We start from the raw sequence: 57,671 nt of genomic DNA on the forward strand, positions 1-57,671 counted from the left end.
CACCCAGTTCGTCGGCGAGCAGCCGGACACCGTCGACGTGGGCGTGCTCGTCTTCGGTGACCAGGCCCTGCTCACCCAGGCGCCGACCGCCGACCACACGGCCGCGACCGCCGCGATCGCCCGGGTGAAACCGAGCGGCGGCACCTCGCTCGGCCAGGCGATCCTCGTCGGGCTCGGCACGATCACCGGCAAACCGGTCAGCCTCCCGGCCGACGGGAGCGCCCCCGACACCAGCGCGCTCGGCTACTGGCCGTCAGCGACGATCGTCGCCTTCTCCGACGGTGAGAACACCGGCGGGCCGGACGCGGAAGCCGCCGCCGAGCTGGCCGCCGCGGCCGGCGTGCGGATCCAGACGGTCGGCGTCGGCACGGCGAAGGGCGCGACCGTCAAGGTCGACGGCTATCAGCTCAACACCGCGCTGGACGAGAGCACCCTGACCGCGGTCGCGCAGGTCACCGGCGGGGCGTACCACGCGGCCGGCGACGCCGACACCCTGAACGACACCACGAAGTCGATCGACCTGCGGCTGACCACGAAGAAGGAGCCGCTGGAGCTGACCGCCCCGTTCGCCGGGGCCGCCCTGCTGCTGCTGGCGCTCGGCGGGCTGCTCGGCACCCGCTGGCACGGAAGGATCGTCTGATGTCGTTCCACTGGCCGTGGGCGCTGGCCGCGCTGCTGGTCGTGCCGCTGCTGCTGCTGGCCCGCTGGTTCCTGAACCGCCGCCGCAAGCGCAATGCGGTGACCGTCTCCAGCGTCGCCCTGATCCGGGCCGCGCTGCCGGGCCGGTCCGCGTGGCGCCGGCGCATCCCGGTCTACCTCTTCCTGGCCGGCCTGGTGGCGCTCAGCGGCGCCCTCGCCCGGCCGCAGGCCCGGCTGTCGGTGCCGTCCAACAACACGTCGATCCTGCTGGCCATCGACGTCTCCGGCTCGATGTGCAGCACCGACGTCCAGCCGAACCGGCTCTCCGCGGCGGTCGACGCGGCCCGCAAGTTCGTCGAGGGGCAGGGCGACGGCACCAAGATCGGGCTGGTCGCGTTCTCCGGCATCGCCGGCCTGCTGGTCACCCCGACCACCGACAAGGACAAGCTGCTCGACGCGATCGACACCCTCAAGACCGCCCGCGGCACCGCGATCGGCCAGGCGATCCTCACCTCGATCGACGCGATCGCGGAGATGAACCCGGACGTCGCCGCGACCGGCGCGGACCTGGGTGACGCCGCCCCGCCCGCGGCCGGCGACTACCAGCCGGACACGATCGTGGTGCTCACCGACGGCTCGAACACCACCGGCGTCGACCCGGTCACCGCGGCCGAGCAGGCCGCGGCCCGCCGGGTCCGGGTCTTCACGATCGGCTTCGGCACGACCACCCCGTCCCAGATGGTGTGCACCGCCGACCAGGTCAGCGGCGACTCGTTCATGGGCGGTGGCGGATTCCGCGGCGGCGGCGGCTTCGGCGGCGGCGGCCGTGGCCGGGTCCAGGAGATCGACGAGGACGCGCTGACCAAGGTCGCCGACCTGACCGGCGGTCAGTACTTCAAGGCCCAGGACGCGGACGAGCTCAACGGCGTCCTCGGCGACCTGCCCAAGGAGATCGGCCTGCACAAGGAGAACGTCGAGATCAGCTTCTGGTTCGTGCTGGCCGGCGCGCTCCTGGTCGTCACCGGCACCGGGCTCTCCCTCTGGTGGAACCGCGGTCCCCGGCCGGCGGCGCCCCGGCGTTGAGCTGTCCGGAGCCCGAGCCCCCGGGGCTCGAGCCGTCCGGGGCCCGAGCCGTCTGAAAGGGTGCGCTCGCCCGACGTTCAATGATCCGGGACCGGTCGAACGGATGGCCCGCCGGAATCCGTACTCATGCGAGATTGGCGCGCGTGTTCGAGGAGGCCCCGATGATGGAAGAAGCATTTGTGGCGTACACCGCCGGTCACGCCGACGGCTCGGCCGGGCGGCGTGACGCGCAACTCGCCGAGGACCCGGAGACCGGGTCGGACTACCGGATCGGCGTGGTCGACGGCAGCGTGGCGGCGTTCCAGGCCGAGCTGATCGCCGAGGTCCGCCGTCTCCTGGGCGAGTCCCGCTGAACTCCCGGCTGGTCCGCTCGGGTGAACCACCGTGCAGACCAGCCGCGGTTCGCGCTTGTCAGCTGGTCCTCACGGTCGTTGTCTCGTCCCGACAACCACCGTGAGGACCAGCCGCCTTTCGAGCAGCGCGTGATGTGCGTGCCGGGTGCGCGACCGTGGCTGAACTGCCCAGACCAGCGCTTCCGCTGCCGAAGTGCGTGCGGTGGTGACCCCGCTTTGGCATCGGGCCGGGGGCTCGGCTAAGGTTTCATTCGTCGCCGGGGAGACCGGGCGGCAACGCGGACGTAGCGCAGCTGGTAGCGCATCACCTTGCCAAGGTGAGGGTCGCGGGTTCGAATCCCGTCGTCCGCTCGGAGAGGCTGTTGCGGTTCCACGTGGCACCGGCCGGCTCGGTGGAGTGGCCGAGAGGCGAGGCAACGGCCTGCAAAGCCGTGTACACGGGTTCAAATCCCGTCTCCACCTCGCAGTGTTGCGGGCGATTGGCGCAGCGGGAGCGCGCTTCCTTGACACGGAAGAGGTCACTGGTTCGATCCCAGTATCGCCCACCAACAATCTTCGCTTCTGAGCCGCCCTTTCCGGGTGGCTCGTCGTGTTTCCGGGCACGTTGCCATTCTCCTGAGCTGCCAAGGGCGTGTTGTGGAATCCTGCCTCTGCCGGCCATACGCCTGACCTCGCCGCAGCCCGGTTGAATCTCACAACGCGCCTCGGAGCGGTCAGGGGCGGTGTCGGTCGACGAGGCCGTTCTCGTAGGCGGCGATGACCAGCTGGGCGCGGTCCCGGGCATGGAGCTTGGCCAGCAGGTTGCCGACGTGGGTCTTCACGGTCTTGACCGAGATGTCGAGGGCGCTGACGATCTCCTGGTTGGAGAGGCCCCGGGCGATCAGCAGCAGCACCTGGGTCTCCCGGTCGGTGAGGACGCTCAGGTCGCCGGCGGGGGTGGTGGCCGGCCGGCTGACGTAGTGGTCGATCAGGCGGGTCAGGATGGCCGGGGCGAACAACGACTCGCCGGCGTGGGTGCGGTGCACGGCGTCCAGCAGCTCGCCGGGGTGCGCGTCCTTCAGCAGGAACCCGCTGGCGCCGGCCCGGAGCGCGCCGTAGACGTACTCGTCCAGCTCGTACATGCTCAGCACCAGGACACGGCTGGCGGTCAACCGCGGATCGGCGGTGATCTCGCGGGTGGCCTCGATGCCGTCACCGCCCGGCATGCGGATGTCCATCAGGATCACGTCGGGCGTGAGCCGCCGGGTCAGGTCGACGGCCTCGGCGCCGGTGGCGGCCTGCGCCACGGTGGTCAGGGCCGGGTCGCCGTCGACCAGGATGGCCAGGCTGTGACGCATGAGCGGCTGGTCGTCGGCGATGAGCACCCGGATCCCGCCGGTCATCGGCTCGGCCGGTCGGGCAGGTGTGCGGCGACGCGGAATCGGCCCGCCACGGGGCCGGTGTGCAGCGTCCCGCCCAGGGCGGCCACCCGTGCGCGCAGGGCGTCGAGCCCATGGCCGGCGCCCGGCTGCGGCCGCCAGCCGTCCCGCGGGCCGGAGTCCTCGACGTCCACGACGATCGTCGCTGCCGCACGCCGGACGCTGACCCGTGCGCGGACCGGCCCGGCGTGCCGGACGGTGTTGTTCAGGGCCTCGCGGACCACGGCGCAGACGGTGAGCTGCGTGCCCGCGGACACGTCACCGACCTCGTCGAGGTGCAGCGACGCGGTCAGGCCGGCGGCGTTCGCGGCGGTCACGATCGCCGGGAGGTCGGCCAGCGTCTCGGCCGGGCGCAACGGCGCGGCGCCCGGGGCCCGCAGGACACCGAGCATCCGGCGCAGCTCGGTGGTGGTCTCGCGGCTGGTGCGCTCGATGTCGGCCAGGGCGTTCCCGCGCTCCGCCTCGCCTTCCGGGCCGCGCAGGCTGCGGGCGGCGGCGGCCCGGATCGTGATCAGCCCGAGCCCGTGGGAGACCAGGTCGTGCAGGTCGGCCGCGATCCGCAGCCGCTCCGTCTGGGCCGCCCGCTCCGCCGCCCAGGCCGCGAGCTCTTCCTCGTATCGCCGGCGTTGCGCCCGGGTGCGCGCGGCGGCCCAGCCCACCACCGCGACGGTGAGCACGACGGCCACCGCGGCCACGGCCCGGCCGGCGCGCGGCCCGTCCACTCCGGTCGTGGTGAGCAGCAGGGCGAGGACGCCCAGCACCGTGAGAGCGGCCGCCCACACGCGCGAGCGCCACGACGGCCTACCGGATTCCATCGTGGAAGCTTAGGCGTGGACTCGTCGCCTGCCATCGGACCACGGTCTGACGGACCAGGGTCCGATGGCAGCCGGGAAGTTCCGAGCTGGAATGGCCGCATGCTTTCGATCGACGGTCTCACCAAGACGTACCGGGAACGCACCGTGCTCTCGGAGGTCTCCTTCCGCGCCGAGCCGGGGCGGGTGACCGGCTTCCTCGGCCCGAACGCGGCGGGGAAGTCGTCCACCCTGCGCATCCTGCTCGGCCTGGACAGGCCCACAGCCGGCGTCGCGCTGGTCGGTGGGCGTCCCTACCGGAGCCTGCCCGAGCCGCTGCGTGTGGTCGGGTCGATGCTGGACGGTTCGGGCGCGCACCGGTCGCGCACCGCTCGCGGGCATCTGCGTTGGCTGGCCCGTTCGCACGGCATCTCGGGCCGTCGCGTGACCGAGGTGCTCGAGCGGGCCGGGCTCGCGGACACCGGGCGACTCCGGGCCGGCCGCTTCTCGCTGGGCATGCGGCAGCGTCTCGGCCTGGCCGCGGCGCTGCTCGGTGAGCCGGACGTCCTGGTGCTCGACGAGCCGGCGAACGGCCTGGACCCGGAAGGTGTCCGCTGGTTGCGGTGCCTGGTGCGCGACCACGCGGCGGCCGGTGGCACGGTGCTGCTGTCCAGCCACGCGATGAGCGAGGTCGCCGCGGTCGCCGACGACCTGGTGGTCATCGCCGCGGGCCGGGTCATGGCCGCCGGCCCGCTCGCCCGGGTCACCGCCGGGTTCGCGACGCTCGAGGACGCGTTCTTCGCCCTGACCGGGGCCGGAAGCGGCATCGGCGGTGTGCGGTGACGCGGTCACGGGCCCTCGCGGCCGAGCTGCACAAGACCCTCACCCTGCCGGCGGCCTGGGCGGGTGTCACCGTCGCCCTGCTCGGGTCGCTGCTGATCACCGTGCTGAACGCGTACGCGGTGCACGCCGACCCGTCCGCCGTGGCGTTCACCGCGCCGCTCGAGGTCGCGTTCGCCGCGATGCCCCTGGGCACGGTGGGCGCCACCGTCATCGGGGTGACCGTCTTCAGCAGTGAGTTCACCGGCGAGCGGCAGATCACGGCCACCCTGGCCGCCGTGCCGGACCGGGTGCTGGTGCTGACCGCGAAGGCGATCGTCGTCGTCCTGCTCGTCGCCGTGACCGCCGTGGTCACGATGCCGCTGACGATCGGCGTCGCCCGCCTGATGATCGGGGAGAGCGTCAGCATCCCGGAGGCGGTGACGCGCTGCCTCGGTGCTGCCCTCTACTGGATCCTCAGCGGCCTCATCGCGCTCGCCGTCACGGTCTTCACCAGGAGCGGTGTCGTCCCGATGGTGGTCCTGATCGTGAACGGCTCGCTGGTCTCGTTCTCCCTGCTGCTGAGCAAGGTCAGCGCTCTCGGTTTCTGGTTGCCGGACATGGCCGGGCGCCGGTTGTTCGGCGACGTCCCGACCGTCGAGGGCGGCCTCGGTGTGGTGCCCGGAGCCTTGGTCATGGCCGGCTGGACCGCGCTTCTCCTGGTCGCCGCCGCCGCTGTCTTCCACCGCCGCGACACGATGGGGTGAGGCGTAGCTGACAGGGCGGGCACAGGCGCGGCAAAAGGAGCGGTTCTAGCGTGAGCGCGCGGCTGAGCGGCCGCTTTGCGCGAGCGTTGGAGGAGCCGGTGGCCGAGGCAGAAGTCGCGGGACGGGATCGCTATTTCGATCTGCTGAGAGTGCTGGCGATCGTGCGCGTCTCGGTGTTTCACATGTTCCCGTTCGCCGTGCTGGAGCTGGCTTTTCCGTCCATGGGGGTGATGTTCGCGCTGGGCGGCTCGCTGATGGCGAACTCGCTGGCGCGGCACGGGGCGGGGCGGGTGATCTACGGCCGGGTGCGGCGCCTGCTGCCGGCGCTCTGGGTGCTCGGCGCGGTCGTCGTGCCGGCGATGTTCCTGGTCGGCTGGGAGCAGCGGCCGGCGCTGTGGCACCTGGTGGCGTGGATCGTGCCGTTCGCGGACCCGCCGGCGAGCACGTTCGGCGAGCAGGCCGCCGAGGTGTTGTGGTACCTCGTGACCTATCTGTGGCTCGTCGCGCTCTCGCCGATGATGCTGTGGGTCTACCGCCGGGCGCGCCCGCTCGCCATTCTGGCGCCGATCGTCGCACTCGTCGCCATGCCGTTGATCCCGGTCGATGCCGTACAGGAGGTCGGCACCGATCTTCTGACTTTCGCGGCGTGCTGGATGCTCGGTTTCGCGCATCGGGACGGCACGCTGCGGCGCCTTCCCGGGTTCCTCGTCGCGATCCTCGGCGTGGCCGGTGTGGCCGGCGGACTGGCGTGGAGTCAGCTGCATCCGGAGGCGGGGGGAATCAAAGACCTTCCGATGGCGTACGCCGTCTACAACGCCGGTTTCGTCGTCGTGCTGCTGCGCTGGCGGCCGCGGATGGATTGGCTGATCAATCGCACCGGGCTGGACAGCTGGGTGTCGCTGATCAACTCCCGTGCGGTGACGATCTACCTCTGGAACAACGTGGCGATCGCGCTCTGCTACCCGGTCGGCGACGCGCTCGAGGTGTGGCGGCTCGGGAGGTTCTTCGAGGCCGGGTACGTGGCGATCGCCCTCGCGCTGCTGGCCGACGCAGTGTTGATCTTCGGCTGGGTGGAGGACCTGGCGGCCCGGCGGCGGTTGCGGTTCCTGCCCTGGCCGAGCCGTCCGGTGCGGGAGGCGGCGCCATCCGTGGCCGGCGCCGGAACGATCTACCGGGCGTCCGCGATGGCGGGAGGCTGACGTGGAGTCGCTGACCGGCCGCGAGCGTGACCGTGGCCGAGCGGGGTCGGCGGCGTTCGTGATTACCTGTCACATGAGCCCGGGCGACGTAGGGGTGACAGCAACCACGAGAAACGGAGACTCCGATGCGTTACCTGATGCTCTCGAAGATGCAGGACACCCAGCCCGACGAGAAGCTGTTCGCGGACATGGCCGCGTTCATCGAGGAGATGACCGCGTCCGGCGTGCTGCTGGCGACCGGTGGCCTCGACCCGGCCGGCTTCAAGATCGAGTCGAGCGGCGACGACGTGACGATCACTGACGGGCCGTTCACCGAGGCCAAGGAGGCGGTCGGCGGGTTCGCACTGGTCGAGGTGCGGTCGCGGGACGAGGCGATCGAGCTCGGCCGGCGCTTCCGCAAGATCGTCGGGGACGGGGAGAGCGTGATCCACCAGGTGTTCGGCTGAGCTTGTGATCGATGCCCGGGCCACGGTCGGCGTCGTCTGGAAGCAGGAGTCCGCGCGCATCGTCGCCGCGCTCCTGCGGATGGTCCACGACGTCGGCCTGGCCGAGGAGCTCGCGCATGACGCCCTGGTCACGGCCATGGAACGGTGGCCGGCCGAGGGCGTCCCGGACAATCCCGGCGCCTGGCTGACGACCGTCGCGCGGCGCAGGGCCGTCGATCACCTGCGGCGTTCCCGCCGATTCGACAGTACGGACCTCGAGCCCCCCGACGTCGCCGAGCAGAGCGACGACGTGCTGCGGTTGATGTTCATCTCGTGTCATCCGGTGCTCGATCGACCGGCGCGTGCGGCTCTCACCCTGCGCGTCGTCGCGGGCTTGAGCGTGCCCGAGATCGCGCGCGCGTTCCTGATCGGGGAACCGGCTATCGCGCACCGGATCGCGGCCGCCAAACGAACCCTTTCCGCGTCCGGCGCCGCCTACGGACTTCCGTCCGGCGCGGAGCTGAGCGGGCGGCTCGCCTCGGTGCTGGAAGTCGTCTACCTGGTGTTCAACGAGGGTTACGCGGCGACCTCCGGTGACGATCTGATGCGGCCCGGCCTGTGCCTGGAAGCCCTGCGGCTCGGCCGGTTGCTGGCGGAACTGGCGCCGGACGAGCCGGAGGTGCACGGCCTCGTGGCGCTGATGGAGATCCAGCAGTCACGGTCGGCGGCCCGCACCGGAGCCCGCGGCGAGCCGGTCCAGTTGCACGAGCAGAACCGGGGGAGATGGGACCGGCTGCTGATCAACAGGGGCTTCGCGGCGATGCTGCGGGCCCGTGCGACGGGAGCCGCGAAGACCCCCGGGCCGTACGTGTTGCAGGCCGCGATCGCGGTGTGTCACGCCCAGGCGCGGACCGCTCAGGAGACCGACTGGGAGCGGATCGCGACACTCTACGAGGCACTGGAACGGCTCCTGCCGACCCCCGTGGTCCGGTTGAACCGTGCCGTGGCGGTCGGGTTCGCGCGCGGGCCGCAAGCCGGGCTGGCGCTGGTGGACGCGTTACGGGCGGATCCGGCACTGCGCGATTACCACCTGCTGCCCGGGGTCCGCGGCGACCTGCTGCTGCGGTCGGGACGCGGCGCCGAGGCTCGTACGGAATGGGAGCGGGCGGCCTCGCTGACCCGCAACGCCGCGGAACGGGACTTCCTGCGCGCCCGTGCCGCGACCGCCGGGACGGCTGGACGTGGACCGGAGCTGGGCGCGATGGTGGACGAGTTCCTGGCGGGGCTCGGATCGGGGACCGCCTCGGCGTACCGGAAATCGCTCGCCAGGATGCGCCGGGCCCTGGGCGAACGGATCTCCCTGACCACTCTGGATGCCGCCGGCGTAGCCGCGGTCGTCGCCTCGCTGTGGCCGGATGCGGCGCCGCGTGGCTGGAACCGGCATCTGGCGGCGTTCCGGTCCTTCGCGGCATGGGCAGGATTTCCGCAGCTGGCGGCGGAGTTGAAGAATCGGGCGCTGCCACCGGCCGGCGAGCCCGTGCCGGTGGATCCGCTTCTTCCGGTCCTCCGGATTCCTTCCGGTGTGCCATTGCGGGAACGGGTGTTGTGGCTGATGGTGCGGGAATCGGGGGCGCCGATCCGGGCGGTGCTCGCGCTCGACGTGCAGGATCTGGACCTCGCCCGGCGGGCCGGGCCCGCGGTGGCCTGGCGGGAGCAGACCGCCGCGCTGCTGCCGGAGCTGATCGCGGGCCGGGCCCGCGGACCGCTCTTCCTCTCCGATCGGCGGCCGGGGCCGGCCCGGCGGCCCGGACCGGCCGACCTCTGCCCGGAGACCGGGCGGCGCAGGCTCTCCTACGAGCGGGCCGAGTACCTCTTCAAACGGGCGACCGGCCGGACGTTGCGAACTCTCCGCATGTCTTGACTCTGCCCCTGGGGCAGACCTCACTCTCGAGACATGAGATTCACGGCTTCGGATCGCAGCGCGGTTGCCGGCTCCGTCCGGCGTTCAGGGCACGGCCGCGGGTGCGGTGTCGGCCCTGGGCACCGGCTGGGGCCCGGCGGGCGCGCTGCGATCCGGTCGCGGCGCGGCGCCGCTTGTGCCGCCGGCCCCGCTGGTCCCGTCGGCCCCGCTGGCCGTGGCCCGCCCCGCTTGTCCCGTCGGCCCCGCTGGCCGTGGCCCGCCCCGCTTGTGCCGCCGGCCCCGCTGGCCGTGGCTCGCTCGCTCGCTCGCCGTGATCCGCCCGCCGCGCTCGTGCCCCGCTGGCCGTGAAGCGCCCGCCGCGATCGTGGCTGGTCCCGATCGTGGCCGATCCCGGGCGTGCCGTTCAGCCGGGCGTGCCGTTCGGGGCGGCGTGGCGCTCAGCCGGGAGTGGGCTCTCAGCGGTAGGCGGAGTGGCCGGTCAGGGCCTGGCCGATGACCAGGGTGTGGATCTCCGACGTGCCCTCGTAGGTGAGGACTGACTCCAGGTTGTTGGCGTGGCGAAGGGGGGAGTATTCGAGCGTGATGCCACTGCCGCCGAGGATCGTGCGGCACTCGCGGGCGATCGACAGCGCCTTGCGGACGTTGTTGAGCTTGCCGACGCTGACCTGGTGCGGCTTGATCGTGCCGGCGTCCTTCAACCGTCCCAGGTGGATGGCGAGCAGGGCGGCGGTGTTCAGGTCGACCGCCATGTTCGCCAGCTTCTCCTGGGTGAGCTGGAAAGCGGCGATCGGCCGGTCGAACTGCACGCGCGTGTTCGCGTAGTCCAGCGCGGTCTGCACACAGTCGCGCGCGGCGCCGGTCGCTCCGAAGATGATGCCGAAACGGGCCTCGTTCAGGCAGCTCAGCGGTGCGCCGAGACTGCGTGCGCCGGGCAGGCGGGCGGAGTCCGGCAGACGCACCTCGTCCAGGATCAGCTCGCCGGTGATCGACGCGCGCAGTGACAGCTTCTGCTTGATCGTGCGCGTGGTGAACCCGGGCGTGCCCCGCGGGACGAGGAAGCCCCGGATGCCGTCCTCGGTCTGCGCCCAGACGGTGGCGATGTCCGCGATGCTGCCGTTGGTGATCCACATCTTGGTGCCGGTGAGGAGCCAGTCGTCGCCGTCACGGACCGCGCGGGTGCGCATGTTGGCCGGGTCGCTGCCGAAGTCGGGCTCGGTCAGCCCGAAGCACCCGATCGCCTCACCGGCCGCCATCCGGGGCAACCACTCCTGCTTCTGCTCCTCCGACCCGTACTTCCAGATCGAGAACATCGCGAGGGACCCTTGGACCGACACGAAGCTGCGCAGGCCGGAGTCACCGGCCTCCAACTCCAGACACGCCAGGCCGTACGCCACGGCGCTCGTCCCGGCGCATCCGTAGCCGTCCAGGTGCATACCGAGAACGCCCAGTTTGCCCAGTTCGGGCGCGAGCTCGCGAGGGAAGGTGCCGGCCTCGAACCACTCCGCCACATACGGGCGCACCCGGTCGGCGACGAATCGGCGGACGGTCTCCTGAATCTGCCGTTCCTCGTCGCTGAGCAGGCCGGCGACATCGAGCAGTTCCAGCGGGTCGGTGAGGGCCATGCGTCCTCCAGAGGTTTGCGGCGCGCCCGATTCAGCGATGGTACGGGCGCGCCCGGGTCATTGCGGTGGCACTGCTTCTCCATTTCGCTTCCGGCCTGCCGATAGTGCCTGTTGGCAGGGCTTTCCCCGCGGGGATGCCGGAAGATCGGGTGAGGAGTGAGATGCGCGGCCAACCGCCTGACCGTCGCATGGACGAGGGTTTCACGCTGGTCGAGGTCCTTGTGGCGTTGGCTGTGATCAGCATCGCCATGGCCGGGCTGGGTGCCTTCTTCGTCAACGGTGCGCTGACCGTCGCTCAGCAGCGGGATCAGCGCTATGCGGTGCGGCTGGCGAGCAACGCGCTGGAGCAGGTCCGCGCCCTCGAGGGGTCCGCCCTGCTCGACGGCCGTGGCCAGGTGAGCGTCGACCAGCAGTGGGCGGACCTGCAGGCCGGGCCCTTCAAGGACAAGCTGAAGCCGTACTTGGCGACCATGTCGCAGGAGGGCAACAAAGGCAGCACCGAGGGCCAGAACGCGGCGCTCCCGACCGTGTCGAAAACCCTGACCGTGGACGGCCTCACCTTCCAGCAGAGCATCCTCGTCGGCAAATGCGAGGTCTACGTGACCCGCACCGACGACTGCGTCAGGCCGCTCGACGAGCTCGATCCCAAGCGCCCCACCGACAGCACCTCGATCTTGGAGTACTTCCGGGTGGTGGTGCTGGAGACCTGGCAGCACAAGAGCTGCACCGCAACCGGCGGCCAGTGCGCGTACCTCGCCTCGACCCTGGTCTCCAGCAAGAACGACGACGCCAAGTACAGCTCCACGCGAGCCATCCCGAAGATCCGGCCGCCGGACATGCGGCTGTTCTTCCGCGGCGTCCCCGCCACCGTCGCCGACGGCAACGTCGTCTACATGAAGGCCACTGGCGGCAACCTGCCCAACAGTTGGAGCGCCGTCAAACTGCCCGACGGGCTCGGCATCAACGCGTCGACCGGTGTCGTCTCCGGGACGCCGACGAAGGCCGGCGTCTGGACTTACGCCACCACCGGCACGTACGTCAAGGTGGTGGAGAGCGTGCCGCCGGTCGGAACGCTGTCGCCCCGCTCGGACACCGACCAGGCGCTCGGCACCAAGTGGCAGGTGATCGAGCGGCCGAGTCTCGCGGTGCCCGCGCCGGTGAGCCACGTCGGCGACCCGGTCGCCCTCCCGGCGATCGTCGTCGACAAGACCAACAGCGCGGTGTCCTACAAGTTCGCGCTCGACACCGCCCTTCCGGCCGGACTGACCTTCGACGCGACCACCGGTGCGATCACCGGCACGGCCACCACCGGCTACACCGCGAGCATCACTGTCACCGCCAGCACCACCACCATCGACCAGCCGTTCAAGCTGACGTTTACCCACACCGTGCTGCAGCCGCTGACTCTGCAGCCGATCCCCGACCAGCAGGTCGACCTGCTGGCGACGGTCAACCTGGCCACGACCGCCGCGGGTGGCGACGGCAAGTACACGTTCTCCGCGACCGGTCTGCCGGCCGAGCTGAGCATCAATCCTGCCACCGGGGTGATCTCCGGCGGGCCGGTCCTCATCGGCGGCCGGTACCTGCCGACAGTCACGGTGAAGGACGGGACCGGCGCGACGGTGAACGCCGGCTTCGTGATGCAGGTGGGCTCGCTCACCGCCACGCTGCAGTTCACCTCGCCCGGTGCCGTGGTGACCTCGACGTCGCTGCAGTCGGTGACGCTGACGGTCGCGACGAACGCCGACGCCATCGGCGTCAAGGTCAACAACATCGACGCCACCGGCCTGCCGCTCGGCGTCACCCTGAGCGGGAAGGGCGACAAGATCAGCGGTAAACCGACCCTGCCGGGCATCTACACCGTCACGCTGCAGGCGACCACCAGCGGCAAGGACACGCAGACCGCCAGGTACACCTTCGTGTGGACCGTCCTGTGAGCCGGGGAGGTGCCTGGATGCGACGGTGGAAGCGCCGCGACGACCATGGGTTCTCGCTGATGGAGGTCCTGGTGACGACCGGGATCATGTCGGTCGTGACGCTCACGGCGGTGACCGCGATCATCCAGATCTACTCCGGCACCAAGCAGATCGAGCAGAACTCGGTCACCGGGGACCAGCTCGACATCAGCTTCAACCGGCTGGACCGGGAGTTGCGCTACGCGACGTACGTGTCCCCGGTGGGATCCCCCGCGGGAGTCACGACCCGGTTCTACCTGGAGTTCGCGATCCCGCGGGAGAAGCCGGACACGCCCAAGCGGTGCCGGCAGCTGCTGTTCGACACCGACAAGAAGGTCCTGACGATGCGGAGCTGGGACCTGGGCAGCACGCCGCCCGCGGCGTCGACCCTCGCCACCGACGTGGCGCTGGACGGCACCCCCAAGCCGTTCGAGGTCTACCTGCCGGGTGACGCGCCGTGGAAGACCGCGAGCGCCGGGACCACCGGGGTCGGCACCCAGTTCACCGCGAAGTATCTGATGGTCCGCGTGCATTTCAAGGTCACGGCAGGCGACGTCACGCAGCGGTTCGACAACGCCTTCACCACGCAGAACATCGGCGAGGAGAACGACCTCGACGGCAAGGACGACAACCCCGAGAAGATCGATGTGACGCTCCAGCAGTGCAGCAACGTAGGGAGGCCGTAGCCATGAAACCGCACCGCCGTTCGGGCGACGACCGCGGCTCGCTGCCCATCGCGATGATGGTCGTGACCGTCGGGCTGGTTCTCTCCGTCGCGGTCCTGCCCATGATCCTCCGGCAGTTCACCACGGCACGCACCATGGCGGACCGCAGCACGGCTCTTGCCGGCGCCCGGATCGGCCTGGACGTGGTGATGGCCCGGATCGCCGCGGCTGCCTACGGCTCCACGGGCCTGCTAGAGGACCTGCCGTCCTGCGCCGAGCCCATCACGGGTGACGTCGGAGTGGGCGGGGAGAAGATGGAGTACGTCGTCACGATCACGTACAAGGATCGGGACGGCAAGGTGCTGACCTGCCCGCTCAAGACGGCGCCGAAGACAGCGGAGGTGAGCTCGAAGGGGCTCGGCTCGCTCGATGTCGCCCCGACCGACAGCAGCACCTCGGAGCAGACCTCGCGCACGCTGGACGGGACCTACACGTTCGCGCTCGACAACGACACCCACAAGGCCACCGGCGGTTCGATCCGGATCGACTCGTCCACGGCCGGCAACCTCTGCATGGACGCCGTGACGAAGACCCCGGTGGCGGGCGCGGCGGTCAAGATGCGGGTCTGCGACGGCAGCAGCACCCAGCAGTTCCGGTACACTGCCGAGCTCTACATCAAGCTGGTCAACTCGGAGACGGACGCCTATCCGAACGGCATGTGCGTGTTCGGCACCACGGCGCACGCGAACGGCAAGGCCGTCGTGCTGCAACCCTGCCCGAGCACCACCGGCAGCATCGTGCCCGACTTCCAGTGGAGCCTGGACAACGCCAGTAACCTGCGGACGACGAGCCCCACCAAGGTGGTGGAGGGCTACTGCATCAACCTCACCACCGCCAGCACCGTGAACACTCCGCTGATCCTGGGCAATTGCAGCGGCAGCGCCACACTCAACGTCTGGCGGTTCGACGCGGCTGTCGGCGCCGGCATGGCCGGTGAGGACACCAATCAGCTGGTCAACTACTCCCAGTTCAGCCGCTGCCTGGACGTCACCAGCAGGTCGGTCACCTCGACGTACATGATCGCGTGGTTCTGCAAGCAGGACCCGAACGGCGTCGTCGACTGGAACCAGACCTGGTACCACCCGATGCCGAACGACTCCGCGAAGGAGACCGAGAAGAAGGGCGTCATCTACATCATCACCGGCGGCAAGCGGTACTGCCTGAAGTCGCCGCTGGTGGCGACGTCCAGCAGTTGGGTGACGGTGACGACGACCGGGTGCCCGCAGACCGACGTGACCAGCACCGCCGGGATCCCCGCTGCCCTGGTCTGGAACGTCAAGCACAACACCGGCAGCTACACCACCAGTTACCGCATCGAGGACAGCACGGGCCTCTGCCTGCAGCCGACCGACCTCGCCACCGGGGTGAAGAACGTGGATCTGCACTCGGACGGCACCAGCAAGGTCAAGGTGGCCGTGTGCAGCAGCAACGAGTTGCAGAAGTGGAACGCGCCGCCGGACATCAGCAACTCGAGTCCGCTCAGCGACATCACCGAGAACTGACCACGAGCCGGGGCACTCCAGGTGCCCCGGCTCGTGTCGCTTCCTGGCGGAAACTGGTCAGGAAAAGAGAAGCCCGGGCGAGTGGCCGGCAATTAGCCTTTCCGCCATGGAGAAGATGCACGCTGCTGACAGCCACGATCTGATCCGTGTGCACGGCGCACGCGTCAACAACCTCAAGGACGTCAGTGTCGAGATCCCGAAGCGCCGGCTGACCGTTTTCACCGGGGTCTCCGGGTCGGGCAAGAGCTCGCTGGTGTTCGGCACGATCGCCGCCGAGTCGCAGCGGATGATCAACGAGACGTACAGCGCGTTCGTCCAGGGTTTCATGCCGTCCCAGGCGCGCCCCGACGTGGACGTGCTGGAGGGCCTGACCACGGCGATCCTGGTGGATCAGGAACGGATGGGCTCCGACCCGCGGTCGACGGTCGGGACCGCGACCGACGCCAACGCCATGCTGCGCATCCTCTTCAGCCGGCTCGGCGATCCGCACATCGGCTCGCCCCAGGCGTACTCGTTCAACGTCGCCTCGATCTCCGGCGCCGGCGCGGTGACCATGGAGAAGAGTGGGGTCACCACCAAGGAGCGGCGCAGCTTCAGCATCACCGGCGGCATGTGCCCGCGGTGCGAGGGTCGCGGCGCGGTGACCGATTTCGAGCTTTCCGCGCTGTACGACGACAGCAAGTCCCTGAACGAGGGCGCGCTCACCATCCCGGGTTACAGCATGGACGGCTGGTTCGGCCGGATCTTCCGTGGCTGCGGGTACTTCGACCCGGACAAGCCGATCAAGAAGTACACGAAGCGGGAGCTGCACGACCTTCTCCACCGGGAGCCCACGAAGATCAAGGTCGACGGCATCAACCTGACGTTCAGCGGCCTGATCCCGTCGATCCAGAAGTCCTTCCTGTCCAAGGACCGGGAGGCGATGCAGCCGCACATCCGCGCGTTCGTGGACCGCGCGATCACGTTCACCACCTGCCCGGAGTGCGACGGGACGCGGCTGAGCGAGGGCGCCCGCTCCTCGAAGATCAAGGGGGTCAGCATCGCCGACGCGTGCGCGATGCAGATCAGCGATCTCGCCGGCTGGGTGCGCGGGCTGGACGAGCCGTCGGTCGCCCCGCTGCTCGGGAAACTGCAGCACACGCTCGACTCGTTCATCGAGATCGGGCTGGGATACCTCTCCCTGGACCGGCCGGCCGGCACCCTGTCCGGCGGTGAGGCGCAGCGCACCAAGATGATCCGGCACCTCGGGTCGTCGCTGACCGACGTGACGTACGTCTTCGACGAGCCCACGATCGGCCTGCACCCGCACGACATCCAGCGGATGAACGAGCTGCTCCTGCAGCTGCGCGACAAGGGCAACACCGTGCTGGTGGTGGAGCACAAGCCGGAGATGATCGCGATCGCGGACCACGTGGTGGACCTGGGCCCGCGGGCCGGCTCGGCCGGTGGGGAGATCGTGTTCCAGGGCTCGCTCGACGGGTTGCGTGCCAGCGGCACGCTGACCGGCCGGCACCTGGACGACCGGGCGACGCTGAAGAGCGACGTGCGCAAGGCGTCCGACTTCCTCGAGGTGCGCGGCGCCGGCCGGCACAACCTGCGCAACGTCGACGTCGACATCCCGCTCGGCGTGCTCGTCGTCGTGACCGGGGTGGCCGGCTCCGGCAAGAGCTCGCTGATCCACGGCTCGGTCGCCGGCAGGGACGGCGTCGTCGCTGTCGACCAGGGGGCGATCAAGGGCTCGCGGCGGAGCAACCCGGCGACGTACACGGGTCTGCTGGAGCCGATCCGCAAGCAGTTCGCCAAGGTCAACGGCGTGAAGCCGGCCCTGTTCAGCGCGAACTCGGAGGGCGCCTGCCCGAACTGCAACGGCAACGGCGTGATCTACACCGACCTGGGGATGATGGCCGGGGTCGCCACCACGTGCGAGGTGTGCGAGGGGCGGCGCTTCGACGCCTCGGTCCTGGAGTACAAGCTTGCCGGCCGGGACATCAGCGAGGTCCTGGCGATGCCGGTCGCCGAGGCCGTCGAGTTCTTCGCCGCGGGCGACGCCAGGAATCCGGCGGCGCACAAGATCCTCGCGCGGCTGTCCGACGTCGGGCTCGGCTACCTGACGCTGGGCCAGCCACTGTCCACCCTGTCCGGTGGTGAGCGGCAGCGGGTCAAGCTCGCCGTCCACATGGGAGAGCAGGGTGGCGTGTTCATCCTCGACGAGCCGACGACCGGCCTGCACCTGGCCGACGTCGAGCAGCTGCTCGGGCTGCTGGACCGGCTGGTGGACGCCGGCCGCTCGGTGATCGTCATCGAGCACCACCAGGCCGTGATGGCGCACGCCGACTGGATCATCGATCTGGGGCCGGGCGCGGGTCACGACGGTGGCCGGGTGGTCTTCGAGGGCACCCCCGCCGACCTGGTCGCGGCGCGTTCCACCCTGACCGGCCAGCACCTGGCGGAGTACGTCGCCGCCTGATCGGATGGTGCTCGTGCCCGGGATCGTCGCGGCGGTGCCTGCTTTGCCGGGTGCGGGCGACCTTTCGGATGGTGGGGATCAGGCCTGTAGATCTTGCCGATATCGATCGGCCCTGGTCGACTGTCCGCTCATCGGCGATTGATGAAGTGGCGGGGGACGCCGGTCGCCGGCAAGCGGAACGGTGTGATCACCGATGAGGACTGTGCGCGCGCTGGTCACGGCGGCGATGGCAACGGGTGTCATGTTCGTGGATCCGGTCTCCGCGCGGGCTGACGATCCGCACGTGATGCCGATCGATCCGGCGGCCTACGACGGGTCGGTGGCGGCCGAGCCGACCTTCGGCGCCAGCGCCGATCCGGGCGACCCGACCGCGACCGCCGGCTGCGGTGCGGCCGCCCCGGACCCGGTGCCGGACGGCGCGCCGATCGTCGTCAGGATCGGTGGTGCCGCGCCGTTCACGGTCGGGAGGATCAGCGCGGCGACCTGGAAGAATCCGCCGGTCGCCGACCCGTCGTGGCGGCTGACGTTCCAGGGTCTGATGTGGATGAAGTCGCTCGCCCGGCGCGCGGCCCAGGACGGTCAGCAGCAGTCGCTGGCCGCGCTGGTCGCGCAGGCGGCGCAGTTCCACCGGGCCGACCCTGATCCGCGCACCAACGCGGCCGGGTGGGACGAGGGCACCGCGCTGCGCCGGCTCGAGACGGAGAACTGCCTGTACAGCCTGACCCGCGCGGCGGCCCTCATCCCGGGCATGTCCGCCGACGCGGCGGTGCTGCTGGGCAAGCGCTATTACGGCCCGCCGTACGCACCGGTGCACAACCACGGGCTGATGGCCAACCTGCGGCTCGTGCGGGCCGGTGACCTGCTGGGCAGGCCGGCCTGGAAGTCCACAGCGGTCAAGCGGATGACCGCCGAGGCGCCGCTGGCGTTCTCCCGGGCCGGGCTGTCGTTCGAGCAGTCCTCCGGTTACCAGGGGGTCAACGCGAACATGTGGGGGCAGGCGGCCGAGGTGCTCGCCGCCTCGCCCGGCGCCGGGGCGGCCGCGGCCACCCTGCGCAAGGTGGTCGCCAAGGCGTGGACCGCGTTCGCCTGGGAGACCGAGCCGGACGGCAACATCGTGCAGATCGGTGACTCCGAGGAGTCCGCCGGCCGGTCCGTCCCCCGCAACTGGGCACGGACGCTGCGCGACGACCAGACCGGCACGATCGTCGGCCGCTGGTCCTGGAGCGATCGGCAGACCAGTTACTACACGGTTCGCTACGGCCCGCCGCGGCGCGCGCACGGCCAGGAGGACCGGGCCGGCGGGGTCACCTGGTCGACGCTGGGCTCGCGGGTGCTGGTCGGCCCCGGCAAGTACAACTACGACAAGAACTCGCCGTGGAACGCCTACATGATCAGCCCGCTCAGCCACAACGTCGCTATCCCGAACGGTGGCGCGGTCAAGTCCGGCCGGACCGCGAAGGTGAAGACGGCGCTGGTGCAGTCCTCCGCGCACGCCTGGACCATCGTCGACGACATCTACAACACCCCGCACACCCGTAACGTCAACGTCAGCCGGGACGCGCACCGGATGCGGGTGACCGACCTGTTCTCCCGGTCCACCCTGTGGCGGCAGCACTGGCACCTCGATCCCGGCTGGAGGCTGACGTCCGGCAAGGTCGGCGGCACCACGGTGACCTTCACCAACTCGGCCGGCCGCAGACTGACGGTGACCACGACCGGGCGCGTCTCCGGCATGGTCAAGGGCCAGACCCGTCCGATCAACGGCTGGCACTTCGCGAAGTTCGGCTCCCGCGTCAAGGCCACCGATCTGGTGATCCGTTCGTACGGCCGGGGCGCCACGGTCACCACGTTCACCGTCCGGTAGCCCCCGGCGCGGCTTGCGCTTTGTCGGCTGGTGCTCATGGTGGCTATTCGCGCGAACAACCACCGTGAGCACCAGGCAGAAAGCCTGATCCCGGCTCCGGCTGGTCCTCATGGGCGTTATTCGTGCCTGATAACGCCCATGAGGACCAGCCGGAGCCTCCAGCCGCGCCGCACGCCGGCCGCCGCGGGGCCTCGCGGAGGCGGACGGACGCCGGCCCGGGCCGTTGCGCCGGTGCCGCTGACCTACCGGCGGTGACGCCGGGACCGCACTGCACGGGTCTGCTGCTCTGACCGCGCCCAGCAGCGGACGCCGCCCTTGCGGGTTTCGCGTTCTGGGCCGGTCACGGCCCTGCGAGGCCCGTGAGGGTCCCCGCGGGAGCGGCGGACCCGGACCACAGCGGACCTGGGACAGGAAGATTCTGAAGTTGATCTTCGGCGTTGCTTCTTCTCGACGCGGTATGGGGAACGTCAGCCGCCGGAAACGTGGTCGCGGCAGAATGGGCCGCATGGATCTTCGCCAAGGCAGCCACGGCATCGGTCTGCGACGACTGGGCACCACCGCTGAAGAGTTCCAACAGGATCTGCTGAGCAGCCTCTATTACCGCAGGGGCACCACCGTGGAGTCGGCGAGCCCGCGCGACGCGTACGAGGCTCTGTCGCTCAGCGTGCGCGACCGGCTCGCTGACCGGCGGGCCCGGACCGCGGCGGCGCACTACGCCAGCAACCCCCGATGGGTCTATTACCTCTCCGCCGAATATCTGCTCGGCGCCCAGCTGGAGCAGAACCTGCTCTACTCGGGCACCGGCGAGCTGGCCGCGCAGGCGGTCAAGGCCCTCGGCCGCTCGCTGGAGGAGCTGGAGGACCTGGACATCGAGCCGGGTCTCGGCAACGGCGGCCTGGGCCGGCTGGCCGCGTGCCTGGTCGACTCGATGGCGACGCGGGACATCCCGGCGGTCGGTTACGGCATCCGGTACGACTTCGGCATCTTCCGGCAGTCGCTGGAGAACGGCGCGCAGGCCGAGCGGCCCGACGACTGGGCGTTCCAGGGCAACCCGTGGGAGTTCCCGGCGCCGGACGACCGGCAGACCGTGCACTTCTACGGCCACACCGAGCCGGTCGCCGGGTCGGAGATCCGCAAGCGCTGGGTGCCGGGCGAGATCGTGCTCGGCGAGCCCAGTCACATGCTGGTCCCGGGCTTCGGGACGGAGACGGTCAACATCGTCCGGTTGTGGCGGGCACGGGGGAGCGAGGCGTCGTTCGACCTGTCGCGCTTCTCCGCCGGGCAGTACGCGGAGGCCGTCCAGGAGGCGGTGCGCGCCGAGAACATCAGCAAGGTCCTCTACCCCGACGACAGCACCGAGCTGGGGCGGGAGCTGCGGCTCAAGCAGCAGTACTTCCTCTGCTCGTGCTCGCTGCGCGACATCATCCGCCGGTTCCGGCTGCGCAACGAGAACTGGGACGACTTCGCCGAGAAGACGGTCATCCAGCTCAACGACACGCATCCGACGATCGCGATCCCGGAGCTGATGCGGCTGCTCGTCGACGAGTACGAGGTGGAGTGGGACCGGGCCTGGGCGATCACCCGCAAGACGTTCGCGTACACGTGTCACACGCTGCTGCCGGAGGCCCTGGAGACCTGGCCGGTGCACCTGTTCGAGCGGCTGCTCCCGCGGCACCTGGAGATCATCTACCTGATCAACATGCTGTTCCTGCGCGAGGTCGAGCAGCAGTTCCCGGGTGACACCGACCGCCTCCGCCGGATGTCGATCATCGGGGAGGGCGACGAGCGCCGGGTCCGGATGGCGCACCTCGCGGTGGTCGGGACCGAGGCGGTGAACGGGGTCGCCGAGCTGCACTCCAAGCTGCTGCGCGAGACGGTCCTGCAGGACTTCGCGGCCCTGTGGCCGGCCAAGTTCCAGAACGTGACGAACGGCGTCTCGCCGCGCCGCTTCATCAAGCTGGCCAACCCGCGGCTCTCCGACCTGATCACCGAGGGGCTCGGCGACGACGGCTGGCTCAACGACCTGGAACGCCTCGCCGGGCTCGAGGAGCTCGCCGGGGACGCCTCGTTCGCCGAGCGCTGGCGGGCGGTGAAGCGGGCGAACAAGGTGGACCTCGGCGCCGGCGACCCGGACTCGCTCACCGACGTGATGATCAAGAGGTTCCACGAGTACAAGCGGCAGCAGCTCAAACTGCTCCACGTGGTCACCATGTACCACCGGATCCGGGCGAATCCGGGTGGGGACTGGATCCCGCGGACCGTGCTCTTCGCGGGCAAGGCCGCGCCGGCCTACCATGCCGCGAAGAACATCATCCAGCTGATCAACGCGGTCGGGGCGACGATCGCCGCCGATCCGGTGGTGGCGCCGTACCTGAAGGTGGTCTTCGCCGAGAACTACAACGTGACCCTCGCCGAGCAGATCGTGCCGGCCGCCGACCTGAGCGAGCAGATCTCGCTGGCCGGCAAGGAGGCCAGCGGCACCGGCAACATGAAGCTGGCGCTCAACGGGGCGATCACTGTCGGCACGCTCGACGGCGCGAACATCGAGATCCGGGCCCGGGTCGGCGAGGAGAACTTCTTTCTCTTCGGGCTGGACGCGTTCCAGGCCGCCGAGGTGCAGATCGCCGGCTATCGCCCGCGCGAGCACTACGACCGGGACGCCGAGCTGAAGGCCGCCGTCGACGCGATCGCGGCGGGCACGTTCGGCGGCGTCGGCCGGGAGGTGGCGGACTCGCTGCTCGGCTGGGACGAGTACCTGACGCTGGCCGACTTCCGGTCGTACCTGGACGCGCAGGAGGAGGTCGAGCGGGCGTGGCGTGATCCGGAGCGCTGGACCCGGATGTCGATCCTGAACGCCGCGCACAGCGGGTTCTTCTCGTCGGATCGCACGGTCGCCGACTACGCGGCCCGGATCTGGCGCGTCGCTCCGGTCACGGTCCCCCGGGAGCCCTGAGACCCTTCACGATCAAGAGCCGATTTCGCCGTACGGGCGGAGCGCGCTCACTTCGCCGGGAAGAAGTTGCCGTAGACGTCCAGGGACCGGCCGCCGGCGGTGGTGGCGACAGCCTCGTAGGTGTCGCCGCCGGCGTCGCGGCCCCCCGCGTCGTGCGTGTACTTCGCGGTGAACGTGTACGTCCCGGGTGCCACCTCGTCCGCCGGCGCCAGCGTGAACGTGTAGAGCAGCGCGCCGCCCTGATCGGTCACCCCGGTCGTCACGCTCGCCCCCGGGACCGATTTCGTCCCGCCGCGCGAGGTCAGGCCCGCAGTCCCCGCCACCCGCACGGTCACCTTCAGCGCGGTCAGCGTCTCGGTGGTCCTCAGCGTGATCACGCTCGCGCCCTGGGTGTCGCCGCTGCCCGGGTCGATCGAGCCGTCCGACCAGAGCGGGCCCTGCTCGGCGCGGGTGTTGCCGGGCGCCCCCTTGCCCGGGGTCTCCGGCGCGCCGGTGGCCGGAGTGGTGGTCGTGGCGGTGGTCGCGCCCTTCGTGGACGGCTTGACGGTCGACGGCTTGACGGTGGGCGCCGGACTTGTCCGATCTGCGGGGCTCGTCGTCGCGGAGGGCAGCGTGGTGGGTCCGGTGGTCGCGGGTGTGGTCGTGACCACCGGGGGAGTCGCGTCCTCCTTGCCGGAATCCCCGGCCAGCGCCCACTGCGCCGCGAAGCCGCCCCCACCGAAGAGCGCCACCAGCCCCGCCACGACCGCGAGCCGCAGCTGCGAGGAGGGCCGCCGGGCCGGGGCCGGGCCGGTCATCGCCGCCGACGTGATCCGGGCCAGCATCGCCTCCCGGTCCGGCTGGTGCCGAGAAGCCTCGGCCCGCAGCACTGACCGCAACTGATCGTCAGGCAGCTCGCTCATCGGGTCACCTCCCAGCCGTCGATCCGGGTGACCGACCCGCCCAGCAGATCGGCCAGCTGCTTCGCGCCCCGCGAGGTGGCGCTCTTCACCGCGCCGACCGAGATGCCCAGGGTCGCGGCGACCTCACGTTCGGACAGGTCGAACGCGTAGCGCAAGACTACGCAGGCCCGTCTCCGGTGCGGTAGTTTGCGCAGCGCGCTGCGGACGTCGACGATCGCGGGCACGTCCCGGTTCTCGGCGCGACCCGGGGCGCCGAAGGAGAGCAGCCGCTCCCGGGCCCGGCGCCGCACCCACTGGCGGGCCAGGTTCATCAGGATGCCGTGTCCGTAAGCGATCGGATCGTCCGCCGCCTGGACACGTTCCCAGTGCCGCCAGACCTCGGTCAGCGCGTCGGCGGCGAGGTCGTCGGCGGCCGCGGGCTCCCCGGTCATCAGGTAGGCCAGCCGCGACAGCGACGCGTGATGACGCTCGAAGTACGCGCGGAACGCGTCGTCGCGCATCAGCACCTCTCCCGCACTTACCGGCCGGTTTGTTTCCCGGACATTCTCTGGACCGGACGACGTTAGAGATCACGAAGCCGCACTGGCAAGGTCCGTCCGGCCGATGAGATGCGTCGCACCGTCTTTCCCGGTGGTTTCCCGGGCGTCTTCCCGCCCGTCAATCCGATCGATAATCTTCATTGCGTGAAACGCGCGCTGGCCGCTGTGGGCGGCATCGTACTGGGTCTTGCTGTGCTGGTGGCGCCGTCCGCGGCGCTCGCGGCCGACGCGTCCTACCGGACGCTGAGCACGGCGAGTCATCCCGACTGGATGCGATCACTGCCGGACACGCGCAGCCTGGCCGCGCTGTCGATCCCGGGCACGCACGAGACGCTGGCCATCCGCGGCGGCGCCTGGACACAGACCCAGGAGAACTTCGGGGACAGCGCCGCGACACTGACCGCGCAGCTCGGCGCCGGGATCCGCATGATCGACATCAGGGCGCGCGTGAACACCGGGAACACGCTCACGATCCACCACGGCGCGACGTACCAGAACGCGAACTTCGACGACGTGCTGACCCGGTTGTCGGACTTCCTCGGCGCCCACCCCGGCGAGAGCGTCGTCGTGCGGCTCAAGCAGGAGTGCACCGGCGAGCTCGGCTCCTGCACCGACGCGCCGGGACAGAGCGACTTCCAGGACATCTTCGACGCGTACGTCGCCAAGCGCCCGGCTCTGTTCTGGGCGCCCTCGGTCACCCGGTCCACGGGCGCCGCCATGCCCGCGCTCGGCCAGATCCGCGGCAAGGTGGTCCTCGCCGTCCTGAACGGCCCGCGCGGCGGCGTCCTCGGACACTACGGGCTGGGCCAGTTCGCGGGCTGGCACGACGGCTCGTCGACGTATGTCCAGGACGAGTACAACGTCCCGAACCTCGGCGCGATCGCCACCAAACGCGACCAGGTGCGCCGCTTCCTCGACACGACCAGCGCCGCCGACCCGTCCCTGATGTACGTCAACTTCGCGAGCGGCGCCAGCGTCTTCGCCCAGCCCCAGCAGGTGGCCGGGGGTGCTGCCGGTGTGCAGGGCGTCGACCCGTTCCTGCTCACCTACCTCGGCGAGGGCCCGGACGTGCACACCCCGGTCGTCCGCACCGGCGCCCTGATGCTGGACTTCCCCGGCGGCGGCCTGATCGATCGGATCGTGTCGCTCAACTGAACCGGTCCGGTGCTCGCGCCCGGTGGCGGCGGTCAGTAAACTTCGGCGCCGCCGCAACGATCACGGGGAGCCAGGACAGTGCCGCCATCGCAAACGGACCCGGATCGCACCGAGACCACCGGGCTCGCCGCCGTCCCGCGGGAGCAGACCCCGGCGACGCCCGCCCCGGAGGTGCCCCGGCCCGGCCCGCGCGCGGCCTGGCCGGCCGTCGCGCTCTACGCCGGGTTGCGCCTGATCGGCATCGTCGTGGCCTGGGCGTTCGCCGCCGACCAGCACCGCAGCCTGCTGAAGCTGCTCGGCGGCTACGACGCGATCTGGTACGCGGGGATCGTCCAGCACGGCTACGACGCCGCCATCCCGGTGAAGGCGAACGGCTCCCTGGCGACGACCAACCTGGCGTTCTTCCCGCTCTTCCCGGGGCTGGCCGCCGTCGTCGACCCGGTGCTGCCCGGCGGCGCGGACGTGGCCGGCATCGCGATCTCCTGGCTGGCCGGGCTCGCCGCGGCGTGGGGCCTGTTCGCCGTCGGGACGCACCTGCGCGATCGCCGTACCGGGATGATCCTCGCCGGGCTGTGGGCGGTCCTCCCGCACGGCTTCGTCGAGTCGATGGGCTACACCGAGACGCTGTTCACCGCGCTCGCCGCCTGGACGCTGTACGCGCTGCTGCGCCGGAACTGGCTCACCGCCGGGCTGCTCTGCATGCTCGCCGGGCTCACCCGTCCCACCGGGTCCGCGCTGATCGCGGTGGTCGGGCTGTCCGCGCTGATCGCCGTGATCCGGCGCCGCGACGGCTGGCGCCCGTGGGTGGCCGGCGCGATCTCACCGCTCGGCTTCGTGGCCTTCATCGCCTTCGTCGGGCACCGCCTGGGCCGCGCCGACGGCTACTTCCACGTGCAGAACGACGCCTGGAAGATGTCGTACGACTTCGGCCAGAACACCATCAAGACCACGCACACGCTGCTGACGAAGCCGTCGGCACTGGCCCTGTATGTGGTCGCCCTGGTCGTCCTGGTGGCCGCCGCCCTGCTGATCATCCTGGCCACCGACCGGGTGCCGTGGCAGCTGACCGCCTACTCGGCGATCATCCTGGCGCTGTCGTTCTTCGGTGACAGTTACTACAACTCGAAGGCGCGCCTGCTGATCCCCGCGTTCCCGCTGCTGCTGCCGGTCGCGTCAGGCCTTGCCAAGGCACGCCGGCCGATCGCCGTGGTCGTGCTCGGACTGCTGACGGTGGTGTCCGCCCTCTACGGCGTCTACCTCAGCATGGTCTGGACCGCCTCGCCGTAGGCCCCCGGTCAGGGCCCGCGCCCCCGCGTAGCCCAGCACGGCGGCGAACGGGATCCAGAGCGGCATCATCAACCGTTCGTACTGCGAGGGCACCGGGTGGGCCACGACCATCGCCACCCCGGTCAGCCCGGTCAGGATCCACAGCGCCGCCACCGGCCGCATCCGCAGCAGGAAGACGCCGAGCACCGCGAGCAGCGCGACGGGGCCGACCAGGCCGGTCAGGTCCGCCGACAGCCGGGACGGCCAGAACGCGACGTTCTTGCCGATCAGCCAGGAGATCGGAGCCGCCACGTCCGGGTCGCGGAAGTGGACGGTCGCGTAGTCCTGCACGGTCTCGTCGAAACCGGGCAGCCCCAGCACCGCGCTGAGCAGCCCCCAGCCGGCCACCCCGAGGCCGCCCACGCCGGCGATCAGTGCCGCGCCGCGCCGGTGTCCCGGGCGCGGGCCGGCGATCGGCGCCGCGGTGCGCCGGCGTCCCGGGAGTGCCAGGCCGAGCCCGCCGGCAGCGAGCAGGACCAGGCTCATCACCATCCCGCTGGCCGATCGCGCGGCGAAGAGCCAGACCAGGGCGGTCATCAGCAGTGGTACGCCCCCGAGGCGCCCCCGCAGGATCAGCATGGCCCCGAGCAGCACGGCCAGCATGCCCGCGACGACGCCGGCCTCGACCAGCATCCGGCTCATCCAGAAGCCGGTGGGCAGCACGAACAGGAGGGCGGACGCCAGGATCCCGGCCAGTCGCAGGCCACTGGCCAGCCAGACCGCGAGGTAGGCCAGCACCGCCGCGACCAGGGCCAGCACCAGGGTGGCCGCCATCATGCCGGTCCACGGGCCGAGGACCGCCACGAACGGCGCCGCGAACAGCGGGTATCCCGGACGGCTGTCGAAGATCGCCCGGTACCGCGGCTTGGCCGGCCTCGTGTCGTAGCTCGTGAGACGGGACTTCTCACCCTGGTCGGCGCCGGCCCGGTTGTGGTCCTCGACGATCAGCGCCTCGGCGCGCACCCGGGCGGTCTCGGCGTCGACACCCGTGAAGATCATCGCCTGCCGCAGGTACCAGAAGCTGTCGCCGCTGGTCACCCGTTCCGGCCCCGAGTACCGAACCGTGAACAGCAGGGCGGCGATCGCCACGACCAGCACGACGGCGGCGCCCTCGACCAGCCATCCTCGCGCCGGCCCACCGGACGGCCCTGCGAACCAATGCCGGACCTCACGCATCCCAACGCCCCCGTCGATACACCCGCGTGCCTCCGGACCACCTGCCGCGGTGCACGACAATCTACTTCGGACGATCACCGTGGGAGGCCCCGCTCAGGTACGAACGGAGCGGGCCGCACCAGCCTGTCGTGCCGCTCGGGACGGCCGGTCCCGACCGCCCGCCCGGCGGCAAGGATCCCTGGGCCCAGGCTGTGGTTGTGCTGCGCAGGTGGGTATTGTTCCGCGCCATGACAACGACGCTGGAGCAGCGGCGCTCGCCGGGATCCCCCTCCCCGGCGCCGGTTCCCCCGCAGCGCCGGAACAGCCGTATTGCGGTGATGGACGGTCTCCGGCTCGTCGCCGCTCTTTCGGTCTCGCTCTTCCACCTCGCGGGGGATCTTCCCTCGGCCAAGGCGTGGGGGACCGACCCGCGCTTCGTCTTCCCGCACCTCTTCTCGTACGCCTCGTTCGGCTGGCTGGGCGTCGAGCTGTTCTTCATGATCAGCGGTTTCGTGATCTGCATGAGCTGCTGGGGACGTACGCCCGGGCAGTTCTTCCGGTCCCGCGTCGTCAGGCTGTTCCCGGCCTACTGGCCGGCCGTGGCGATCACCACCGTGGTGGTGGCGCTGTGGCCGGTCGCCACCCACCGGCTGCCGACCGACGAGATCATCCTCAACCTCACGATGATGAACAAGGCGTTCGGTGTCGGGAACGTCGACTCCGCGTACTGGACGCTCTGGTGCGAGTTGCGGTTCTACATCCTGTTCGGCGTCGTGATGCTGTGGCGCGGGCTGACCCTGCACCGCACGCTGCTGTTCTGCTACGGCTGGCTGATCGCCGCCGTCGTGGCCGCGGCCGGCAAGCTGCCCGTGCTGGAGCTGATCTTCCAGTCGCTCTACGCCCCGCTGTTCGTGGCCGGCATCGCGTTCTTCCTGATCCACAGATTCGGCTCGAACCTGCAGATCTGGGGCGCGATCGGCTTCTCCTGGATGCTGGCCATGCACAACGTGACCAAGCGGGTGACCGCCACCGCCAAGACCGGCAAGGTCGAGCTCGACCCGCGGATCGGCATGATCGTGGTGACGCTGTTCTTCGTGATTCTGGCCGTGATCGCGCTGGGCTGGACGGCCCGGATCCAGTGGCGCTGGCTGACCTTCGCGGGGGCGCTGACCTACCCGTACTACCTGCTGCACCAGAGCATCGGCTGGTCGCTCATCCACGGTATGAACGGACCGCTCGACCCGTGGCTGGTGCTGCCCCTGACGATCGGGATCCTGCTGGTGTCGGCGTGGCTGCTGCACCGCCTGATCGAGAAGCCGCTCGCCAAGGTCCTCAAGCACAGGCTCGAGCAGGCCTCCACGGCGATGCAGGAGAGCGCCCGCCAGGAGCGCGAGCGCTCTTCGTAAGGCACTCTCAAGTGACCCGGAAGCGGGTGGCGACCGGCGCGCCGTCGCGGGACTCCACACTGAGTTGGTAGGCGGGCGTCCTCTTGCCGAGGGCGGGGAAGACCCAGCCGTACGGCCGGCTCGGGTCACCGATCCAGATGCCGCTGACCCGTCCGCTGGTGCTGACCGTCAGGGTCCTGCCGGACGGGTGCCGGAACGTCAGGTTCGCGTCGCCGACCTTGCCGGCGACCAGCTTCCAGGCCGGGTCGAGGTGCCAGTTCTGCGACCAGACCGGCACGTCGCCGAACGCGTCGGTCACCGCGAGTCCGGGAAGGCGCTGGTCCACCCTGATCCGGCGGTCGTGGAGCATGCCGTACACGTTGTCGCACACCGTGAGCCGGTGCTCGGTCTTCCCGAAGTCGGTGTCGATCGTGCTGGTGCGGCCCTTCCTGATCTGCGGGTCCGGCGGGGCGGCGACGTTCTGGCTGGTCGGAGTGTGGTGGTAGTTGCCGCCGGGGTCCTGGGCGTTGTACCCGTAGTGGCCGAGCCCGACCAGGACCCGGGTGCCCGCGGCTGTCCAGGTGACGCCGCCGGCGCGGTCCTCCTGGCCGTGCGCCCGGCGGTCCGGCCCGTACCGCACCGTGTAGTAGACGGCCTGCGGGTCGGTCCAGCTGGTGCGCCCGATCACCCAGCCCGTCTCGTCGTCGCGGAGCACCTTGGGGTCCTCCGGGTGTCCTTGGTGACCCTCGGCCAGGTCGGAGTCACCGACCTGCACGAGCTTGCCGTCCGGCTCCGTCAGGTAACCCTGGATCCGAGCCGCCTTCCGGGCCAGAGTGCGGATCTGCAGGCCCTGGGCGGCGTATGCCGGCAGGTCGGCCAGGATGCGGCCCGCGGAGTCCCACAGGGCCACGTTGACATGGTGATAGGACGACGACTGCTCGAACGAGATGCCCTTCGCCGAGAAGGCCTGGGGAGCCTCCGAGACCAGCCGGTCGGCCGCCAGGGTGATCCACTCGGGCCGGTTCAGCACCTTGCCGGCGTTGATGAGGTGGATGTTCGCCATCAGGCCGTGGTTGTGCACGGGCAGCCGGGGCGGCCCCGCGTAGCGCTTCCCGGTCAGCACGGCGACGTCGGAGGTCATGCCCGGGATCAGCGCCGCCGCGTGGGTGAGCGCATAGAGGCAGTTCTCCGTCTGCAGGCGGCGCAGCGCGGTGCCCTCGTCCCAGCCGGCCGAGTTGTCGCCCGGGTCGGGATTCGCGAGGTGGAACCCGACGGCCTGCCGGATCAGGGCGGTCAGCGAGTGGAACTGACCGTCCGCGGCGGCGCGCCGGGCCAGCGGTGGGATCCACCTCAGGCCCTGGAAGTTGAGGAGCCAGGCGGGGTCCTTGACCGGCGGCTGACGCCACATCCGGCCGGTGATCTCCCCGACGGTCATGGGCGGCGCCGGTGGCAGGCTGACCTGGATCGGCCGGCCGTCGGGGACCTGATCACCCGCCGCCGCGCCGCACAGATCCTGGACCGTGGCATCTCCGGCACCACTTCCGGGCAGGGCACGCACGACCGGCGACAACGCGAAGGCCGGACCGGCCTCGGCCCTCGTCCGTGGAACGGAAATGGCAATGGCAGCGCACAGCAGGGCGAGCCCAGCCGCGATCAGCCCGGCACACCGCGATCTCGTCCCCGTGCGCGCCGCGATCTGTCGGCGCATGAAAGCTCCCCGTGAGTACTCAAGACGTGTGACGCGGATCGTATGGATCCACGCCTCACCGAGAACTCCCCCTTTCGAGCCAATGCGCTCCGAGCCTGCCGGCACGGTGGCCGCTGTCCGGAAGTTCCCGCTCTTTCTGATCCGAAGGCGGCTTCTGTATGCTCCGGTTCCTCAGTCGGCCAGGTGTGTCGGGGCCGCCCTCGAACCCGAGGCCGGCGCGAGCCGTCGTAGAAGTCCGAACTGGATCGGCGGGTCCCGTTCGCGACCGATGACATCTATGTGGAGAACTGGTGAAAGAGCGCGGATCCGGGGCTTTCGAGCGCCTTGACAGGTTTGCTGCACCATGTCGTTGTTCATCCGGGAGCGCGGCGCATGCCTGACCTCAGGTCCTTCTCCGCACGGTCGCCGGGAACTCCCGGCCGGCGATGGCTGATCGAAGGCGCGTGCATCGTGCTGGTCGCGGTGATCGCGGCGCTGCTGTTCCTCGTCAGGTATCAGGACCCGGCCCGGGCGGCCAGCGGCGACAGCTTCTGGTACATGCGGCAGGCGCTGATCTTCACCGGCGTCGACGCGGAAACCGCTCGCGTGCGGGTGGAGCACATCATGTGCCAGGACATCAACCGGTCACTGGCCGACAAGCACCAGAAGCCCACCTGCAAGAGCTACGACACGACCAAGATCACGCAGCGGTATCGGGCCATCTTCGACAGTCGTCCGGGCTACCCGCTGTTCGGCGCGCCGTTCGTGGCGGTCCTCGGCCCGTGGACCGGCATGATGGCGGCCACCCTGGTGCTGGCGATGGTCGCGGGGGTGCTCGCCTACCTCGCGGTCTGGATGGCCAGCGGTCTACGCCTGGCCGGGATCCTGGCCTCCGCCGCGCTGTTCGTGCTGCCCACCGGTTTCTGGATGTCCCGGATGCTGGTCGAGAGCGGGATGGTCGCCGGTTTCCTGGCCGTGCTGATCGGCGCCATGCTGATTCAGCGTGGCCGCCGCTCCGGCATCGCGCTGATCTCGGTCGCGCTGATCTGGCTCTTCGCCGCGCGGTCGGCCAGTGGGCTGGCGATGAGCCTGGTCCTGCTCGGGGCAGGCGCGCTGAGCCTGGTGCACCGGGAGAGCCGGCGGAGCGGGGCGATCATTGCCGGGCTCGGTGCCGCCGGGGCGGTCGGCTGGCAGCTGCTCAGCAAGGTGCTCGGGCTGCCCGGCTTCAACGAGACCGTGCAGGACTTCGCGACCCGGCATTTCAAGGATCCGGACATACCGGACCCGGTCCCGTGGCTGATCGAGCAGAACCTGAAGTTCTGGCCGACCGTGCCGCTCACGGACCTGATGGACCTGGTCAAGCCGGCCGCCCTGCTGCTGGTGGTGGCCGTCTTCGTGGTGCGGTTGCGCCCGGTGGCGGCGCTGTGGATCTTCACTGGGTTGATCGGCGTGGCGATGATCGTGGCGCACCCGGTGCACACCGAATGGGAGCGGCTGACCCTGCCGCTCTGGATCCCGGTCGCGGCCGTTCTGGGCTTCGGGACCGCGCTGGCGTTGACCCGTCCGGCGAGAACGCCGGATCCGGCTGGGCCTCCGTCGCCGGAAGAGGCTCCTGGACCACCCGTCACGGCACCGGCTCAGGTCGGGTAGGGGCTCGGCGCCTGCCCCGATGGAGTGCGGTGCGGGCGCCGCGGGGCGGACTCGAATCCCGGAACGTCGACCCCCTCAGCGGGTGGTGGTGGAGGCGCGGGGGACCAGGCGGCAGGGCCGGGTGATCGGGCCGTGCAGCGGCGCGCCGTTGATGGCGGCCAGCAACACCTCGGCGGCCGTGCGGCCGATGCCCTCCAGGTCCATGTCGATGCTGGTGAGGGCGGGCCGGCTGGCGTCCACCATGACGTCCCAGTTGTCGAAGCCGACCAGCGCGACCTGCCCGGGCACGTCGCGGCCGGCCTCGCGCAGGCCTTCGGCGACGCCGCGGGCGATCTGGTCGTTGCCGCAGAAGACGGCGTCGAAGTCGGCGCCGCCGGAGAGCAGGATCCCGGCGGCCTGACGGCCCCACGCCTCGGTCCATTCGCCGTGGAGGATCGGCGCGGCCAGGTCAGTCTGTGCGGCGGCGGCTGCCCCGCGGACCTGCGCCGAGTGGTGGTGTTCCGGCCCGGTGACGTGCGCGATCCGGCGGCGGCCGGTGTCGAGCAGGTGCCGGATCGCGCGGCGGGCGCCGTCGGCCTCGTCGGGGACGACCGAGCAGTCACGCGGGTCGGCGGAGCTGATGAACGCGTAGACGACCGGCACCGGCAGTCCGGCCCCGATCGGCGCGCGTGCCTGGGTCCGCCGGCCGGTCACGATGATCCCGTCGACGTTGCGGCTCAGGAGCGTACGCAGGTAGTACTGCTCCCGGATCGGATCGTCGCGCGCGTCGCACAGGAAGACCGACATCTGCCCGGCGCCGAGCGCGTCCTCCGCGCCGATGAGCAGCGGGATGCTGAACCGGCCGATGGTGTCCGTCGTGATCATGCCGACGGTGTACGTGCGGCCGGTCTGCAGGCTGCGCGCGGCCGCGTTGGCCACGAATCCGAGCTGGTCGGCGGCCTGTCGGACCCGTAGCCGGGTCTCCGGGCGCATGGTGCCGCGCCCGTTGAGCGCTTTGGAAGCCGTGCCGGTGGAAACCCCCGCGAGGGCGGCGACCTCGCTGATCGTGGCGCCGCGTCGATCGATGCTCAGCGTTTCCTCCCAGGTTTCCTTCGCCCCGTGTAATGCGACGGTAACTTCCTATTGACAGGCGTGCAAGGTCCTCCTTAGCGTCTAGGCAATCGTTTTCCTTGAGTTTCCCCCACACCGTTCCCGAGGGGTAACAGCCATGAACCTCCGAGGCCTCGGCGCCGCGCTCGCGGTCACCGCCTGCCTGCTCACCGCTTGCTCGTCCGGCGACGGTGGCGACGCCACTTCCGCGAAGGACGCGACCTACGCCGTCTGGGACCCGTACCCGCAGTTCGACGACAGCTCGGACTGGGTGAAGCTGCTGACCAGGTGCGGCACCGACGCCGGTGTCACGGTCAAGCGCACCGGCTACGACACCACCGACCTGACCAACAAGGCGCTGCTCGCCGCCCAGCAGGACAACTCGCCGGACGTGCTGATCGTCGACAACCCGGTGGTCTCGACCCTGGCCGAGGCGGGCGTGCTGACCACCACCGACGAGATGAAGACCGACACCGCGGCCGTGTCACCGAACCTGCTCGCCGCAGGGCAGCAGGGCGGCAAGACGTACGGGATCCCGATCGGCGCGAACACGCTGGCGCTCTACTACAACAAGAAGGTCCTGGACGCGGCGAAGGTCGACCCGGCCACGATCAAGGACTGGGCGTCGCTGACCGCCGCGCTCGGCAAGGTCAAGGCGGCCGGCAAGAAGGGCATCACGTTCTCCGCGATCGGCACCGAGGAGGGCTCGTTCCAGTTCCTGCCGTGGTTCTGGGGCTCCGGAGCGAACCTGAAGCAGCTCGACTCGGCGCAGGGCGTGGCCGCGCTGACCCTGTGGAGCGACTGGCTGAAGAACGGCTACGCCCCGAACTCGGTCCTCAACAACACGCAGACCACCAGCTGGCAGGAGTTCGCTGCCGGTGACTTCGCGTTCGGCGAGAACGGCACGTGGCAGCTGGCCAATGCGAAGAAGACCGGTTTCGAGTACGGCATCATCCCCGTCCCGTCGCAGGCCGGCGGCACCGCCCCGGCACCGACCGGTGGTGAGTTCGTCACCGCGCCGGTCCAGTCGGACACCGGCAAGTACGCCGCCACTCAGAAGATCATCGCGTGCCTCACCAGCGCGGACAACGCGCTGACCACGGACACCACGCTCTCCTACGTGGCGGCGACCGACGCCGTACAGCAGAAGCAGGTCGCCGCGAACCCGGAGCTGAAGGTCTGGGTCGAGGCGGTGCGGGCGGCCAAGGGCCGGACCAGTGACGATCTCGGCACCAGGTACCCGAAGATCTCCCAGCCGATGTGGGGCGCCTTCCAGGCCGCGCTCTCCGGATCGAAGAACCCGCAGCAGGCCATGACCGACGCCCAGGCGGCGGCGGGCAAGTGACCTCGCACGCGGAGACGCTCGTCCGGGCCCGGGGCGCGTCCCGGGTCCGGCGGGCCCGGGGACAGTGGGCGGCCTGGGCGTTCCTCGCCCCGGTGATCATCTACCTGGTCGCGTTCTACGCCTACCCGCTCTACCGGAACCTTGATCTGAGCCTGCGGCACTACACGGTGCGAAGCTTCGTGCGGGGGGACGCGCCGTTCTCCGGCGCGGCCAACTACACGACCGTGTTCAGTGACCCCACCTTCGGTCCGGCGCTGCTCCACACGATGGTGTTCACGCTGGTCAGCATCGCGTTCCAGTTCGCCGCCGGGCTCGCGCTGGCGGTCTTCTTCGCCCAGCACTTCAGGCTGTCGGCGACGTTACGGGCGCTGTTCCTCGTCCCGTGGCTGCTGCCGCTGATCGTCTCGGCGTCGACGTGGTCCTGGATGCTCAACAGTGACTCCGGGATCGTGAACTTCTTCCTGACGAGTGTCGGTGGGGACCCGATCAACTGGCTGACCTCGCCGAGCTGGGCGCTGACCAGCGTGATCATCGCGAACATCTGGATCGGGATCCCGTTCAACCTGGTCATCCTCTACAGCGGACTGCAGGCCATCCCCGGTGAGATCCACGAGGCGGCGTCGCTGGACGGCGCGAGCGCCTGGCAGCGGTTCTGGCGGGTCACGTTCCCGCTGCTGCGGCCGGTCTCGGCGATCACGCTGCTGCTCGGCCTGGTCTACACGCTGAAGGTCTTCGACCTCATCTGGATCATGACGAAGGGCGGGCCGGTCGACGCGTCGACCACCCTGGCCACCTGGTCCTACCGGCTGTCGTTCGGGAACCTGCTCCCCGAGTTCGGGCCCGGGGCGGCGGTCGGGAACCTGCTGATCGTCATCGCCCTGATCTTCGGGCTGTTGTACATCCGGAAGGCAGCGCCGTGACCAAGCACCTGAAGACGGGCATCGGCATCATCCTGACGGCGATCATGCTGTTCCCGGTCTACTGGATGATCAACGTGTCCTTCACCCGGGACACCGACATGCGCGCCGATCCACCGCACCTGTTCCCGTTCAACGGCACCCTCGAGGGCTATCGGGCCGTGCTGGACCAGCAGTTGCCGTACCTCGGAACCAGTCTTCTGATCGGTCTGGGCACCGTGGTGCTGACTCTGCTGCTCTCCGCGCCGGCCGGATTCGCCCTGGCCAAGTTGCGCCCGCGCGGCACCGGGGCGTTGAACTTCGTGCTGCTGATCGCGCAGATGATCCCCGGGATCATCATGGCGATGGGGTTCTACGCCATCTACCTGCGCGCCGGCGTGCTCAACACGGTGCCCGGGCTGATCCTGGCCGACTCGACCATCGCCGTGCCGTTCGGGGTGCTGATCTTCACGGCGTTCATGGCCGGGATCCCGGACGAGCTGATGAACGCGGCGATGATCGACGGCGCATCCCGGTGGAGAACGTTCCGCTCGGTGATCCTGCCGGTGTCACGCAACGCGATCGTCACTGTCAGCCTGTTCGCCTTCCTGTGGGCCTGGTCGGACTTCGTCTTCGCCACCACGCTCGACGGCGGCGGCGAGTACCAGCCCATCACGCTCGGCATCTACCACTACATCGGCAACAACAACCAGCAGTGGAACGCCATCATGGCCACCGCCGTGATCGCGTCCATCCCGGCGACGCTGCTGCTCATCGTCGCCCAGCGTTACGTCGCCGCCGGAGTGACCGCCGGCGCCGTCAAGGATTGAGGAAAACCCCGTCATGGACACTTCGTACGGCCCGGTCGTGCCCACCTCCCGTGCCGTCTCCGCGCTGCGGCCGCTGCCGCGCGACGCGGTGACGCTGCGGCCGGACAGCCTCTTCGGCGGCTGGCAGGCCCGCAACGCCGCCGCGACCCTGCCGCACTGCGTCGCGCAGCTCGACTCCTACGGCAACCTGACCAACCTGCGGCGGGTGACCGGGGACAGCGGTGCGGAGTTCCGCGGGTTCTGGTTCGCCGACTCCGATGTGTACAAGACGCTGGAAGCGGCGCTGTGGCTGGGCGACAAGTCCGGATTTGTCGCCGATATCGCAGGCCTGCTGGAGAAAGCGCAGGACGCCGATGGCTACCTCGACTCGTACTACCAGGTCGACAACCGGGACAAACAGTGGAGTGAGCTGCACTTCAGCCATGAGATGTACTGCGCCGGGCATCTGTTCCAGGCGGCGGTCGCGGCAGCGCGCAGTGACAACCCGGCCGGACCACAAGTAGTCGGCATCGCTCGGAGATTCGCGGACCTGCTGGTGCGAAGGTTCGGCGACTCGGCGCAGGTCGACGGCCACCCGGAGGTCGAGACCGCGCTGGTCGAGCTCTACCGCGTGACCGGTCACCGGCCGTACCTCGATCTCGCCGCCCGATTCGTCGAGAACCGCGGCCACGGCATCCTCGGGGAGGGCCGGTTCGGGCCGCGGTACTTCCAGGATCACGAGCCGGTCCGCTCCTCGCCGGAGGTGACAGGTCACGTCGTCCGGCAGGTGTATCTGCTGGCCGGCGCGGTGGACGTGGCAGTGGAGACGGGCGACGCCGAGCTGCTGGCGGCCGCCGAACGGCTGTGGGACTCCGCGCTCGCGAGCCGCACCTACCTCACCGGCGGGCAGGGCTCACGCCACCGCGACGAGGCGTTCGGCGATCCCTACGAGCTGCCGCCGGACCGCGCGTACGCGGAATCCTGTGCCGCGATCGGCAGCTTCCAGTGGGCCTGGCGGCTGCTGCTCGCGACCGGCAAGCCCGCGTACGCCGACGAGATGGAACGGCTGATCTACAACGGCATCGCCGGGAGCACCGGGCTCGACGGCGTCACCTTCTTCTACTCCAACCCGCTGCAGCTGCGCACCGGGCACGACGGCTCGCACGAGGACGCCCCCTCGCAGCGCCTGCCCTGGTACACGTGCGCCTGCTGCCCGCCGAACCTGGCCCGGCTGATGGCGTCGCTGGACAACTACACCGCCACCGGCGACCCCGGTGGGCTGCAGCTGCACCTCTACACCGCCGGCACGTTCCGGGTCGGCGAGCATGCGGTCGACGTGCACACCCGGTACCCGTGGGACGAGACGATCACCGTCACGATCACCGAGGCCGGGCCCGGGCCGTGGACGCTGTCGCTGCGGATCCCGGCGTGGTGCGAGGACGCCCGGCTGACCGTGAACGGGGAGCCGGTCGAGGCCGGGACCGGATATGCCCGGCTCACCCGCACCTGGCTGGCCGGCGACCGGGTCGAGCTGACCCTCGTCATGCCGGCCCGCCTGATGTCCGCACATCCACGGGTCGACGCGGTGCGCGGGTCCGCCGCCGCCGTCCGCGGCCCGATCGTCTACTGCCTGGAGCACGCCGACGCCCCCGCCGGCGTGCCGTTCGAGGACCTGGAGCTGGACGCGACCGTCCCGCCGCAGGTCAGCCGTGATCCGGACGCCCTGGCCCCGGTGCTGCTGCGCCTCGGGCTCCGCGCCCGGCCTGCCGACACCCCGCATCTCTACCGGCCCCTCCCGGCCCCGGCCCGCGCCACCGCACCGGTGGCCGTGACCGCCATCCCCTACTACCTATGGGCCAACCGGGAGCCGGGTCCGATGCGGGTGTTCATCCCCCTGTCCGAGAGGTGACCCATGCGCCGCTCCGTAGTACCCGTCCTGTTGCTCGTCGCCGCCGGGCTGGCCGTCCCCAGCCCGGCGCAGGCCGCTGGCAACACCCTCACCGTCGACGTCGGCACCGTCGTTCGCCCGGTCACCCACGTGGCGTCCGGTGGGCTCTACGCCGTCGACACCGGAACCACGGTGCCCCAGGAACTGCATCTCAACCATCTGACCCAGCCGCCGTACGGCGTCCAGCAGCTCGGCAACGGCGCGACCGTTCCGTGCTGCGACGGGCTGAAGGTGGCCGGCAAGGTCACCAGCGCCGGCGCCCAGCAGTTCTGGCGGCTGCCCGACATCTACAAGGACTTCCCGTACAGGTGGGTCAGCTGGGCCGACTGGGAGTCCAAGGTCCGCACCATGGTGAACGCGCGCCTGGCCGCCACCTCGGTCACGAACATCGACGGCTACGAGCTGTGGAACGAGCCCGACTGGACCTGGAACACCAGCGCGGCCGGTGCCTTCAACAGCGGCTGGACCCGTACCCACCAGCTCATCCGCTCCCTCGACACGGTCACCCCGGTCGTCGGGCCGAGCTACTCCTACTACAACCACGACTTTATGGTCGCGTTCCTGACCAACGCCAAGAACACCGGCACGCTGCCGGACGTGACGGTCTGGCACGAGCTGAACGTGCACAGCTACAACGACGTGGCGGCGCACGTGGCCGACTACCGCGCGGTCGAGTCCTCGCTCGGCATCTCCCCGCGTCCGATCTCGATCAACGAGTACGCGTCGCCGGACCAGGTCGACATCCCGAGCGTGGCGGCGCACTACATGGCGGTCTTCGAACGCACCGGGATCCGGGACGCCGAGCGCGCGTACTGGTACGAGGCGGGAACGATCAACGGCCTGCTCCACAACAACGCGCCGACCGCCACCTACTGGGCCTACAAGTGGTACGGCGACATGGCCGGCAACATCGTCCGGACGGTTCCGCAGTCGTGGCTCGACGGGGTGGCCGCGTACGACAGCACCCGCAAGATCGTCAACGTGGTGTTCGGCGGGGAGAGCGGGACGAACACCGTCAAGGTCAACGGTCTGGCCGCGCTCGGCTCGCAGGTGAGCGTGACCCTGTCGAGGACGGGCACGACCGGCCGGGCCACGAACTCCTCCGCCACCACCGTGTCCACGACCGTCCACCCGGTGTCGAACGGCAGCATCACCGTTCCGGTGTCCGGCATGGACGCGCTCGCGGCGTACCAGTTGCTGATCACCCCGATCTCCGGCGTCCCCGGCTGGCAGCAGCGTTACGAGGCGGAGAACGCCACGGCCGTCAACGCCGGCCGCTTCTCCTCGTCGTCCGCGTCCAACGGCGGCTACGTCGGCCGGATCGACGGGTCGGCGAACATGCGTAACCAGTCCTTCGTGGACTTCGTCGTCAACGTGCCGGCCGCCCGCGCCTACACGATGACGATCGGCTACGCCAATGGCACGGGCGCGACCGCGACCCAGGGGCTGGCCTACAACGGCGGCGCCTTCCAGACGATCTCCTACCCGCCGACCACGGCGTGGGGCGTCTTCGGGCCGACGGTCAGCACGACGGTGACGCTCAAGGCCGGTTACAACGTGATCCGCCTGGCCAAGGGCTCGCCGAACTTCGCGGGCGGCACCGGTTACGCCGAGCTCGACTACATCAACCTCGCCTGACGAACCGCTTCTCCGCTGCCGGATCCGTCCCGGGCCCGGCAGCATCATCTCCCGGTACGTCGTGAAAGCCCCGCCGGCATCCCCTTCGCCGGCGGGCGGGGTCGCGGCTGTTCACGGCGCCCAGAACGAGTCCGGCAGCGCCTCGACGTTCGTCGCGGACCGCTCGAGATGGGCCGCGACCGGCAGCAACGCGATCGCGGCCGGATCACCGGCGTCGGCCATCTGCCGCATCACCCCGGCCTGCCGTCGCGCCCGGCGGACGATCACCGCGCCGAATTCCCGGCGATCACCCTCATAGCCGTACGCGTCGAGCAGCAGATGCAGCCGTCGCGACCGGTCCCCGGGCCGGTCGAACCCGAGGTGCCGGGCCGCGTCCGGCGTGTAGAGCGGCACCCACGACAGCGCGGTGAACGCCAGATCGACCTCACGCGGCGACGGCCCCGAGGTGTCCCAGTCGAAGAACCCGGCCAGCCGGTCCCCGTCCATCACGGCGTTGTACGGCGCCGCGTCCTGATGCCCGACGACCATCCCGGGTCCCATCCGGCCGCCGGCGAACCATCGCTCGTCCGCCGGCGGACGGAACCCGGCCGTCACGTCGTGCAGGCGCCGCAGCCACTGCCCGGCCTGGACCAGCGTCTCGTCGGCGAACGCCCACCCGGGCCACGGCATCCGCCCGCCGATCACCTCACCGGGCAGGTACGACAGCATCTCGCGCCCCTGCTCGTCGAACCCGAGCGCCCGCGGCGCGCCGTCGAACCCGGCGCTCTCCAGATGTCGCAGCAGCGCGTGCACCGTGGGCGTCCACGGCGAGGCCCGTTTGTGCACGACCTCCCCGACCCGCACCGCGCCGACAGTGTTACCACCCGGGAGCGCTTCTTCACTCATCGTTGCCTCATACGCGCCCCCGCCCGCGCAGCGACACCGAATTACCTAGCAGCGGGTTGCGGAGCGAGCTCGTCGATCGACAGCCCGACGTCGTTGAGGATTCCCCGCAGCGTCCCCTTGGCCACGTCCCGCCCGCCGTGAACCGGAACCGTGGTGCCGCGTCCATCCGGGTGGCGCATGATGTGGTGGCTGCCGCTGATCCGGGCGACCTTGAAGCCGTGCCGTTCCAGGGCACGAACGATGCGAGTGCCTGGAAGCGACGGGAGGGGCGGCATCAGGCGGCCACGGTGACAGAAAGCTCCCGCGGGACGCCGAACTCCTCGATGAGCCCCAGCAGCGCCGCACGGAGGTCTTCCAGCGCGGCCTCCTCGGTGTCGCCCTCGCCGTGTGCGCCGACCCCGGGGCGCAGCTGGGCGTGAGCGCACCACACGCCGTCCTCGTCCTGCTCGACCACGACCGGGACAGTAACGGTACGAATCTCTGCCACGCCGTAACGATATCCCCGCAAGCGGATGCCCGGGCTCGGGATTTCACCGTGCCCAGCCACGGAGATCGCCCTGGAGGGCTTCGCGTTCTGGGCCGGCCACGGCCCTGCGAAGCCCGCAAGGGTCCCCGCGGGAGCGACGATCCGGACCACAGCGGAGAGAGGCAAGGAAGATGTTGATCTAAAGGTTCTCGATCGCGGGGAGGATCTCCGGGAACGTGCCGACCGCCGCGGTGACGTAGCGCTGATCGAAATCGGCCAGGCGGCGCACGCCACTCTGCAGGCAGGCGATGAAGGGGATGCCGGCGCCTCCGGCAGCGAGGGCGTCGCCGGGCGAGTCGCCGACGTAGACGCATTCGCCGGGGCGCAGGCCGGTCTCGGCGAGGAGCTCGTCGAAGGCGCGCGGGTCCGGTTTGCGGAAACGCGTGTTGCCCTGGTGGTAGGCGCCGGTGACGCGGCCGGCCAGGACATGGTCGGGTTCGAGCAGGTGGCGGACCTCGGGCTCGGTGCGGGAGGTCAGCAGCAGCACGGTGCGGCCGTCGAGGACCAGCCGGTCCAGCGTCTCCAGGTTCTCCGGCGGGATGATGTCGAGCCGGCCGTCGGCGAGGTAGCGCTGGTGCCACTGGGGGAAGACGGCGGCGAAACGGTCCAGGTCGACGCCGGGGGAGCGGCGCGGCATGGCGTCGAGCAGGGTCTCGCCCCAGGTGGCCAGGTGCACCTCGCGGGACATCGGCGGGCGGCCGAGCGCGGCGAGCACGTCGTTCTCCAGCTCGAACGAGGCCGCCTCGGTCAGGCACAGGGTGTCGTCGACGTCGACGATCACGGCACGGATCACGGGTACCAACCTAGAGACCGTGGAAAGCGTCGTCGTACTGCCGGGCCACCCGAGGCCGAGCCGCGTAGTACGTTCCTCTGATGTCCCGCCCCAGACCCGCCACCATCCGTGATGTCGCGGCGCTGGCCGGGGTCTCCGTCGGGACCGCCTCCAAAGCGCTGAACGGCCGTGGCTCGCTGCGCCCGGAAACCGTGGCACGGGTGCGGCAAGCCGCCGGCCGGCTCGACTTCCGGCCGAACCAGGCGGCCCGTGACCTGCACGCCGACCGGACGTACACGGTCGGCATGATCACCACGGACACCATCGGCCGGTTCAGCATCCCACTGCTCATCGGCGCGGAGGACATCCTCGGCGCGGGCCAGGTGTCGGTGCTGCTCTGCGACGCGCGCGACGATCCGATCCGCGAGCGGCACCACCTGCAGGTCCTGCTCAGCCGGCGGGTCGACGGGATCATCGTGACCGGCCGGCGGGCCGGGACGCGCGCGCCGATCGGCACGGATCTGCCGGTGCCGGTGGTCTACGCGTTCATCGGCTCCACCGACCCGGCGGACTGCTCCGTCGTGCCGGACGAGACCGGCGGCATCCGGCTCGCCGCCGGCCACCTGCGCAGCGCCGGCCGCAATCGCCTGGTGCACGTGACCGGCCCGGAACATCACCATTCCGCGCAGATCCGGGCCGCGGCGCTGACCGGCCTGGTCGCCGACCCGCTCTTCGGTGAGTGGAGCGAGGCATGGGGCCGGCGCGCCGCGGGGCTGCTGCTCGCCCGGGACCTGGACTTCGACGGGGTGATCTGCGGCAACGACCAGATCGCGCGAGGCTTGGCGGAAGCGCTGCGGGAAGCCGGCCGCGACGTGCCGGGCGACGTGGCGGTGACCGGTTTCGACAACTGGGACGTCATCGCCGAGGCCAGCCGTCCCCCGCTGACCAGCGTCGACATGGACCTCGACGGGCTCGGGCGGACGGCGGCGGGGCTGCTGCTGGAGGCGATCGACGGCGCCCCGAGGCCCGGCCGGCATCCACATCCGGCCCGCCTGGTCATCCGGGACTCCACCGTCTGATCGGACCCTGTCTGATGGGACACTGACGGACGTGCTCGATCAGTTGCTGCCGCCCCCGGTGCGCACTGCCATGGCGTTCACCGACGATCCGGACGAGGCCTGTTACCCCGGCGAGGAATCGCTGATCGCGACCGCTGCCCCGAACCGCCGCCGCGAGATCCTCACCGCCCGTCGCTGCGCCCGCGAAGCCCTGCTCGCCCTCGGCCACGCCCCGGCCGCCATCCTGCGCGGCGCCACCCGTGAACCCCTGTGGCCGACCGGCGTGGCCGGAAGCATCACCCACTGCGCCGGATTCCGCGCCGCCGCGGTCGCCCGCACCAGCGAGATCACCAGCGTGGGCATCGATGCCGAACCTCACGCGCCGCTCCCGCCCCGGGTTCTCGGCTCCGTCACCACCCCGGCCGACCTGACCGTTCTTGATCGGCTCGCCGTCTCCCACCCGGAGACCTGCTGGGACCGGCTGCTGTTCAGCGCCAAGGAGTCGATCTACAAGGCGTGGTTCCCGGTGACGGGCCGCTGGCTCGGCTTCGAGGACGCGTCGCTGACCATCGACCCGGAGGCGGGCACGTTCACCGGCCACATCCTGATCGACGGGCCACTCACCGAGCTGCGTGGCCGCTTCACCGTCAGCCAGGGCCTGATTCTCACCGCCGTCTGCCTCGACCGCCCGGTTCGCTGACCAGGCGCTTCACCCCCGGTTCGCTGACCGGGTGCTTTACCCCCGGTTCGCTGACCGGGCGCTTTAACGCCAGCTGACTGACCAGTCGCTTTACCTCCGGCTCGCTGACCGGGCGCGAGTCTTCGGCGCGCTGGCCGCCGCGGGCGCTGGCCGCCCCGATGCGAACTGCGGGACCTCGGAAGATCACATTCAAGATCTTCATGTCCCATCTTCGCTATGGTCCGGATCGTCGCTCCCGCGGAGACCCTCCCGGGCCTCGCAGGGCCGTGACCGGCCCAGAACGCGAAGCCCGCGAGGGCGATCTCCGTGGATGGGCACGGTTACCCCGGACGCGGCGTCCGCAGGCGGCCCCGGAGGCCGCGCGGCCCACTCTCCTGGCTGGTGCTCATGGTGGTTGTTCGTGCCTCATAACCACCGTGAGCACCAGCTGGGACCGTGACCCGCGCCGGGACGCGGACCGTGACTCGCGCTGGGACATGGACCGTGACTCGCGCTGGGACGCGGACCGTGACCCGCGCCGGGACGCGGACCGGGCAGGCGGGGGTCGCGGGCCGGGCCGGAGGCAGGCAGGGTCGCGGGGCACGGCGGGGTGGGGGCCCGGGGGCGGGGCGGGGTCAGGCGGGGGCGAGCAGGTCGGCGGTGAGTTCGGCGGTGGGTGCGACCACCCCGCAGCGCGTCTGCACGTGGCGCAGCGCGTCCGCGTGATGCGCCGGGCTGAAGTCCGCCACCGCGTCGGTGACCACGAACGGCTGGATGCCGCGCATGAACGCGTCCAATGCCGTCGCCATCACCCCGATGTGCGCGTAGACCCCGGTGATGATCAGCTGGTCCCGGTCGCCGAGCCGGTCGGCGAAGTCGGTGCCGACGAAAGCGCTGTACCGCCGCTTGGTCAGCACCTCGTCACCGGACCGCGGGGCCAACTCGCCGGTGATCGCCAGCGCCTGTGGATCGGCCGGCGGCCCGTCGCCCCAGAAGTCCTGCAGCAGCCCGCGTTCGGAGCGGCTCTGCCCGCCCGGCTGCGCCGAGAAGAACACCGGGATCCCGGCGCGGGCGGCGTGCCGGCGCAGCTCGGCGATGTTCGCGATCACCTGGCGCAGCAGCGCGTTGTCGGTCCCGAACGGGGCCAGGAAGTAGTTCTGCATGTCGTGCACGAGCAGCGCGGCGCGTGCCGGTTCGGCACGCCACTGGATCTTGCCGCTGGCCCGGGTGAACCCGGACGGCACCAGGTACGGATTGATGCGGGGGAGCATGTCAGCCTTTCCGATACGAAACACCGCCTAGGCGCGCAACGTCGCGCCACCGTCGACGTACAGGTCGTGCATGGTGATGTGCCGGGCCCGGTCGGACGCCAGGAACAGAACCGCGTCGGCGATGTCCTCCGGGCTGGCGATCCGTCCCAGCGGGATGCCCACCCGGAACGTGCCCGGGTCACCGGCCAGGACCGCTGACGCGTCGTCGCCGTCCCACAACTCGCGCTGCATCGGGGTGTCCGTCGAGCCGGGGGCGACCACGTTGCAGCGGATGCCGTGCGGCGCCAGCTCCAGGCCGAGGCACTTGGTGAACATCGTGCTCGCTGCTTTGGACGCGGCGTAGGCGGCCATGCCGGCCCGCGGCACTCCGGCGGCGTTCGACGAGACGGTGACGATCGCGCCGGAGTTGCGGTGTTTCATCCGGCGGGCCACCGCGCGACTGACGTGGAAGACGCCGGTGGTGTTGACCGCGAACGTGTGCGCCCACTCGGCGTCGGTCACGTCGACGACGTCGCCGAGGTGCAGGACGCCGGCGACGTTGACCAGCAGGTCGATCGGCCCGTCGATGCTGTCGACGACCGCCTGCACCTGATCCACATCGGTCACGTCGGCAGAATGGCCCACGACGGACCCGTTCGTGAGGCCGGGCTCTGCGAGGTCAACGGTGTGAACCCGAACGCCCTCGGCGGACCCGTTCGTGAGGCCGGGCTCGGCGAGGTCGACGGCGTGGACGCGAACGCCCTCGGCGGCGAGGGCGACGGTGACCGCGCGCCCGATGCCCCGGGCCGCGCCGGTCACGATCGCTGTCCGGTCCGCCAGGCCGTGGACCGGCCGGTCCCTGTCCAAGGGCGTGGTCATGCCATCGGCTCCGTTCGTTAGGTTAGCCTAACCTAGCACCGGCATCGATCGCACAGAAGCGTGGAACACCTCACTCACCCGCACAGTGGGGAAAGCTGCTGACCGTCATTGCGGCTCGCGATCGTGGCGATCCGGCACAGAACAGCGATGACCTCGGCGTCGTCCAGCCGCCACACCCCGAACGTCCAGTCGAACCCGGAGCTGGCCAGCAACTTGCCGTCCGGGGAGAAGGACAGCGATCCGGATCGGTCACGGTGCCCGGTCAGGGTGGCCGCCAAGCGGTGACCGGCGGTGTCCCACAGGTGGACGCGCCCGTTGAACTCGGTCGTGGCGAGTGTCCGCCCGTCCGGGGAGAAGGCGATCGCGTCGATCTGCTGGACCTGGGAGTCGGTCCGCCAGAGCACGTTCGCGCCGTCGGGTCTCCGGATCTCCACGTATCCACTGTCCCCGGTCACCGCGATCGAGCCGTCGGCCGGCGACACCGCGAGGTCGAGAGACTGATTGTTGCCGAGCTCGGAGCCGGGCTGCTCGCTGAAGTCGCTGACCCGCCAGCGCCGCAACTCCGACAACGACGCGTAGCTGCCACCGGCGCTGGCGTTGGCTGTCACCGTGGCCATCAACGTCGCGCCGTCGGCGGCGAACGCGACGGCGTAGGCATCGTTCCGCGGCCAGAACTGGGCTCGCACCTCGCGCCGGACAACGTCGTACACCAGAATTGTCGAGGCCTTCTTCCTGGCCTCCTCGAGGTTGGACCCGGCCGGGAAGATCTCGTCCACGCGGAGGCCGGTCGCGACCGCCACCAGGGAACCGTCCGGTGAGACGGCAAGGTCCTTCTGCGCCGCGGCGAGGGGCACGGTCTCCCGCAGCTCCCCGGTCGCCGCCTGGCGCACCTCGAGCTTGCGATCCGCGGTGACGTCGACCAGCGTGCCACCGGCGGCGTAGGCGACCAGGCTCGGTGAGCCGCTGGTCCGGATCGCGGTGACGAGGTCACGCGAGGTGGTGTCCCAGATCCGGAGCAGTCCGTCGTCGGCGACGGTTGCCAGCCGCTTGCCGTCCGGTGAGAACGCGCTGCTAAACACCCGCCCGACGTGCGGCAGCCAGGTGGTCGCCCGCCGCAGCATCGCGGTCGGCGCGTCCGCACCGGTCACCGCGACGAGACGACCGTCCGGTGAGACCGCCATGGCCGGAGATGTGGCCACCCCGGTGTCCTGGACCGTCTTCGAGCCGTCGGCGAGCAGGAACATGGCGACGCTGCGATAGCCGTTGTTGGCGACCGCCACGCCGTCGGCGGTGACCGCGATCTTGTTGTCCCCGGGCGTGACCGCATCCGGGATCATCGTGCGCAGCTTCCTGCCGGACGGGATCGCCCAGTGGGTGAGCTGGCCGAGCGCGTTCGCACCGACCAGGCTGCCGTCCGGCGCGAACGCGACGCGGGCGGTGTCCGGGACGGTCGTCACCAGCCGCCCGTCGCCCAGTTGCCGGACCTGGGCAGGGGATTTCAGATCCTTGGTGACAGCCACATACTTCCCGTCGCCGCTGATCGACAGATCGAGGGCGAAGTAGGTGCCGACGGGCAGGGAGCGGGTCAGCTTGCCGGTGGCCGCGTCCCACATGCCGAGCTGGAACTCGCTTCCGGTGGTGTCGGTGCGGGTGGCGATCACCGTGGAGGTCCCCGGGAGCCAGGCCGCCGCGGCGCCGGCCGGCAGGACCCGGGCGAGCCGGCCGGTGGCGGCGTCCCAGATGTGCAGGCCGTCGGCCGCGATGGTGCTGGCGAGCAGAAACCTGCCGTCCGGGGAGAAGGCGACCGACGACGTGTTCTCCCGGGCCTTCTCGTCGGGCGGGACCAGTGGCTCGCCGATCTGCCGGTGGGTGGCCGTGTCCCAGATCCGGACCGTGCCGTCGAGGTAGCCGACCGCGACCCGGGTGGCATCCGGGCTGAAGGCCGCGGCCGTGCCGCCCGGCTCGGTGCCGAGCGTGCCGAGCGTGTTGACCATCTGCGCGGAGAGCAGCGCCCCGCGCGCCTCCGGGGTGGGCTTCTCCTGCCAGCCGGCCAGCGCCTGCCGGACCGCCGTGATCTCGTCCCGGTCCAGCGCGTTGATCGCCTCGGCGGCATGCTGCCGGGAGGCCGCGTCGCCGCGGGCGTCCTCAGCCTCCTGCTCCTTCTCGGCGGCGACCCGCTGCTTGTCGACGGCGACCAGCCCACCCGCCACGGCCAGCAGCAACGCGACTCCCAGCCCTGCGGCCAGTCGTCGCAGCCGCCCGGTCGCCCGGCGGCGGGCCCGCTCGTCACGTTCGGCAGCCTCGGTGCCGGCGGCCAGGAAGTCCGGCGCCGGGGCGGGGAGCGCGCCGGCGTCGGTGAGACGTTCCCGGGCTGCCAGCAGGCGTGACCCTCGCAGCAGCAGATCCGGGTCGCGGCCGGAGCCGTCCCAGTCCTCCGCCGCCTCGACGACCCGCTGCCGCAGCTCCAGGTCGGCGCGAGCCTCCTCCACCCAGCCGGCCAGGCGGGGCCACCCGGTCAGCAGCGCCTCGTGGCTGATCTCGACGGTCTCCGCCCCGGCGGTCACCAGTCGCTCGGCGACCAGCCTGTCCAGCACCCGCGCGTTGCCGGCGGTGCGCTCCCCGCGACGGCGGACGACCGTGCCGTTGCCGGTCACCGTCACCAGCGAGAGCAGAGCGGCGCGCAGAGCCTCCCGGTCCTGCGGTTCCAGGCCGACGTAGATGCGCTCAGCGGTCTCGGCCACCGCATACCGGATGCCGCCGGTCTGCCGGTAGGCCTCGACGGTGAGCCGGTCACCGTCGCGCCGCTCCCAGGTCGCCCGCAACGCGTGCGCCAGCAGCGGCAACGCGCCCGGCTGATAGCCCTCGCGGCTCGGCCCCGGACCGTCGAGCGGACCCTGACCGAGATCGCGGAGCAGCAGCTCGGGCAGGCCCGGGTCGACCTTGAGCCCGGCTTGCTCGGCGGGCTCGACCACGGCGCGGCGCAGCGCCTCGGCGTCGAGCGGCCCGAGCACCACGTGCCCGGCGGCCAGCAGCCCGGCCAGCGGTGGCAGCTCGACGCACGCGGGATAGAAATCCGACCGGACCGCGATCACCACCAGCGCCGGTGCTGCAGCGGTCAGCGCCGAAGCGAACGCCAGCCGCTCGGCCGGGTCCGCACACTGGGTGAACAGCTCCTCGAACTGGTCGACCACGATCACCGGCCGTCGACCCTCGGCCGCGGCCCGCCCGGCCAGCGTCCCCAGTCGCTCCGGCTCCCGCCGCACCTGATCCGCCAGCTCGGCGATCCCAGCGGGGCCGGCGGCTCCATTCCGCTCCGGAGTCCCGGCAGCCCCACTCCCGGCAGCCCCGGCGAGACCGACAGGCTCGGCAGGACTGGCTGGCTCGGCGGGAGTGGCCGGCTCGGCGGGACTGGCTGGCTCGGCAGGCGCGGTCGGCTCGGTGGGAGCGGCGGGCTCGGGTGGGAGGAGGCCGGCGATCTTGTGGACCAGGTCGCGCAGGGGAGTCGGGCCAGGCGTCAGCAACACCCACGGCCAGGTCGCCGCCTCGGGCCCCAGCCGCCCCGCACCGATCGCTGGGAGCAGGCCGGCGCGCAGCAGCGACGACTTCCCGGCACCGGACACCCCGGTGACGACGAGGGCCGGGCCGCCCACGACCTGCTCGCTCAGCCGGCCCAGCAGCTCGGCGACCTGCGTCTCGCGCCCCCGGAACAGTGGAGCGTCGGCCGGCTGGAACGCGGCCAGCCCCGGATAGGGCGACACAGCCGAACCGGTCACCGGCGAAGCGGGCACCGGCTCCCGATTCACCGCGACCAGTTGACGCCGGACCTGCTCCAGTTGCTGGTGCAGCAGGAACGTCTGCCCGGCGAACTGCTGCCGCAGCTCGTCGACGGCCCGGCGCACGTCACCGACCATCCACCGCAGGGCCCCGACGTCTGTGCCCAGCCCTTCGAAGACCTGCTCCAACTGCCGGCGCAGATCCTCGTCGGCGATGGCGGCCTCGGTCAGCGCGGTGGCGACCGCATCGACCTCGTGCAGCACCGCGGAGACCTCCGCCTGCAACTGCCGGCTCCGCTCGTCTCCCGCGTCGAGCAGGGGCAGCAGGTCGTCGGCGACCGCGTCGCGCCATTGCTGCTCGGTGATCGGGGCGGTCCCGCGCAGTCGTTGAGCGGTGCCGGCCAGCGAATCGGCCAGGAAGTTGCTCCCCAGGCCGCCGAGCTGGGCCAGGGCCACCGCGAACTCGGCCGAGACACCCAGCCCGGCGCCCGCCACCGGAGCCACCGCCGAGGCGGTGAGAAAGGCCAGAATCGCATACGGACCGGCGCCGCGCGCCCGTGCCCGGGCGCGCCGTCCGGTCTCCCGGACCCAGGCCCGCACACCGGCCCGGGCCCGCTCGGCGGGCTCGGGAGTGTCATGGGGGTCAGGCTCGTGCACGGCAGCCGTCCTTCGTGGACATCGTTCGTCGCTGAGGCCCCATGATGGCACCGCCGGGCGACCCGCCACACCAGACCGAAAGTATGCTTCTGCCTTCGCAAAACAGTACTTTGGGACCGTGCGGTGGCTGGTCCGCGCTGCGTACTTTGGCGGCGTGACCGAAACGCTGACGCACAGCGGGAGAGCCGGCCGCCGGCCGATGGCCTGGCTGCCGGTGTCCCTGATCGCCCTCGCGGCCACCCTGGCGATGCTGGCCGTCGCCGGCCGCTACGACTACCACCGCGACGAGCTCTACTTCCGGATGCTCGGCAACCACCCCGCATGGGGCTATGTCGACCAGCCGCCGTTCACCCCGCTCCTCGACCGGCTCGCGATCGAGCTGCTCGGCGACTCGGTCTGGGCCATCCGTGTTCCCTATGCTCTGCTGCTCGGCGTGGCCGCGTTGCTGGCCGCGGCGATCGCCCGTGAGGCCGGCGGCGGCGCGGGCGCGCAGTCGCTGGCCGCCTCGGTCGTCTTCGGCACGTTCCCGCTCAGCAGCTTCCACGTCGGCAGCACGGCCGCGGCCGACCTGCTCGTCTGGCTCGGGGTCATCCTCTTCGTGATCCGCGCGCTGCTGCACGATCAGCCACGCGCCTGGCTGTGGGCCGGCCTGGTCGCCGGGCTCGGCCTCTACAACAAACACCTGGTCGTGCTGCTCCTGCTCTGCCTCGCCGGTGCGCTGCTGATCACCGGCCCGCGACGGGTGCTGCTCTCGCCGTGGCTGTGGGCCGGGGTCACGATCGCGCTGGTCGTCGGCCTGCCGAACCTGATCTACCAGGTGGTCAACGACTTCCCGCAGGCAGAGATGGCCCGCGCGCTCGCCGAGGACAAGGGCGAGGAGTCACGGGTGCTGCTCCTGCCGTTCCAGTTGCTGCTGGTCGGCCTGCCGCCGGTGTGGATCGCGGGGGTGGTCACCCTGCTGCGTGATCAGCGCTTGCGGCCGATCCGGGCGCTGGCCGTGGCGTACCCACTGATGCTGGTTCTTCTCCTGGTGATCGCCGGTCAGCCGTATTATCCGCTGGGGCTGCTCACCGCCCTGTTCGCGATCGGCGCCGTGCCTGCCGTGCGCTGGCTCAGTGGTCGCGCGGCCCGGCGCTTCTGGTTGCTCGCGGGGGTGCTGATCTTCGCGGCGATGGGCATCGTCAGCTCCCTGCCGCTGGTCCCGGAGAGCGAGCTGGCGGATTCCGGCGTCGCCGACGCGAATCAGACGATCGCCGACCAGATCGGCTGGCCGGAATATGTCGCGCAGGTCGCCGTCGTCCATCGGTTGCTGCCCGCGGAGGACCAGTCCCGGTCGGTGCTCTTCACCGGGAACTACGGCGAGGCCGGCGCGCTCGATCGTTACGGCCCGGCGCTGGGCCTGCCGCAGGCATACAGCGGTCAGAACGAGCTGTACAACCTGGGCCCGCCGCCCGACGACAAGACCGTGGTAATCGCGGTGCTGCAGGCGCCCTTGGCGCGAGCCGACCAGCTGCTGGGCGCGTGCACCGACCAGGGCCGGCTGCACAATGCCGCTGGCGTCGAGAACGAGGAGTCCGAGGAGGCCCACATCTACGTCTGTCGTCCCAGCACACCCTGGCACGTCCTCTGGCCCACCCTCCAGCACTACTCCTGACGGGCCGGAGGCTGGCGGCCCGACCTTGACACGGCCGCCGCGTCCAGAGCTGCCGGCCGCGCCGGAAGCTGCCCGCCGCGTCGCGAGTTGCCGGTTGCGTGGGGCGTTGCCCGCCGCGTCGGGAGTTGCCGGCCGCGCCGGGGGTTGCCCGCTGCGTCGGGAGTTGCCGGCGGCGCCGGGGGTTGCCCGCTGCGTCGGGAGTTGCCGGCGGCGCCGGGGGTTGCCGTGCCGGTGGGAAGCGGTGGTTTCCTGGTCTGCTGCCTGACGGCGGGCGGACGGTGTGGTCAGGCCGCCGTGAGAGGCCTCGTCTCCCGCAGGCGCTGGACGACCGGGGCGAAGTCCTCCATGAACTGGCCGTTCACCGCGTAGTAGGAGAAGCCGGCCTCGGCGCGGCGGCGCAGCAACTCCTCGGCCGCGTGGTCGGCGTCGCCGATCAGGAAGGTGGCCGCCCCCGAGGCCGCCATCTCGCGCGGGTCGCCGCCGACCTGGCGGGAGAGCTGATCGGGCAGGGCGAAGATGCTCGGGGCGAAAGCGGTCACCCCCAGCATGAGCTCGACCTGATCGGCCCGGTCCGACAGCCGGCGGAAGGCCTCCGCGGTGCGGAACAACTCCCCGGCGGTGGTGGCCGGCGGCAGCCCGAACGTCACCACGTCCGCCCGCTCGGCCGCGAGCCGCATCATGCCCGGTTTCGAGGCCGCGACAAGGACCTTCGGCGGTACGGGCGATCGCCGTGCGGCGGCGATGGTGTCCGCGGTCCGGCGCAGGCGTTCGGCCGGGGTGCCCCACATCCCGCCGAGCGCCGCGGTGTCCGTGTGCCCGCTGGGCCGCCCACCGCCGACGCCGAGCTCGAACCGTCCGTCGCTGAGAGTCTGCAGGCTCCGGCTCTCCCACGCGACGTGAGCGGGCGTGCGGTTGGGCACGTTCAGCACGTAGGTGCCGACCCGCAGCGTGCTGGTAGCCGCGGCGGCCGCGGCCAGCGCCGCGAACGGCGACAGCGTGAACAGGGTGTCCGGGATGAGCAGGATGTCGTACCCGAGCTCCTCGGCCCGCCGCGCGGTCGCCGCCCACTCCGCGCCGCTGCGCGCCTGCCCGGCGATGACCCCGAATCGAAACGCGTGCTCAGTCATGCGCCCACTGTCCCGAACCCGCCGCCGGGCCGCGTCCTCTCCGGGGCGACTTCCGGCGTACGCCCGTGGGCGTACCTGGATCCGTTCCGTGCGCCCCGGGTCGAAGCCGTGACCCGGGGCCCCTTCCGGCGAGCAGAACCGGGGCAGCGAGGTGAGCAGAACCGGGGGCAGCGAGGTGAGCAGAACCGGGGGCAGCGAGGTGAGCAGAACCGGGGGCAGCGAGGCGTGCAGAACCGGGCGCGGCGAGGCGTGCAGAACCGGGCGCGGCGAGGCGTGCAGAACCGGGCGCGGCGAGGCGTGCAGAACCGGGCGCAGCGAAAGGCAGGGGCCGGTGGACCGGTCAGATCTGCCGGTCACGACCGGCGAAGAACCCGGCGATGATCTGCGGCACCATCAGCACCACCATGATCGCCAGTGGCGCCTTCCACCCGTCGGTCGCGTCATGCAGCGCGCCGATCAGGATCGGCCCGGGGATGGCGATCAGGTATCCGACGCCCTGGGCGAAAGCGGACAGCCGAACGACTGTCGAAGGGTTCCGCCCCCGGAGCGCGATCATGGTCAGCACCAGCGGGAACGCCGTGTTGACGATCCCCAGCAGGATCGCCCACAACCACGGCGCGGCGGCCGGGTCCACCCACAGGCCGGAATAACCGGCAATACCGAAAAGGCCCAGACCCACCGCGATGCCGCTCTGGGAGCGAACCCGGCCGGCGAGCGCGGAGAGCCCCATCCCCAGCGGCACCCCGAGCAGGGAGGTGGTGGCGAAGAGCACCCCGGCGAGTTCGGCGGAGAGCCCGGCGTCCCGGTAGATCTGCGGCAGCCAGCCGATGATCACGTACGCCGAGGTGGATTGCATCCCGAAGTAGACGGCGAGTGCCCAGGCGATCGGCTGCCGGATGACCCGGACCGGCGGCGTGCTCGTGACCTGCGCGTTCGTCTCGCCACGGTCGCGTGCCATCAGCAGCCACGGCGGCAGGGCGACGACCGCTGCCAGCGCCCAGCAGGCCAGCCCGAGCCGCCAGTCCCCGAATCCGTCGGACAGCGGCACGGTCGCGGCGGCGGCGGTGGTGGCGCCGAGGTTGAGCGCGACCGTGTAGATGCCGGTGACCGTGCCCACCTGGGTCGGGAAGCGGTCCTTGACGATCGAGGGCAGCAGCACGTTGACGAGCGCGATGCCGGCCAGCGCCACCGCGCTGAGCAGCAGGAAGACTGCCGAGTTGGGGGCCAGGGCCCGGGTGGCGAGGCCCACGGTGAGCAGGACGAGGCCGCCGGCGATCACGGGGGTGGCGCCGACCCGCCGGGCGATGCGCGGCGCGAGGAGCCCGACGGTGGCGAAGCAGAACACCGGCACGGAGGTGAGCAGCCCCGCCACGGTGGCGCTCATGTGCAGCCCGTCGCGGATCTCGGTGAGGACGGGGCCGACGCTGGTCACGGCGAGCCGCAGGTTCACCGCGGCGAGCACGAGGGCGACGAGGGTGAAGACCCGTCCGCGGCGTGACTGATTCAGTTGTTCTTCGAGCACTGGCACGCCACCATCATCGTCCGGCTCCGGCGTGAACGCGAACCGGGGTGCATCGGCCCCGACCTGCGAAGAAGCCGGACAGGGCAAATGCCCCATCCGGCTTCCGGTCGTTACATGCGCCACGTCCGCCGACGCCGCTGAAAGGGTCAGGCCGCGCCGCTGAAGGGATCTGGCCGCGCCGCTGGAGGGGTCAGGCCGGAGTCATGGCCGCGGCGCCGGAAGGGTCAGGCCGAGGTGGCGGCCGGCTCCTGCTCCCGTTCGACCTGCTCGTTCCACTCGCGCTTGCTGGACTGCCAGCCGTCCTCGTTCATCCCGTTGCGCCAGTATCCCGAGATCGACAACTGGTCCATGCCGAGCCCGAGCTCCACCCGCAGGTACGCCCGCAGCTGCTTCACGAACCCCGCCTCGCCGTGAACGAACGCCTGCAGCCGCCCAGCCGGGAACTCCAGCGCCCGGACCGCCTCGACCAGCGCCACGCCGACCGGTCGTGAGCCGCGGTGCAGCCAGGTGATCTCGGCGTCGGCGGGCGTCTCGAGCTTCTGCTCCTCGTCCGGCCCGTCGATCTCGATGAACGCCCGCACGGCCGCACCCTCGGGCATCCCGGCGAGGGCGGCGGCGATCGCCGGCAGCGCGCTCTCGTCACCGGCCAGCAGGTGCCAATCGGTGTCTGAGCTGGGCGAATAGCCACCGCCGGGGCCCATGAACCGGAACGGGTCGCCGGGCTTGGCGTGCGCCGCCCACGGCCCCGCGATGCCCTCGTCGCCGTGCACGACGAAGTCGACCCACATCTCCGGCAGCTCGGGGAGCCACTTGCGCACGGTGTAGGTCCGCACGACGGGCCACGTCTCCCGCGGCATGGCCTCCCGGATCTTGCCCATGTCGAAGGGCTCCGGGTACTCCACACCGGCCTGCGGGAAGAGCACCTTGATGTAGTGATCGGTGAAGCGCGCCGCGTCGAGCCGGGCGATCGCCTCGCCACCGACCACCACCCGCACCATGTGCGGCGTCAGCTGCTCCACCCGGGTGACCACGCCTTCGTGGGCAGGTCGCGCCGGTCGATTCGCCATGTCTGCACCTCGCTGCACGGTGGGAGGATCTTCGGCGAGTAAGGCTACCCTTATTTCTGCCGATCAACCGGCCCGGCCCCACGATTCCCGATGTGCCGCCCCGCCCGCGAAGAACGCTACCTCGACCATGGATCCGCTGTTCAGGGCGCTTGTGGCGAGAGTCCCGCAGGTTCCGGAAATCGACCGTCAGGACGAGGCGGAACCATCCAAAAGATGAGAAATCACAAAGACCGAAGATCACCTTTTGCCCGTACGTCGTGAGCACCGCCCCGCCTCGCGGCGCTGCCGGGGGTACGACGAGAGCGGCACCCCGGCGTACGCGGAAGAATCTCCACGCACCCCGGGGCGCCGCCCGTCAGCGGATCAGTAGCGTCGCGGCCGTGACCTGGTGAAGGCGAACCCGATGATCGCCAGCAGGACCAGCACCGCACCGCCGCCGAAGATCGCCGGGTGCTCGCTCACCAGCGTGAACGGCCCGCCGGAGTTCGTGTTGGCCGGAGGCTCGGCGATGTTGTCGCCGGTGGTGCTCGTCGGGGCGGCGTTGTCGGGCGCGCCGACGTCGATGCCGTAGTCCGCGGCTGCCCCGGCGGCGGCGGGCGTCTCGGTCGCCGCCGGCTCCGGCTTGGTGGTCTCGGTCGTGGTGGCCGAGTTATCCGATGAGGACGAGTCACCGGACGAGGACGAGTCGGAGTCCGTGGTCGTCGTCGACTTGGTCGACTTCGTGGTCGCCGGCTTGGTGGTGGTGGCCGGCTTGCTGGTGGTGGCGGGCTTGGTGGTGCCCTTGGTGGTCGCCGGCGTCTCGGTCTGGTTCTGGCCGCCGGCGGCCTCGCGGGTGGTCTCCGGCTTGACCGTCGACTTGACCGTCGTCTTGGGCGTCGCGGTCACGGTCCCGGGGTTGGTGTTGCCGCCGGTGTTGTTCCCACCGTTGTTCTGGTTGTTGTTGCCACCCTGGTTGGCGCCACCGTTGTTGTTCCCGGTGTTGCCCCCGGTGTTGTTGTTCCCGCCGGTGTTTCCCTGGTTGCCACCGTTGTTGCCCTGGTTGCCGCCCTGGTTCCCGCCGTTGTTCCCGCCCTGGTTGCCACCGTTGTTGTTGCCGCCACCGGCGGCCCGGACGGTGATCCGCACGGCGTCGATGGCCGGCGTCTGGTTGGCACGCTCCATCATCGGCGTACGGTGCGAGCCGTCACCGGCCCACGACGCGCACTGCGCGGTTCCCTCGGTCGGCAGGCCCGGGACCTGGATGGTCACCGTGTCCGGCGCCCTCCCGCCCTTCTTGTCCTCGGTGGCCACGAAGAACGCGGGCACCGGCGCGGGGTCCGGCGCCGCGTTGGTGGCGGCCAGCATGCGGCAGGCGGTGTGGAAGTGGCCGCGGACGATGCCGTTCTGCAGGACGCTGGACTCCACGTAGTACCCACCCTGGCCGGCCGCGAGGAAGCGGTCCCGGATCAGGTTGCGGGTGCTGACCTTGAGCGTGAACGGCGTGTTCGGCGCGACGTCGGCCGGCGCCTCGGTGATCAGCAGCGCGGCGTCGTTCGCGGCCGAGGCCACCTCACCGAACTCGGTGGAGACGCACCGGTCGCCCTTCTGGAAACCGTCGTGTGCCGGCAGCTTGCTGTCGATGCAGGTGTCGGTGAGGATCTTCTGGCCGTTGACGACCTTGCCGGCGCCGCTCTCGCCGGCGGCCTTCGTCTGCGGGGTCTCGTCGGCGTGTGACAGCTGTGCGAACCCGATCGCGCCGCCGGCCGCGACCACCACGGCCGCGACGGCCAGCAGCCGGCCGCGCTTCGATCCGGCG

The 57,671-nt window shown here is 70.8% G+C and carries 45 protein-coding genes and 3 tRNA genes (2 of these 48 cut by a window edge); 29 read left to right on the forward strand and 19 right to left on the reverse strand.

What is annotated here, in order from left to right; translation table 11 throughout:
* The 6 genes from Acy02nite_RS32540 to Acy02nite_RS32565 form a co-directional block, all read left to right on the forward strand.
* On the forward strand, positions 1-640 hold the 3' portion of the coding sequence (locus Acy02nite_RS32540; RefSeq protein ID WP_203749128.1) for a vWA domain-containing protein. It extends 329 nt beyond the left edge of the window; only the last 640 of its 969 coding nucleotides appear in the window; its start codon lies off the left edge, out of view; the stop codon is at positions 638-640.
* Positions 640-1,722 carry a VWA domain-containing protein gene (locus Acy02nite_RS32545; RefSeq protein ID WP_203749130.1) on the forward strand — a complete coding sequence of 361 codons (1,083 nt, stop codon included), beginning with the start codon at positions 640-642 and terminating at the stop codon, positions 1,720-1,722. The genes Acy02nite_RS32540 and Acy02nite_RS32545 overlap by 1 nt, the downstream gene beginning before the upstream one ends.
* Before the next feature lie 161 nt (positions 1,723-1,883).
* A complete protein-coding gene (locus Acy02nite_RS32550; RefSeq protein WP_239175418.1) occupies positions 1,884-2,075 on the forward strand; it encodes a hypothetical protein in 192 nt (63 codons plus the stop codon).
* A gap of 278 nt (positions 2,076-2,353) precedes the next feature.
* Positions 2,354-2,426: transfer RNA gene (locus Acy02nite_RS32555), tRNA-Gly, on the forward strand.
* A gap of 40 nt (positions 2,427-2,466) precedes the next feature.
* Positions 2,467-2,537, forward strand: a tRNA-Cys gene (locus Acy02nite_RS32560).
* A gap of 11 nt (positions 2,538-2,548) precedes the next feature.
* A tRNA-Val gene (locus Acy02nite_RS32565) sits at positions 2,549-2,623 on the forward strand.
* A gap of 165 nt (positions 2,624-2,788) precedes the next feature.
* Here Acy02nite_RS32565 and Acy02nite_RS32570 read toward each other — a convergent pair.
* Together Acy02nite_RS32570 and Acy02nite_RS32575 are read right to left on the reverse strand one after the other, a co-directional pair.
* The gene (locus tag Acy02nite_RS32570) at positions 2,789-3,457 is read right to left on the reverse strand and encodes a response regulator (RefSeq protein WP_203749133.1); all 669 of its coding nucleotides are present in this window, start codon (positions 3,455-3,457) and stop codon (positions 2,789-2,791) included.
* Positions 3,454-4,308, reverse strand: coding sequence for a sensor histidine kinase (locus Acy02nite_RS32575; protein ID WP_203749136.1), 855 nt, complete (start codon positions 4,306-4,308; stop codon positions 3,454-3,456). The genes Acy02nite_RS32570 and Acy02nite_RS32575 overlap by 4 nt, the downstream gene beginning before the upstream one ends.
* A gap of 99 nt (positions 4,309-4,407) precedes the next feature.
* Here Acy02nite_RS32575 and Acy02nite_RS32580 point away from each other — a divergent pair, with 99 nt between their 5' ends.
* From Acy02nite_RS32580 to Acy02nite_RS32600, 5 genes are all read left to right on the forward strand, one after another.
* A complete protein-coding gene (locus Acy02nite_RS32580) occupies positions 4,408-5,127 on the forward strand; it encodes an ABC transporter ATP-binding protein (RefSeq protein ID WP_203749151.1) in 720 nt (239 codons plus the stop codon).
* Positions 5,124-5,870, forward strand: coding sequence for an ABC transporter permease (locus tag Acy02nite_RS32585; protein WP_203749154.1), 747 nt, complete (start codon positions 5,124-5,126; stop codon positions 5,868-5,870). The genes Acy02nite_RS32580 and Acy02nite_RS32585 overlap by 4 nt, the downstream gene beginning before the upstream one ends.
* A gap of 98 nt (positions 5,871-5,968) precedes the next feature.
* The gene (locus tag Acy02nite_RS32590) at positions 5,969-7,069 is read left to right on the forward strand and encodes an acyltransferase family protein (RefSeq protein WP_203749156.1); all 1,101 of its coding nucleotides are present in this window, start codon (positions 5,969-5,971) and stop codon (positions 7,067-7,069) included.
* Between the two features lie 125 nt (positions 7,070-7,194).
* Positions 7,195-7,515 (forward strand): YciI family protein, encoded by a 321-nt coding sequence (locus Acy02nite_RS32595; RefSeq protein WP_203749159.1) that lies wholly within the window; start codon positions 7,195-7,197, stop codon positions 7,513-7,515.
* Between the two features lie 4 nt (positions 7,516-7,519).
* Positions 7,520-9,415 (forward strand): RNA polymerase sigma factor, encoded by a 1,896-nt coding sequence (locus Acy02nite_RS32600; RefSeq protein ID WP_203749162.1) that lies wholly within the window; start codon positions 7,520-7,522, stop codon positions 9,413-9,415.
* 455 nt (positions 9,416-9,870) lie between these two features.
* On the opposite strand, the gene Acy02nite_RS32605 is transcribed toward Acy02nite_RS32600, so the two are convergent.
* Positions 9,871-11,037, reverse strand: a complete 1,167-nt coding sequence (locus Acy02nite_RS32605; protein WP_203749164.1) for an acyl-CoA dehydrogenase family protein — start codon at positions 11,035-11,037, stop codon at positions 9,871-9,873.
* Positions 11,038-11,198: 161 nt separating this feature from the next.
* On the opposite strand from Acy02nite_RS32605, the gene Acy02nite_RS46755 reads away from it, so the two are divergent.
* The 6 genes from Acy02nite_RS46755 (at position 11,199) to Acy02nite_RS32640 (ending at position 22,503) form a co-directional block, all read left to right on the forward strand.
* Complete coding sequence (locus Acy02nite_RS46755; protein ID WP_239175420.1) at positions 11,199-12,974, forward strand: putative Ig domain-containing protein; 1,776 nt, start codon at positions 11,199-11,201, stop codon at positions 12,972-12,974.
* A 17-nt stretch (positions 12,975-12,991) separates the two neighbouring features.
* Positions 12,992-13,678, forward strand: a complete 687-nt coding sequence (locus Acy02nite_RS32620; RefSeq protein WP_203749167.1) for a prepilin-type N-terminal cleavage/methylation domain-containing protein — start codon at positions 12,992-12,994, stop codon at positions 13,676-13,678.
* Between the two features lie 2 nt (positions 13,679-13,680).
* Positions 13,681-15,219: an RICIN domain-containing protein gene (locus tag Acy02nite_RS32625; RefSeq protein ID WP_203749170.1), complete on the forward strand. Its 1,539-nt coding sequence runs from the start codon at positions 13,681-13,683 to the stop codon at positions 15,217-15,219.
* Between the two features lie 106 nt (positions 15,220-15,325).
* Positions 15,326-17,686, forward strand: a complete 2,361-nt coding sequence (locus Acy02nite_RS32630) for an ATP-binding cassette domain-containing protein (RefSeq protein ID WP_203749173.1) — start codon at positions 15,326-15,328, stop codon at positions 17,684-17,686.
* Positions 17,687-17,879: 193 nt separating this feature from the next.
* The gene (locus Acy02nite_RS32635; protein ID WP_203749176.1) at positions 17,880-19,550 is read left to right on the forward strand and encodes a hypothetical protein; all 1,671 of its coding nucleotides are present in this window, start codon (positions 17,880-17,882) and stop codon (positions 19,548-19,550) included.
* Between the two features lie 505 nt (positions 19,551-20,055).
* Positions 20,056-22,503: a glycogen/starch/alpha-glucan phosphorylase gene (locus Acy02nite_RS32640; RefSeq protein ID WP_203749179.1), complete on the forward strand. Its 2,448-nt coding sequence runs from the start codon at positions 20,056-20,058 to the stop codon at positions 22,501-22,503.
* Positions 22,504-22,550: 47 nt separating this feature from the next.
* Here Acy02nite_RS32640 and Acy02nite_RS32645 read toward each other — a convergent pair whose 3' ends face one another.
* A complete protein-coding gene (locus tag Acy02nite_RS32645; protein WP_203749182.1) occupies positions 22,551-23,405 on the reverse strand; it encodes a hypothetical protein in 855 nt (284 codons plus the stop codon).
* Entirely contained in the window at positions 23,402-23,905 is a 504-nt protein-coding gene (locus Acy02nite_RS32650) for a SigE family RNA polymerase sigma factor (RefSeq protein WP_203749185.1), read from the reverse strand. Before Acy02nite_RS32650 ends, Acy02nite_RS32645 begins: the two co-directional genes overlap by 4 nt.
* Positions 23,906-24,088: 183 nt before the next feature.
* On the opposite strand from Acy02nite_RS32650, the gene Acy02nite_RS32655 reads away from it, so the two are divergent.
* Positions 24,089-25,099, forward strand: coding sequence for a phosphatidylinositol-specific phospholipase C (locus Acy02nite_RS32655; protein WP_203749188.1), 1,011 nt, complete (start codon positions 24,089-24,091; stop codon positions 25,097-25,099).
* A gap of 78 nt (positions 25,100-25,177) precedes the next feature.
* Positions 25,178-26,386 (forward strand): putative hexosyltransferase, encoded by a 1,209-nt coding sequence (locus Acy02nite_RS32660; protein WP_239175421.1) that lies wholly within the window; start codon positions 25,178-25,180, stop codon positions 26,384-26,386.
* On the opposite strand, the gene Acy02nite_RS32665 is transcribed toward Acy02nite_RS32660, so the two are convergent.
* Positions 26,273-27,601, reverse strand: a complete 1,329-nt coding sequence (locus Acy02nite_RS32665) for a hypothetical protein (RefSeq protein ID WP_203749191.1) — start codon at positions 27,599-27,601, stop codon at positions 26,273-26,275. The genes Acy02nite_RS32660 and Acy02nite_RS32665 overlap by 114 nt on opposite strands.
* A 227-nt stretch (positions 27,602-27,828) precedes the next feature.
* Between Acy02nite_RS32665 and Acy02nite_RS32670 the strand changes: the two genes are divergently transcribed.
* Positions 27,829-28,986: an acyltransferase family protein gene (locus Acy02nite_RS32670; protein WP_203749194.1), complete on the forward strand. Its 1,158-nt coding sequence runs from the start codon at positions 27,829-27,831 to the stop codon at positions 28,984-28,986.
* A 7-nt stretch (positions 28,987-28,993) separates the two neighbouring features.
* Here Acy02nite_RS32670 and Acy02nite_RS32675 read toward each other — a convergent pair whose 3' ends face one another.
* The gene (locus Acy02nite_RS32675; protein WP_203749197.1) at positions 28,994-30,673 is read right to left on the reverse strand and encodes a hypothetical protein; all 1,680 of its coding nucleotides are present in this window, start codon (positions 30,671-30,673) and stop codon (positions 28,994-28,996) included.
* 372 nt (positions 30,674-31,045) lie between these two features.
* Between Acy02nite_RS32675 and Acy02nite_RS32680 the strand changes: the two genes are divergently transcribed.
* Positions 31,046-32,302, forward strand: a complete 1,257-nt coding sequence (locus Acy02nite_RS32680) for a hypothetical protein (RefSeq protein ID WP_203749200.1) — start codon at positions 31,046-31,048, stop codon at positions 32,300-32,302.
* A 75-nt stretch (positions 32,303-32,377) separates the two neighbouring features.
* On the opposite strand, the gene Acy02nite_RS32685 is transcribed toward Acy02nite_RS32680, so the two are convergent.
* Positions 32,378-33,367, reverse strand: coding sequence for a LacI family DNA-binding transcriptional regulator (locus Acy02nite_RS32685; protein ID WP_203749464.1), 990 nt, complete (start codon positions 33,365-33,367; stop codon positions 32,378-32,380).
* A 142-nt stretch (positions 33,368-33,509) separates the two neighbouring features.
* Between Acy02nite_RS32685 and Acy02nite_RS32690 the strand changes: the two genes are divergently transcribed.
* From Acy02nite_RS32690 to Acy02nite_RS32710, 5 genes are read left to right on the forward strand one after another with little or no spacing between them, the layout of a single operon-like run.
* The gene (locus Acy02nite_RS32690; RefSeq protein WP_203749203.1) at positions 33,510-34,736 is read left to right on the forward strand and encodes a sugar ABC transporter substrate-binding protein; all 1,227 of its coding nucleotides are present in this window, start codon (positions 33,510-33,512) and stop codon (positions 34,734-34,736) included.
* Positions 34,733-35,656 carry a carbohydrate ABC transporter permease gene (locus Acy02nite_RS32695; protein ID WP_203749206.1) on the forward strand — a complete coding sequence of 308 codons (924 nt, stop codon included), beginning with the start codon at positions 34,733-34,735 and terminating at the stop codon, positions 35,654-35,656. Before Acy02nite_RS32690 ends, Acy02nite_RS32695 begins: the two co-directional genes overlap by 4 nt.
* Before the next feature lie 44 nt (positions 35,657-35,700).
* Positions 35,701-36,462 (forward strand): carbohydrate ABC transporter permease, encoded by a 762-nt coding sequence (locus Acy02nite_RS32700; RefSeq protein WP_203749479.1) that lies wholly within the window; start codon positions 35,701-35,703, stop codon positions 36,460-36,462.
* A 13-nt stretch (positions 36,463-36,475) separates the two neighbouring features.
* Positions 36,476-38,350 (forward strand): glycoside hydrolase family 127 protein, encoded by a 1,875-nt coding sequence (locus Acy02nite_RS32705; protein ID WP_203749208.1) that lies wholly within the window; start codon positions 36,476-36,478, stop codon positions 38,348-38,350.
* Between the two features lie 3 nt (positions 38,351-38,353).
* A complete protein-coding gene (locus tag Acy02nite_RS32710; protein WP_203749212.1) occupies positions 38,354-40,027 on the forward strand; it encodes a carbohydrate-binding protein in 1,674 nt (557 codons plus the stop codon).
* A gap of 111 nt (positions 40,028-40,138) precedes the next feature.
* On the opposite strand, the gene Acy02nite_RS32715 is transcribed toward Acy02nite_RS32710, so the two are convergent.
* From Acy02nite_RS32715 to Acy02nite_RS32730, 4 genes are all read right to left on the reverse strand, one after another.
* Positions 40,139-40,912 (reverse strand): phosphotransferase, encoded by a 774-nt coding sequence (locus tag Acy02nite_RS32715; RefSeq protein ID WP_203749215.1) that lies wholly within the window; start codon positions 40,910-40,912, stop codon positions 40,139-40,141.
* Between the two features lie 41 nt (positions 40,913-40,953).
* Positions 40,954-41,187 carry a type II toxin-antitoxin system HicA family toxin gene (locus Acy02nite_RS32720; protein ID WP_203749218.1) on the reverse strand — a complete coding sequence of 78 codons (234 nt, stop codon included), beginning with the start codon at positions 41,185-41,187 and terminating at the stop codon, positions 40,954-40,956.
* A complete protein-coding gene (locus tag Acy02nite_RS32725) occupies positions 41,187-41,399 on the reverse strand; it encodes a type II toxin-antitoxin system HicB family antitoxin (RefSeq protein WP_203749221.1) in 213 nt (70 codons plus the stop codon). The genes Acy02nite_RS32720 and Acy02nite_RS32725 overlap by 1 nt, the downstream gene beginning before the upstream one ends.
* 178 nt (positions 41,400-41,577) lie before the next feature.
* Positions 41,578-42,231: an HAD family hydrolase gene (locus tag Acy02nite_RS32730; protein ID WP_239175423.1), complete on the reverse strand. Its 654-nt coding sequence runs from the start codon at positions 42,229-42,231 to the stop codon at positions 41,578-41,580.
* 80 nt (positions 42,232-42,311) lie between these two features.
* Here Acy02nite_RS32730 and Acy02nite_RS32735 point away from each other — a divergent pair, with 80 nt between their 5' ends.
* Positions 42,312-43,289 carry a LacI family DNA-binding transcriptional regulator gene (locus Acy02nite_RS32735; RefSeq protein WP_203749224.1) on the forward strand — a complete coding sequence of 326 codons (978 nt, stop codon included), beginning with the start codon at positions 42,312-42,314 and terminating at the stop codon, positions 43,287-43,289.
* A 31-nt stretch (positions 43,290-43,320) separates the two neighbouring features.
* Positions 43,321-43,968 carry a 4'-phosphopantetheinyl transferase family protein gene (locus tag Acy02nite_RS32740; protein ID WP_239175424.1) on the forward strand — a complete coding sequence of 216 codons (648 nt, stop codon included), beginning with the start codon at positions 43,321-43,323 and terminating at the stop codon, positions 43,966-43,968.
* Positions 43,969-44,582: 614 nt separating this feature from the next.
* On the opposite strand, the gene Acy02nite_RS32745 is transcribed toward Acy02nite_RS32740, so the two are convergent.
* The 3 genes from Acy02nite_RS32745 to Acy02nite_RS32755 all read right to left on the reverse strand — a co-directional run bounded on the left by Acy02nite_RS32745 (position 44,583) and on the right by Acy02nite_RS32755 (position 50,506).
* Positions 44,583-45,218 (reverse strand): isochorismatase family protein, encoded by a 636-nt coding sequence (locus Acy02nite_RS32745; RefSeq protein WP_203749237.1) that lies wholly within the window; start codon positions 45,216-45,218, stop codon positions 44,583-44,585.
* A 27-nt stretch (positions 45,219-45,245) separates the two neighbouring features.
* Positions 45,246-46,076, reverse strand: a complete 831-nt coding sequence (locus Acy02nite_RS32750; protein ID WP_203749241.1) for a 2,3-dihydro-2,3-dihydroxybenzoate dehydrogenase — start codon at positions 46,074-46,076, stop codon at positions 45,246-45,248.
* Between the two features lie 74 nt (positions 46,077-46,150).
* Positions 46,151-50,506, reverse strand: a complete 4,356-nt coding sequence (locus Acy02nite_RS32755) for an nSTAND1 domain-containing NTPase (protein ID WP_239175425.1) — start codon at positions 50,504-50,506, stop codon at positions 46,151-46,153.
* A gap of 154 nt (positions 50,507-50,660) precedes the next feature.
* On the opposite strand from Acy02nite_RS32755, the gene Acy02nite_RS32760 reads away from it, so the two are divergent.
* Positions 50,661-52,160 carry a glycosyltransferase family 39 protein gene (locus Acy02nite_RS32760; protein WP_239175426.1) on the forward strand — a complete coding sequence of 500 codons (1,500 nt, stop codon included), beginning with the start codon at positions 50,661-50,663 and terminating at the stop codon, positions 52,158-52,160.
* 284 nt (positions 52,161-52,444) lie between these two features.
* Here the strand turns inward: Acy02nite_RS32760 and Acy02nite_RS32765 are convergent, their stop codons facing one another.
* The 4 genes from Acy02nite_RS32765 to Acy02nite_RS47810 all read right to left on the reverse strand — a co-directional run.
* The gene (locus tag Acy02nite_RS32765; RefSeq protein ID WP_239175427.1) at positions 52,445-53,644 is read right to left on the reverse strand and encodes an LLM class flavin-dependent oxidoreductase; all 1,200 of its coding nucleotides are present in this window, start codon (positions 53,642-53,644) and stop codon (positions 52,445-52,447) included.
* Positions 53,628-54,815: a CynX/NimT family MFS transporter gene (locus tag Acy02nite_RS32770; RefSeq protein ID WP_239175428.1), complete on the reverse strand. Its 1,188-nt coding sequence runs from the start codon at positions 54,813-54,815 to the stop codon at positions 53,628-53,630. The genes Acy02nite_RS32765 and Acy02nite_RS32770 overlap by 17 nt, the downstream gene beginning before the upstream one ends.
* A 218-nt stretch (positions 54,816-55,033) precedes the next feature.
* On the reverse strand, positions 55,034-55,876 hold the full coding sequence (locus Acy02nite_RS32775; RefSeq protein ID WP_203749249.1) for a siderophore-interacting protein: 843 nt from the start codon (positions 55,874-55,876) through the stop codon (positions 55,034-55,036).
* Positions 55,877-56,239: 363 nt separating this feature from the next.
* Positions 56,240-57,671, reverse strand: partial view of a hypothetical protein gene (locus tag Acy02nite_RS47810; RefSeq protein WP_203749252.1) — the 3' portion only. The gene runs 38 nt beyond the window's last position; the window shows 1,432 of its 1,470 coding nt (coding positions 39-1,470); the start codon falls outside the window, past its right edge — the gene reads right to left on this strand; its stop codon occupies positions 56,240-56,242.

The sequence above is a fragment of the Actinoplanes cyaneus genome (assembly GCF_016862095.1).
Classification (GTDB): domain Bacteria; phylum Actinomycetota; class Actinomycetes; order Mycobacteriales; family Micromonosporaceae; genus Actinoplanes; species Actinoplanes cyaneus.

Bases quoted from the DNA above. Each gene is read 5' to 3' on its own strand.
- Acy02nite_RS32545 (WP_203749130.1), top strand. From the start codon at position 640: ATGTCGTTCCACTGGCCGTGGGCGCTGGCCGCGCTGCTGGTCGTGCCG.
- Acy02nite_RS32550 (WP_239175418.1), top strand. From the start codon at position 1,884: ATGATGGAAGAAGCATTTGTGGCGTACACCGCCGGTCACGCCGACGGC.
- Acy02nite_RS32570 (WP_203749133.1), bottom strand. From the start codon at position 3,457: ATGACCGGCGGGATCCGGGTGCTCATCGCCGACGACCAGCCGCTCATG.
- Acy02nite_RS32575 (WP_203749136.1), bottom strand. From the start codon at position 4,308: ATGGAATCCGGTAGGCCGTCGTGGCGCTCGCGCGTGTGGGCGGCCGCT.
- Acy02nite_RS32580 (WP_203749151.1), top strand. From the start codon at position 4,408: ATGCTTTCGATCGACGGTCTCACCAAGACGTACCGGGAACGCACCGTG.
- Acy02nite_RS32595 (WP_203749159.1), top strand. From the start codon at position 7,195: ATGCGTTACCTGATGCTCTCGAAGATGCAGGACACCCAGCCCGACGAG.
- Acy02nite_RS32605 (WP_203749164.1), bottom strand. From the start codon at position 11,037: ATGGCCCTCACCGACCCGCTGGAACTGCTCGATGTCGCCGGCCTGCTC.
- Acy02nite_RS46755 (WP_239175420.1), top strand. From the start codon at position 11,199: ATGCGCGGCCAACCGCCTGACCGTCGCATGGACGAGGGTTTCACGCTG.
- Acy02nite_RS32620 (WP_203749167.1), top strand. From the start codon at position 12,992: ATGCGACGGTGGAAGCGCCGCGACGACCATGGGTTCTCGCTGATGGAG.
- Acy02nite_RS32625 (WP_203749170.1), top strand. From the start codon at position 13,681: ATGAAACCGCACCGCCGTTCGGGCGACGACCGCGGCTCGCTGCCCATC.
- Acy02nite_RS32630 (WP_203749173.1), top strand. From the start codon at position 15,326: ATGGAGAAGATGCACGCTGCTGACAGCCACGATCTGATCCGTGTGCAC.
- Acy02nite_RS32635 (WP_203749176.1), top strand. From the start codon at position 17,880: ATGAGGACTGTGCGCGCGCTGGTCACGGCGGCGATGGCAACGGGTGTC.
- Acy02nite_RS32640 (WP_203749179.1), top strand. From the start codon at position 20,056: ATGGATCTTCGCCAAGGCAGCCACGGCATCGGTCTGCGACGACTGGGC.
- Acy02nite_RS32645 (WP_203749182.1), bottom strand. From the start codon at position 23,405: ATGAGCGAGCTGCCTGACGATCAGTTGCGGTCAGTGCTGCGGGCCGAG.
- Acy02nite_RS32650 (WP_203749185.1), bottom strand. From the start codon at position 23,905: ATGCGCGACGACGCGTTCCGCGCGTACTTCGAGCGTCATCACGCGTCG.
- Acy02nite_RS32665 (WP_203749191.1), bottom strand. From the start codon at position 27,601: ATGCGTGAGGTCCGGCATTGGTTCGCAGGGCCGTCCGGTGGGCCGGCG.
- Acy02nite_RS32670 (WP_203749194.1), top strand. From the start codon at position 27,829: ATGACAACGACGCTGGAGCAGCGGCGCTCGCCGGGATCCCCCTCCCCG.
- Acy02nite_RS32675 (WP_203749197.1), bottom strand. From the start codon at position 30,673: ATGCGCCGACAGATCGCGGCGCGCACGGGGACGAGATCGCGGTGTGCC.
- Acy02nite_RS32680 (WP_203749200.1), top strand. From the start codon at position 31,046: ATGCCTGACCTCAGGTCCTTCTCCGCACGGTCGCCGGGAACTCCCGGC.
- Acy02nite_RS32690 (WP_203749203.1), top strand. From the start codon at position 33,510: ATGAACCTCCGAGGCCTCGGCGCCGCGCTCGCGGTCACCGCCTGCCTG.
- Acy02nite_RS32700 (WP_203749479.1), top strand. From the start codon at position 35,701: ATGCTGTTCCCGGTCTACTGGATGATCAACGTGTCCTTCACCCGGGAC.
- Acy02nite_RS32705 (WP_203749208.1), top strand. From the start codon at position 36,476: ATGGACACTTCGTACGGCCCGGTCGTGCCCACCTCCCGTGCCGTCTCC.
- Acy02nite_RS32710 (WP_203749212.1), top strand. From the start codon at position 38,354: ATGCGCCGCTCCGTAGTACCCGTCCTGTTGCTCGTCGCCGCCGGGCTG.
- Acy02nite_RS32715 (WP_203749215.1), bottom strand. From the start codon at position 40,912: ATGAGTGAAGAAGCGCTCCCGGGTGGTAACACTGTCGGCGCGGTGCGG.
- Acy02nite_RS32720 (WP_203749218.1), bottom strand. From the start codon at position 41,187: ATGCCGCCCCTCCCGTCGCTTCCAGGCACTCGCATCGTTCGTGCCCTG.
- Acy02nite_RS32735 (WP_203749224.1), top strand. From the start codon at position 42,312: ATGTCCCGCCCCAGACCCGCCACCATCCGTGATGTCGCGGCGCTGGCC.
- Acy02nite_RS32745 (WP_203749237.1), bottom strand. From the start codon at position 45,218: ATGCTCCCCCGCATCAATCCGTACCTGGTGCCGTCCGGGTTCACCCGG.
- Acy02nite_RS32750 (WP_203749241.1), bottom strand. From the start codon at position 46,076: ATGACCACGCCCTTGGACAGGGACCGGCCGGTCCACGGCCTGGCGGAC.
- Acy02nite_RS32775 (WP_203749249.1), bottom strand. From the start codon at position 55,876: ATGGCGAATCGACCGGCGCGACCTGCCCACGAAGGCGTGGTCACCCGG.